62 protein-coding genes and 1 tRNA gene are annotated in these 53724 nt (G+C 73.3%); 25 read left to right on the top strand and 38 right to left on the bottom strand.

Translation table 11 applies throughout. The features are described 5' to 3' along the window. Positions 1–158: 158 nt before the first annotated feature. The 7 genes from ACIRG9_RS30125 to ACIRG9_RS30095 form a co-directional block, all read right to left on the bottom strand. Positions 159–232, bottom strand: a tRNA-Ala gene (locus ACIRG9_RS30125). A gap of 161 nt (positions 233–393) precedes the next feature. Continuing rightward, complete coding sequence (locus tag ACIRG9_RS30120) at positions 394–954, bottom strand: dihydrofolate reductase family protein (RefSeq protein WP_402863400.1); 561 nt, start codon at positions 952–954, stop codon at positions 394–396. A 101-nt stretch (positions 955–1055) separates the two neighbouring features. Further along, positions 1056–1850, bottom strand: a complete 795-nt coding sequence (locus ACIRG9_RS30115) for a hypothetical protein (RefSeq protein WP_402863397.1) — start codon at positions 1848–1850, stop codon at positions 1056–1058. A gap of 179 nt (positions 1851–2029) precedes the next feature. Continuing rightward, positions 2030–2674 carry a GNAT family N-acetyltransferase gene (locus ACIRG9_RS30110; RefSeq protein ID WP_402863394.1) on the bottom strand — a complete coding sequence of 215 codons (645 nt, stop codon included), beginning with the start codon at positions 2672–2674 and terminating at the stop codon, positions 2030–2032. Positions 2675–2723: 49 nt separating this feature from the next. Further along, positions 2724–4025 carry a gephyrin-like molybdotransferase Glp gene (glp, locus tag ACIRG9_RS30105; protein ID WP_402863391.1) on the bottom strand — a complete coding sequence of 434 codons (1302 nt, stop codon included), beginning with the start codon at positions 4023–4025 and terminating at the stop codon, positions 2724–2726. After that, positions 4022–5017, bottom strand: a complete 996-nt coding sequence (locus tag ACIRG9_RS30100) for a UTP--glucose-1-phosphate uridylyltransferase (protein ID WP_402863388.1) — start codon at positions 5015–5017, stop codon at positions 4022–4024. The genes glp and ACIRG9_RS30100 overlap by 4 nt, the downstream gene beginning before the upstream one ends. A 9-nt stretch (positions 5018–5026) precedes the next feature. Next, the gene (locus tag ACIRG9_RS30095; protein ID WP_402863385.1) at positions 5027–7300 is read right to left on the bottom strand and encodes a diguanylate cyclase; all 2274 of its coding nucleotides are present in this window, start codon (positions 7298–7300) and stop codon (positions 5027–5029) included. Positions 7301–7383: 83 nt separating this feature from the next. On the opposite strand from ACIRG9_RS30095, the gene ACIRG9_RS30090 reads away from it, so the two are divergent. The 3 genes from ACIRG9_RS30090 (at position 7384) to ACIRG9_RS30080 (ending at position 9202) form a co-directional block, all read left to right on the top strand. Continuing rightward, the gene (locus ACIRG9_RS30090; protein WP_402863382.1) at positions 7384–8049 is read left to right on the top strand and encodes a 5-formyltetrahydrofolate cyclo-ligase; all 666 of its coding nucleotides are present in this window, start codon (positions 7384–7386) and stop codon (positions 8047–8049) included. 61 nt (positions 8050–8110) lie between these two features. Then, positions 8111–8443, top strand: a complete 333-nt coding sequence (locus tag ACIRG9_RS30085; RefSeq protein ID WP_402863379.1) for an FmdB family zinc ribbon protein — start codon at positions 8111–8113, stop codon at positions 8441–8443. A 288-nt stretch (positions 8444–8731) separates the two neighbouring features. Beyond that, positions 8732–9202, top strand: coding sequence for a flagellar biosynthesis protein FlgA (locus tag ACIRG9_RS30080; RefSeq protein WP_402863376.1), 471 nt, complete (start codon positions 8732–8734; stop codon positions 9200–9202). 209 nt (positions 9203–9411) lie between these two features. Here the strand turns inward: ACIRG9_RS30080 and ACIRG9_RS30075 are convergent, their stop codons facing one another. Next, entirely contained in the window at positions 9412–9588 is a 177-nt protein-coding gene (locus tag ACIRG9_RS30075) for a hypothetical protein (RefSeq protein ID WP_402863446.1), read from the bottom strand. 255 nt (positions 9589–9843) lie between these two features. Here ACIRG9_RS30075 and ACIRG9_RS30070 point away from each other — a divergent pair, with 255 nt between their 5' ends. Then, positions 9844–10428 (top strand): hypothetical protein, encoded by a 585-nt coding sequence (locus ACIRG9_RS30070; RefSeq protein WP_402863373.1) that lies wholly within the window; start codon positions 9844–9846, stop codon positions 10426–10428. Positions 10429–10435: 7 nt separating this feature from the next. Here ACIRG9_RS30070 and ACIRG9_RS30065 read toward each other — a convergent pair whose 3' ends face one another. Next, the gene (locus ACIRG9_RS30065; RefSeq protein ID WP_402863370.1) at positions 10436–10918 is read right to left on the bottom strand and encodes a DUF2231 domain-containing protein; all 483 of its coding nucleotides are present in this window, start codon (positions 10916–10918) and stop codon (positions 10436–10438) included. A gap of 173 nt (positions 10919–11091) precedes the next feature. On the opposite strand from ACIRG9_RS30065, the gene ACIRG9_RS30060 reads away from it, so the two are divergent. Together ACIRG9_RS30060 and ACIRG9_RS30055 are read left to right on the top strand one after the other, a co-directional pair. Next, complete coding sequence (locus tag ACIRG9_RS30060) at positions 11092–11520, top strand: Fur family transcriptional regulator (protein WP_402863367.1); 429 nt, start codon at positions 11092–11094, stop codon at positions 11518–11520. A gap of 190 nt (positions 11521–11710) precedes the next feature. Next, positions 11711–12565, top strand: a complete 855-nt coding sequence (locus ACIRG9_RS30055) for an oxygenase MpaB family protein (RefSeq protein WP_402863364.1) — start codon at positions 11711–11713, stop codon at positions 12563–12565. A 95-nt stretch (positions 12566–12660) separates the two neighbouring features. Here ACIRG9_RS30055 and ACIRG9_RS30050 read toward each other — a convergent pair whose 3' ends face one another. From ACIRG9_RS30050 to ACIRG9_RS30000, 11 genes are all read right to left on the bottom strand, one after another. Continuing rightward, positions 12661–13494 carry a RecB family exonuclease gene (locus ACIRG9_RS30050; RefSeq protein WP_402863438.1) on the bottom strand — a complete coding sequence of 278 codons (834 nt, stop codon included), beginning with the start codon at positions 13492–13494 and terminating at the stop codon, positions 12661–12663. Positions 13495–13637: 143 nt separating this feature from the next. After that, a complete protein-coding gene (locus ACIRG9_RS30045; RefSeq protein WP_402863361.1) occupies positions 13638–14255 on the bottom strand; it encodes a MarC family protein in 618 nt (205 codons plus the stop codon). A 40-nt stretch (positions 14256–14295) separates the two neighbouring features. After that, positions 14296–15162 carry a PHP domain-containing protein gene (locus ACIRG9_RS30040; protein ID WP_402863358.1) on the bottom strand — a complete coding sequence of 289 codons (867 nt, stop codon included), beginning with the start codon at positions 15160–15162 and terminating at the stop codon, positions 14296–14298. Positions 15163–15267: 105 nt separating this feature from the next. Further along, complete coding sequence (locus tag ACIRG9_RS30035) at positions 15268–16563, bottom strand: hypothetical protein (RefSeq protein WP_402863355.1); 1296 nt, start codon at positions 16561–16563, stop codon at positions 15268–15270. Between the two features lie 76 nt (positions 16564–16639). Next, a complete protein-coding gene (locus tag ACIRG9_RS30030) occupies positions 16640–17311 on the bottom strand; it encodes a SigE family RNA polymerase sigma factor (RefSeq protein ID WP_402863352.1) in 672 nt (223 codons plus the stop codon). Positions 17312–17414: 103 nt separating this feature from the next. Beyond that, positions 17415–18269, bottom strand: coding sequence for a PH domain-containing protein (locus tag ACIRG9_RS30025; protein ID WP_402863349.1), 855 nt, complete (start codon positions 18267–18269; stop codon positions 17415–17417). Positions 18270–18275: 6 nt separating this feature from the next. Further along, complete coding sequence (locus tag ACIRG9_RS30020) at positions 18276–18434, bottom strand: hypothetical protein (RefSeq protein ID WP_007455302.1); 159 nt, start codon at positions 18432–18434, stop codon at positions 18276–18278. A gap of 117 nt (positions 18435–18551) precedes the next feature. Next, the gene (locus tag ACIRG9_RS30015; RefSeq protein WP_402863345.1) at positions 18552–19250 is read right to left on the bottom strand and encodes a DUF6758 family protein; all 699 of its coding nucleotides are present in this window, start codon (positions 19248–19250) and stop codon (positions 18552–18554) included. 63 nt (positions 19251–19313) lie between these two features. Next, positions 19314–19937: a TrmH family RNA methyltransferase gene (locus ACIRG9_RS30010; RefSeq protein WP_402863342.1), complete on the bottom strand. Its 624-nt coding sequence runs from the start codon at positions 19935–19937 to the stop codon at positions 19314–19316. Between the two features lie 81 nt (positions 19938–20018). Then, positions 20019–20492, bottom strand: coding sequence for a hypothetical protein (locus ACIRG9_RS30005; protein ID WP_402863339.1), 474 nt, complete (start codon positions 20490–20492; stop codon positions 20019–20021). An 89-nt stretch (positions 20493–20581) separates the two neighbouring features. Next, positions 20582–21097, bottom strand: a complete 516-nt coding sequence (locus ACIRG9_RS30000; RefSeq protein ID WP_402863336.1) for a MaoC family dehydratase — start codon at positions 21095–21097, stop codon at positions 20582–20584. Positions 21098–21644: 547 nt separating this feature from the next. Here ACIRG9_RS30000 and trxA point away from each other — a divergent pair. The 3 genes from trxA to ACIRG9_RS29985 all read left to right on the top strand — a co-directional run bounded on the left by trxA (position 21645) and on the right by ACIRG9_RS29985 (position 23524). Beyond that, positions 21645–22013, top strand: coding sequence for a thioredoxin (gene trxA, locus ACIRG9_RS29995; protein WP_402863333.1), 369 nt, complete (start codon positions 21645–21647; stop codon positions 22011–22013). A gap of 159 nt (positions 22014–22172) precedes the next feature. Further along, positions 22173–22613 carry a hypothetical protein gene (locus ACIRG9_RS29990; RefSeq protein ID WP_402863330.1) on the top strand — a complete coding sequence of 147 codons (441 nt, stop codon included), beginning with the start codon at positions 22173–22175 and terminating at the stop codon, positions 22611–22613. Beyond that, a complete protein-coding gene (locus ACIRG9_RS29985; protein WP_402863328.1) occupies positions 22610–23524 on the top strand; it encodes an MFS transporter permease in 915 nt (304 codons plus the stop codon). The genes ACIRG9_RS29990 and ACIRG9_RS29985 overlap by 4 nt, the downstream gene beginning before the upstream one ends. A gap of 113 nt (positions 23525–23637) precedes the next feature. On the opposite strand, the gene ACIRG9_RS29980 is transcribed toward ACIRG9_RS29985, so the two are convergent. After that, complete coding sequence (locus ACIRG9_RS29980; protein ID WP_402863325.1) at positions 23638–24057, bottom strand: thiol-disulfide oxidoreductase DCC family protein; 420 nt, start codon at positions 24055–24057, stop codon at positions 23638–23640. 91 nt (positions 24058–24148) lie between these two features. Here ACIRG9_RS29980 and ACIRG9_RS29975 point away from each other — a divergent pair, with 91 nt between their 5' ends. Next, positions 24149–25192 carry an Rv2578c family radical SAM protein gene (locus tag ACIRG9_RS29975; RefSeq protein WP_402863322.1) on the top strand — a complete coding sequence of 348 codons (1044 nt, stop codon included), beginning with the start codon at positions 24149–24151 and terminating at the stop codon, positions 25190–25192. A 35-nt stretch (positions 25193–25227) separates the two neighbouring features. Further along, a complete protein-coding gene (locus ACIRG9_RS29970; protein WP_402863319.1) occupies positions 25228–25635 on the top strand; it encodes a CoA-binding protein in 408 nt (135 codons plus the stop codon). 29 nt (positions 25636–25664) lie between these two features. On the opposite strand, the gene ACIRG9_RS29965 is transcribed toward ACIRG9_RS29970, so the two are convergent. Beyond that, the gene (locus ACIRG9_RS29965) at positions 25665–26294 is read right to left on the bottom strand and encodes a TetR/AcrR family transcriptional regulator (RefSeq protein WP_402863316.1); all 630 of its coding nucleotides are present in this window, start codon (positions 26292–26294) and stop codon (positions 25665–25667) included. Positions 26295–26390: 96 nt separating this feature from the next. On the opposite strand from ACIRG9_RS29965, the gene ACIRG9_RS29960 reads away from it, so the two are divergent. Further along, positions 26391–27041: a hypothetical protein gene (locus tag ACIRG9_RS29960; protein WP_402863313.1), complete on the top strand. Its 651-nt coding sequence runs from the start codon at positions 26391–26393 to the stop codon at positions 27039–27041. 32 nt (positions 27042–27073) lie between these two features. Beyond that, complete coding sequence (locus ACIRG9_RS29955; protein ID WP_402863310.1) at positions 27074–27820, top strand: hypothetical protein; 747 nt, start codon at positions 27074–27076, stop codon at positions 27818–27820. A 78-nt stretch (positions 27821–27898) separates the two neighbouring features. On the opposite strand, the gene ACIRG9_RS29950 is transcribed toward ACIRG9_RS29955, so the two are convergent. Continuing rightward, positions 27899–29095, bottom strand: a complete 1197-nt coding sequence (locus ACIRG9_RS29950; protein WP_402863307.1) for an acyl-CoA dehydrogenase family protein — start codon at positions 29093–29095, stop codon at positions 27899–27901. A 256-nt stretch (positions 29096–29351) separates the two neighbouring features. Between ACIRG9_RS29950 and ACIRG9_RS29945 the strand changes: the two genes are divergently transcribed. Next, positions 29352–29882: a DUF4190 domain-containing protein gene (locus tag ACIRG9_RS29945; protein ID WP_402863304.1), complete on the top strand. Its 531-nt coding sequence runs from the start codon at positions 29352–29354 to the stop codon at positions 29880–29882. Positions 29883–29886: 4 nt separating this feature from the next. On the opposite strand, the gene ACIRG9_RS29940 is transcribed toward ACIRG9_RS29945, so the two are convergent. Beyond that, on the bottom strand, positions 29887–30777 hold the full coding sequence (locus ACIRG9_RS29940) for an SDR family NAD(P)-dependent oxidoreductase (protein ID WP_402863301.1): 891 nt from the start codon (positions 30775–30777) through the stop codon (positions 29887–29889). A 115-nt stretch (positions 30778–30892) separates the two neighbouring features. Between ACIRG9_RS29940 and ACIRG9_RS29935 the strand changes: the two genes are divergently transcribed. Then, complete coding sequence (locus tag ACIRG9_RS29935; RefSeq protein ID WP_402863298.1) at positions 30893–31456, top strand: DUF4190 domain-containing protein; 564 nt, start codon at positions 30893–30895, stop codon at positions 31454–31456. A gap of 46 nt (positions 31457–31502) precedes the next feature. Here the strand turns inward: ACIRG9_RS29935 and ACIRG9_RS29930 are convergent, their stop codons facing one another. Beyond that, positions 31503–32459 (bottom strand): HpcH/HpaI aldolase/citrate lyase family protein, encoded by a 957-nt coding sequence (locus ACIRG9_RS29930; RefSeq protein ID WP_402863295.1) that lies wholly within the window; start codon positions 32457–32459, stop codon positions 31503–31505. Positions 32460–32587: 128 nt separating this feature from the next. Between ACIRG9_RS29930 and ACIRG9_RS29925 the strand changes: the two genes are divergently transcribed. Both ACIRG9_RS29925 and ACIRG9_RS29920 read left to right on the top strand, forming a co-directional pair. After that, positions 32588–33412 (top strand): SDR family NAD(P)-dependent oxidoreductase, encoded by an 825-nt coding sequence (locus ACIRG9_RS29925; protein WP_402863292.1) that lies wholly within the window; start codon positions 32588–32590, stop codon positions 33410–33412. 43 nt (positions 33413–33455) lie between these two features. Beyond that, positions 33456–33782 (top strand): hypothetical protein, encoded by a 327-nt coding sequence (locus tag ACIRG9_RS29920; RefSeq protein ID WP_402863289.1) that lies wholly within the window; start codon positions 33456–33458, stop codon positions 33780–33782. A 19-nt stretch (positions 33783–33801) separates the two neighbouring features. On the opposite strand, the gene ACIRG9_RS29915 is transcribed toward ACIRG9_RS29920, so the two are convergent. Both ACIRG9_RS29915 and ACIRG9_RS29910 read right to left on the bottom strand, forming a co-directional pair. After that, the gene (locus ACIRG9_RS29915; RefSeq protein WP_402863286.1) at positions 33802–36015 is read right to left on the bottom strand and encodes an APC family permease; all 2214 of its coding nucleotides are present in this window, start codon (positions 36013–36015) and stop codon (positions 33802–33804) included. An 89-nt stretch (positions 36016–36104) separates the two neighbouring features. Then, positions 36105–37070, bottom strand: coding sequence for a DMT family transporter (locus ACIRG9_RS29910; RefSeq protein ID WP_402863283.1), 966 nt, complete (start codon positions 37068–37070; stop codon positions 36105–36107). A 98-nt stretch (positions 37071–37168) separates the two neighbouring features. On the opposite strand from ACIRG9_RS29910, the gene ACIRG9_RS29905 reads away from it, so the two are divergent. Further along, positions 37169–37909 carry an HAD family hydrolase gene (locus ACIRG9_RS29905; RefSeq protein ID WP_402863280.1) on the top strand — a complete coding sequence of 247 codons (741 nt, stop codon included), beginning with the start codon at positions 37169–37171 and terminating at the stop codon, positions 37907–37909. Positions 37910–37948: 39 nt separating this feature from the next. On the opposite strand, the gene ACIRG9_RS29900 is transcribed toward ACIRG9_RS29905, so the two are convergent. Continuing rightward, complete coding sequence (locus tag ACIRG9_RS29900) at positions 37949–38482, bottom strand: hypothetical protein (RefSeq protein WP_402863435.1); 534 nt, start codon at positions 38480–38482, stop codon at positions 37949–37951. A gap of 72 nt (positions 38483–38554) precedes the next feature. Then, entirely contained in the window at positions 38555–39424 is an 870-nt protein-coding gene (locus ACIRG9_RS29895; RefSeq protein ID WP_402863278.1) for a PhzF family phenazine biosynthesis protein, read from the bottom strand. 32 nt (positions 39425–39456) lie between these two features. Here ACIRG9_RS29895 and ACIRG9_RS29890 point away from each other — a divergent pair, with 32 nt between their 5' ends. The 3 genes from ACIRG9_RS29890 to ACIRG9_RS29880 all read left to right on the top strand — a co-directional run bounded on the left by ACIRG9_RS29890 (position 39457) and on the right by ACIRG9_RS29880 (position 42676). Further along, positions 39457–40752, top strand: coding sequence for a magnesium transporter MgtE N-terminal domain-containing protein (locus ACIRG9_RS29890; RefSeq protein ID WP_402863275.1), 1296 nt, complete (start codon positions 39457–39459; stop codon positions 40750–40752). Then, on the top strand, positions 40745–41356 hold the full coding sequence (locus ACIRG9_RS29885) for a DUF1003 domain-containing protein (RefSeq protein ID WP_402863273.1): 612 nt from the start codon (positions 40745–40747) through the stop codon (positions 41354–41356). The genes ACIRG9_RS29890 and ACIRG9_RS29885 overlap by 8 nt, the downstream gene beginning before the upstream one ends. Positions 41357–41530: 174 nt before the next feature. Next, positions 41531–42676, top strand: coding sequence for a P-loop NTPase (locus ACIRG9_RS29880; protein WP_402863270.1), 1146 nt, complete (start codon positions 41531–41533; stop codon positions 42674–42676). Between the two features lie 150 nt (positions 42677–42826). Here the strand turns inward: ACIRG9_RS29880 and ACIRG9_RS29875 are convergent, their stop codons facing one another. Continuing rightward, positions 42827–43255, bottom strand: coding sequence for a preprotein translocase subunit TatB (locus tag ACIRG9_RS29875; RefSeq protein ID WP_402863267.1), 429 nt, complete (start codon positions 43253–43255; stop codon positions 42827–42829). A gap of 72 nt (positions 43256–43327) precedes the next feature. Next, complete coding sequence (locus tag ACIRG9_RS29870) at positions 43328–44740, bottom strand: S1C family serine protease (RefSeq protein WP_402863264.1); 1413 nt, start codon at positions 44738–44740, stop codon at positions 43328–43330. 262 nt (positions 44741–45002) lie between these two features. On the opposite strand from ACIRG9_RS29870, the gene ACIRG9_RS29865 reads away from it, so the two are divergent. Next, positions 45003–45623 (top strand): O-methyltransferase, encoded by a 621-nt coding sequence (locus tag ACIRG9_RS29865; protein WP_402863261.1) that lies wholly within the window; start codon positions 45003–45005, stop codon positions 45621–45623. A gap of 53 nt (positions 45624–45676) precedes the next feature. On the opposite strand, the gene ACIRG9_RS29860 is transcribed toward ACIRG9_RS29865, so the two are convergent. Beyond that, entirely contained in the window at positions 45677–47137 is a 1461-nt protein-coding gene (locus ACIRG9_RS29860) for a leucyl aminopeptidase family protein (RefSeq protein WP_402863258.1), read from the bottom strand. Between the two features lie 145 nt (positions 47138–47282). Continuing rightward, positions 47283–47450 (bottom strand): DUF3117 domain-containing protein, encoded by a 168-nt coding sequence (locus ACIRG9_RS29855; RefSeq protein WP_013283866.1) that lies wholly within the window; start codon positions 47448–47450, stop codon positions 47283–47285. Positions 47451–47640: 190 nt separating this feature from the next. Here ACIRG9_RS29855 and ACIRG9_RS29850 point away from each other — a divergent pair, with 190 nt between their 5' ends. Both ACIRG9_RS29850 and ACIRG9_RS29845 read left to right on the top strand, forming a co-directional pair. Further along, the gene (locus ACIRG9_RS29850) at positions 47641–48459 is read left to right on the top strand and encodes a PaaX family transcriptional regulator C-terminal domain-containing protein (RefSeq protein ID WP_402863255.1); all 819 of its coding nucleotides are present in this window, start codon (positions 47641–47643) and stop codon (positions 48457–48459) included. Between the two features lie 3 nt (positions 48460–48462). Next, positions 48463–49254: an enoyl-CoA hydratase/isomerase family protein gene (locus ACIRG9_RS29845; RefSeq protein ID WP_402863252.1), complete on the top strand. Its 792-nt coding sequence runs from the start codon at positions 48463–48465 to the stop codon at positions 49252–49254. Positions 49255–49462: 208 nt separating this feature from the next. Here ACIRG9_RS29845 and ACIRG9_RS29840 read toward each other — a convergent pair whose 3' ends face one another. From ACIRG9_RS29840 to ACIRG9_RS29825, 4 genes are all read right to left on the bottom strand, one after another. Continuing rightward, positions 49463–50083 (bottom strand): hypothetical protein, encoded by a 621-nt coding sequence (locus ACIRG9_RS29840; RefSeq protein ID WP_402863249.1) that lies wholly within the window; start codon positions 50081–50083, stop codon positions 49463–49465. A gap of 62 nt (positions 50084–50145) precedes the next feature. After that, positions 50146–50730: a DNA-3-methyladenine glycosylase I gene (locus ACIRG9_RS29835; protein ID WP_402863246.1), complete on the bottom strand. Its 585-nt coding sequence runs from the start codon at positions 50728–50730 to the stop codon at positions 50146–50148. Between the two features lie 40 nt (positions 50731–50770). After that, positions 50771–51265, bottom strand: a complete 495-nt coding sequence (locus ACIRG9_RS29830) for an SRPBCC family protein (RefSeq protein ID WP_402863243.1) — start codon at positions 51263–51265, stop codon at positions 50771–50773. Then, positions 51262–51933 (bottom strand): DivIVA domain-containing protein, encoded by a 672-nt coding sequence (locus tag ACIRG9_RS29825; protein ID WP_402863240.1) that lies wholly within the window; start codon positions 51931–51933, stop codon positions 51262–51264. The genes ACIRG9_RS29830 and ACIRG9_RS29825 overlap by 4 nt, the downstream gene beginning before the upstream one ends. A gap of 153 nt (positions 51934–52086) precedes the next feature. Here ACIRG9_RS29825 and folP point away from each other — a divergent pair, with 153 nt between their 5' ends. Then, complete coding sequence (gene folP / locus ACIRG9_RS29820) at positions 52087–52956, top strand: dihydropteroate synthase (RefSeq protein WP_402863238.1); 870 nt, start codon at positions 52087–52089, stop codon at positions 52954–52956. Here folP and ndhC read toward each other — a convergent pair whose 3' ends face one another. After that, positions 52957–53334 carry an NADH-quinone oxidoreductase subunit A gene (gene ndhC, locus ACIRG9_RS29815; RefSeq protein ID WP_402863236.1) on the bottom strand — a complete coding sequence of 126 codons (378 nt, stop codon included), beginning with the start codon at positions 53332–53334 and terminating at the stop codon, positions 52957–52959. Between the last annotated feature and the right edge of the window lie 390 nt (positions 53335–53724).

The following is a 53724-nucleotide window of genomic DNA, read 5'->3' as shown; positions in this document are numbered from 1 at the left end:
CGTTTTCGTCGTTGGTGCTGATGATCGCTACGAAGTGGGTTGCACGGTCCACGAGGAGCAGGGGCTGATCTATCTCACCGCGCACCCGACACAACTGCCGGAGTAACTGACGCAAACAAAAGACCGTTTCCGACTGGCGGAAACGGCCTTGAACTGGGTGGAGCTGAGGGGATTTGAACCCCTGACCCCCTCGATGCGAACGAGGTGCGCTACCAGTCTGCGCCACAGCCCCTCCGCTGGCGTACCAGCGTCGGTCCCACCCGGCTTGCACCGGGCGGGCCGGCGCCAAGGCTAACAGATCCAGCACCCCCCACACGAATCACCCCATCGGGCGGGGAGATCTTGGTAGGAATAGGCCCACACAGGGGCCCAAACCTACCAAGATCTCGACAATCAGGCGGCCTCGGGGGCGTACGTCAGGTTGAGGACGCCGGTTTTGAAGGTTTCGTGGTTGACCAGGCGCAGGGGGTACGTGGGGGTCTCCTCGAAGAGGCGCTGGCCGTGCCCGACGGCGATCGGGTGGACCAGCAGCCGCAGCTCGTCCAGCAGCCCGTTGGCGAGCAGCCACCGGACCGTGGTGGCGCTGCCCGACATCGCGATCTCCCCGTCGGTCTGCTCCTTGACCTCCCGCAGCCGCGCGGCGACCTGCGCCGAGTCGCCCGACAGCAGGGTCGAGTTCTGCCAGGTCGCCTCGTTGAGGGTGTTGGACAGCACGTACTTCGGCACCGAGTTGATGAAGGTCGCGAAGCCGGCGTCCTCGCCCCCGCTGTGGTTCGGCCAGTACTCCGCCCACTCCTGGTACAGGTGGCGCCCCATCAGGAACGCCGTGGTCGCCTCCATTCCGCGGCCGACGGCGGCGCCCATCTCGTCGTCGAAGTAGGGGAAGTGCCACTGGTCGGGCCGCTCCACGACGCCGTCCAGCGAGATGAAGAAGTTCGACACGATCTTGGCCATGGTGCGCTCCCTGTGGGTCAGTAGCGGCCGGCCCTGTGCCGGCCCTCATCATCCCGTCGAACGGCCTCGGCCGGATTCGACAGCGCGCCTTCAAGATTTTTTCAGGCGCTGTTCGAGCCGCGGCCGGCCTCGTAGGCGCGGCCGCGGAGGCCACCCGCCCGGCGGTAGGAGACCGAGCCGCCACTCGCCGCCCGGGGCAGGTCGGCGGGGAGGTCCAGTCCCATCGCCGTACGCCGGACCGCCTCGCGCTGGGCGGCCAGCCGTCGCTGGGCCTCCCGGCGGGCCGCCGCGCGCCTCGCCTGTTCGCGGCGCACCTCGGCCTGGCGGGCGGCCAACCAGGCCGCCTCCCGGGCCTCCGCGCGCCGCCGCCGGCGGTCGGCCAGCGCCAGCTTCCGCAGGTGTACGACGTACGCCACGAGCAGGGTGCCGGTCACCGAGACGCTGATCCAGAACCCGGGGCCGACCAGCACCACGCCGATCAGCTCGACGAAGTTGAGCAGCAGTAGCGCGGCCAGCACCCGGCGCCGGCGGTAGATCGCCGGGGTGTGGTGGCGGCGCTTCGGCGGGTGCCGTCGACGGGACCTGGCCGGGGCCGGCGGCACCGACCGGAGCCGGCCGGACCGGCGGGCGGCGGGCGGCGCGGAGACCGGTGGGGCCAGACCGTTCGTGTCGGCATTCTCACTCAGGGTGATGACAAGGGAACGGGGTGGCCGGACCGGTCGCCGTCCCGGCACGGTACGACGCCGACGGTGGCGCTGGAGCACCCGCGCCGTCGACTGCGCCCGCTCCGCCACCAGCCGCTCGGTGGCGTCGTACCGGCGAACCAGCGCCGGCGCGAGGGCGAGCAGGCCGGCGGCGGCGAGGACGGCGAGGAGCACCGAGGTCGGCACCCTCACCCCTCCCGTCACCAAAATTCGGGCTCGCGCCGTCCGGCCGCAACATGTTCCGTCATTCGCCGTTTACGGCGCAGATCATGCGGTCGTGCAGCGCTTGCCGCAGCTTGCAGTTACTTGAGGTTACGGGCCGCCGACCGGGTTGACGGGTACGCCGCGCCGGGCGTGGTGGGTGGGACGCTTCACCCGCGGCTGTCACGTACGCGGTGCCAGCGGGCCAGCAGCCCGCCCTCGGCGGACACTTCCTCGCTGGTCATCGCGTATCCGATGTGGTCCCGCCAGGCACCGTCGATGTGCATGTAGCGGGCGTGGTACGCCTCCTCGCGGAAGCCCAGCTTCTCCACCACCCGCCGGGACGGCTTGTTCTCCGGCCGGATGTTCACCTCGATCCGGTGCAGCCCGCCGGGGCCGAACGCGTGGTCCACGGCCAGCGCGACCGCGGTGGGAATCACGCCGCGACCGGCCACCCGGGCGTCCACCCAGTAGCCGACGTACCCGGAGCAGAACGCCCGGCGGACGATGCTGCCCAGGTTGACGTGGCCGACCAGCCGCTCCCGCCCGTCCTCGCGCAGGCAGACGGCGAACGGCATCCCGTCGCCGGTACGCGCCGAGCGGCGCTGGTCGGCGTGGACGAAACGGTACGCGGCCGGCGAGTTCAGCTCGTCCCAGCTGCCGGGCAGGTGGGACTCCCAGGGGGCCAGCCAGGCCCGGTTCGCGCGCCGGATCTCCGACCAGGCGGCGGCATCGGAGCGCCGGTACGGCCGGAGCACCACCGGACCGTCCACCAGCACCACCGGCCAGCCGGGCGGCCGTCGGAACAGGCTCACCGGGTCGACCCTCCGCACGCGACCGCGGGGCTCGCCGGCACGCTCACGCTCACCTGCGCCGGTCCAGCAGGAGCACGTCCACCGTGGACCCTGCGGCGGCGGTGGTGACCCGCTCGCCGAGGACCAGCAGGCCGTTCGCCTCGGCCAGGCCGGAGAGGGTGAACGGCCCGCCGGCGAGCGGCTGGACCGTGTACCCGCCGCCGCGCCGCTCGGCCACGTGCGCGGGGCGGAACTCGCGCAGCCCGGCGGGGGACGAGACCGTCTCCAGCAGATGCGCCCGGACGCCGGGCCGGAACACCGGCTCGGCCCCGGCCAGCAGTTGGATGGCCGGGCGGGCCAGCACCTCGAAGCCGATCAGTGCCGCGCCGGGCTCACCGGGTAGACAGACCACCGGCACCTCCTCGGCGCCGACCGTACCGAATCCGAGGGCCGTTCCGGGATAGAGGGCGACCTCTGTGAAGGCCACCGGCCCGGCCCGGCCGCCGTCCCGGCGGGACAGGATCCGGCGGACCATGTCGCCGGGCCCGGTGCCGGTGCCGCCGGTGGTGATGATCAGGTCGGCCCGCAGCGTCTGGTCCTCCAGCAGGCCGCGCAGCGCCTCCGGGTCGTCGTCGCAGATCCCCACCCGGTACGCGAGCGCGCCCGCCTCGGCCGCGGCGGCGGTCAACGCGTGCGAGTTGGTGTCCACCACCTGGCCGGGCTGGCTGCCCCGGCCGACGTCGACCAGTTCGTCGCCGGTGGCCACGATGACCACCCGCGGGCTGGGCCGCACCACCACGTGCCCGATGCCGGTGGCGGCGAAGACCGCGACCAGGGCCGGTGAGACGTACGCGCCGGCACGGGCGAGCAGGGTGCCGGCGGGCAGCTCCTCACCGGCGCGGCGAACGCCGTACCCGCGCTTGGGGGTGCGGAAGATCTCCACCACGGCCATGCCCTGGTCGGTCCACTCCACCGGGACCACCACGTCGGCGGCGATGGGCAGGGGCGCCCCGGCCGCCACCGAGAAGCAGGAGCCGGGGGTGAGCCGGACCGGCCGCCAGCTCACCGCGCCCAGGTCGCCGACCACGTTCAGCCGGGTGACGCGGCCACCGGACGTGCCGGAGGGAGCCGGAATCCGGCTCCCTCCGGAGATGTCCTCCCAGCGCGCGGCGTACCCGTCCACCGCCGCCTGGTCGAAGGCGGGGTACGAGTGCGGCGCGACGACGTCCTCGGCGAGGACGTTGCCGTACGCCTGGGTGAGGTCGAGGTCGAGCGGAGGCAGCGCGCGTAACCTGCGCAGCACACTGCCCAGGTAGTCGGCGAGCGGCGTCAACTCGTTCGCGGCCGCCTCGGCGTCGGCCGTCGCGGTCATGTACTGGAACCGCCCGACGCGTCGCGTACCCCGCGCAGGACCGCCGAGGTGACCGTCTCGTCGCCCTGGTTGACGAACTCGGCCAGCCACTTGCGGAACTCGGCGCCCAGGTCCTCGCGCTCGACGGCGATCTGGACGACGGTCTGCAGGTAGCCGAGCGGCATGCCGGTGTCGTAGCGGGTGCCCCGGTAGACGATCGCGTGCACCGGCACCCCCTCGGTGCGCAGCAGCTCCATCGCGTCGGTCAGCTGGATCTCCCCGCCGCTGCCCGGCTCGGTCCGCCGGATCGCGTCGAAGATCCGCCCGGGCAGCACGTACCGGCCGAGGACGGCCAGGTTGCTCGGGGCGTCCTCCGGATTCGGCTTCTCCACCATGCCGGTGACCCTGACGACGTCGGCGACGTCGTTGAACTCCGGCTCGGCCGGCTCGACCGAGGCGATGCCGTACCGCTTGGTGTCGGCCGGGTCGACCTCGAAGAACGCCAGCACGACACCGCCGGTGCGGGCCTGCAGCTCCAGCATCGCCGGCAGCAGCGGCTCGGACGGCTTGACGAACTCGTCGCCGAGCAGCACCGCGAAGGGCTGGTCGCCGACGTGCGACTCGGCGTACCCGACGGCGTGGCCGAGGCCGAGCTGCTCGGGCTGCCGGCAGGTGTAGATCTCGGCCAGCTCGCTCGGTCGGCGTACCGCCTCCAGCAGCTCGGGCTTCTTCTCCAACCGCGCCTCCAGATCGGGGCGGCGGTCGAAGTGGTCCACCATCGAGGTCTTGCCGCGCCCGGTGATCAGCAGCACGTCGGTGATGCCAGCCTGGGTGGCCTCCTCGACGATGTACTGCAGCACCGGCCGGTCGACGACCGGCAACAGCTCCTTCGGGACCGCCTTGGTGGCCGGCAGAAATCGGGTGGCCAGGCCGGCGGCCGGGATGACAGCCTTGACCGCGCGGGAACGACCGGACGCGGCGGCCGCTGAGGGGTTCGCTGAGTGCTCCGACATGTCGCGAGACTATCGGCCACGGCTCTGCCGCGGCGGCTGAGGACCGGAAGACGCGCCGCCCTGCCCCGTGCCGGCGGGGTCCACCGTGCCGGCCCTGGGCACTCCGTCGGGTGGGCTGACCGCGGCGACCACCACCGGGATCTCCCGGGTGGCTGCCGGATCGGGCGCCTGGGCCAGCTGGTAACCGTCCCGACCTGCGGACTTGGCCGCGTAGAGGGCGTCGTCGGCGGCGTCGAGCACCTGCTGACCGGTGGCGGCGTGGTCGGGGTAGACGGCGATGCCGATGGAAACGGTCACCGGCACCCGAAGCGCCTCGCCGTGCCCGTCCACCGGCACCGGATGATCCCGGACCACCGCACCGAGCCGCTCGGCGACGATGGCCGCGCCCCGGGCGTCGGTCTCCGGCAGCAGCACCACGAACTCCTCGCCACCGTGCCGGAACGCCAGGTCCACCTCGCGGATCTCGCCGCGTACCCGGCGGGCGAACTCGACGAGCACGGCGTCCCCGGCGGCGTGCCCCCAGGTGTCGTTGACCTCCTTGAACCGGTCCAGGTCGAGGGCGAGGACGCTGAGCATCCGGCCGAACCGGTTCGCCCGCTCCACCTCCCGCCGGATCGACTCGCGCAGGTAGCGGTAGTTCCACAGCCCGGTCAGCGGATCGGTCAGGGAGAGCCGCTGTGCCTCCTCGTGCACCCGGACGTTCTCCACCGCCACCGCCGCGTGCCCGGCGAAGGTCCGCAGCGTGAACAGGTCGTCGTCGTCGAACTCGTCCGCGCCGAGCCGGTCGTAGAGGACCAGCACGCCGAGCGCGCCCGAGCCGGCCGGGGCGGACGACTCCAGGTCCCGCCGCGGCGTCGGAGCGGCCTCCGCCGGGTCGGGAGCGCCGGCCGGATCGGGGCCTCCGGCCGGCGGGTGGCCGGGCCGGTCGGGGCCGCCGCGCCCGCCCAGCTCCGACGCCCCGGGCGCGGCGAACGGCACCGCGATGTACGTCTCGCAGCTCGGTTCCCCGGTCGGGGCGTCGGCCGGCTCCCACCGGCCGCGCAGCGGCTCGCCGGTGGCGGCCACCATGCCGACCACCCCGGTGCCGACCGGCACCCGCAGCGTCGCCGGATCGGACCGGTCGGCGGTGGCCCAGCGGCCGTCCAGCCCCTCGACGCATCGGCCGACGAGGACGCCGTCGCCGTCGAGCAGCAGCACCGCGCCGGCCCGCGCACCGGTCGCGGCGATCGCGCTGTGCAGGATCACCCGCAGGATGCGTTGCAGGTCATGGGTGCTGGCCAGGGTGTCGCCGAGCACCGCCAGGTGACCGCGCAACTGGTCCCGGCTGCTGGTCAGGGCGGCCACGTAGCTGCTGGTCTCCCGGGTCATCCGGTTGAATGCCCGGGCCAGCCGGCCGATCTCGTCCCGACTGCGGACCGGCACCCGGGCGGTCAGGTCGCCGTGCGCCACCCGGTCCACCGCGCCGGCCAACTCCATCAGGGGACGGGTGGTGACCCTGGCCAGCCGTCCGGCGGCCAGCACGGCCAGCGCCGCGGCCAGCACCACCGCGCCGGCCAGGGCCGCGTACAGCCCGGGTGGACGCTCGCCGGGCACCGAGAGGACCAGCGGCAGCGGCTGCCCCGGGGACGGGCCGAGCCGGCGGACGTACCGGCCCTCGGTGGTCTCGGTGACCTGGTTTCCGTCGAGGGTGCGGGCAGCGGCCAGCACCGCCTCGCGTACCTCCTGGGTCTCGGTGGTGTGGGTGACCCGGTCGCCGCCGGAGGGATCGTCGAGGAGGGTGACCGCGACGCCGGCCACTGCGGCGAGCCGCGCGACGAAGGCCGGGTCGACCGGCTGCGCGGCGGCGACCGCGCCCAGGTCGGCGCCGGCGGCGTCGCGAAGCTGGACCCGGACGGCGAGCGCGCGGACCGGGCCGGCGACCGGCGGCTCACCGGCGCAGTCCTGCCAGGGCCCGCCCGGCCCACCCTGGGTGGCGTAGCTGGTCCGGCCGGCGTCGTCGGTGATCCACACGGCGGCGGCCAACCCGCGCCCCACCACCTGGTCCGCCGCGCGGGGCCGCGCGGCCGGGTCGGTGACCAGCGCGACCGCGTCGGCCGCCCCGCGCAGTTGCTGGCAGAGGGCGTCCACCGAGGTACGCACCGCGGCGGCGGCCAGGCCCAGCCGTTCGGTGGAGCGGCTGCGGTCGACGGCCGACATCATGGATCCGACGAAGAACGCGCCGAGCAGTACCGGGCCGAGCACCACCGCGAGGAAGGCCGCCGTCAACCGCCCGCGTAGCGTCAAGCTTCCCCCCGGAAGTTCCGCGCCCCTTGTTGCGATGCTGACACAGAGCGACCAGGAGGCAAGCGTTGCGTCAGGAGTGTTGCGTGCCGGAATTTTCTGATGGAGCGGATGTCGCACATGAGGCAAAGCGCGACCTGCGAGTGACGTTGCTCGCCCACCGGCGGTCGCTGTCCGCCGCCCGGCGGGCGGAGGCGGCGGCGCGCGTCCAGGCCGAGCTGGTCTCCCTGGTACGCCGACTCCGCCCGGCCCGGATGACCGGGTACGTGCCGGTCGGCTCGGAGCCGGGCGGCGGCGAACTGCCGGAGGTGCTGCGGTCGGCGCTCCCGCCGGAGGCGGAGCTGCTGCTGCCGGTGCTCCGCGACGATCTGGACCTGGACTGGGCCGCTTACGCCGGCGCGGCGTCGCTACGGGCGGCCGGGCGGGGGCTGCGCGAACCGACCGGGCCCCGCCTGGGCCGCTCCGCCGTGGCCACGGCCGAGCTGGTGATCGTCCCGGCCCTGGCGGTGGACCACCGGGGGCGGCGGCTGGGCCGGGGCGGCGGCTCGTACGACCGGGCGCTGGCCCGGGTGCCCGCCGCGGCCCTGACGGTGGCCCTGCTGCACGACGGGGAACTGGTCGACGCGGTCCCGGCCCAGCCGCACGACCGGCCGGTACGCGCCGTGATCACCCCCGCCGGCCGGCTACGTACGCTACCGGTGGTGCCCGGTGTGGAACCGAACGCTTCCGCTGGACGAACCCGGGTGCCATGACGCACCATTGGCACTCGAATACGTCGAGTGCCAACCGGCCGTGCCAGATCCGGAGGAGAACGTGCCTACGTACCAGTACGCCTGCACCGCGTGCGGCCACCAGCTCGAGGCGGTGCAGTCCTTCAGCGACGAGCCGCTGACCGAGTGCCCCGCGTGTGAGGGACGGCTGCGCAAGGTCTTCAACTCGGTCGGCGTGGTGTTCAAGGGCTCCGGCTTCTACCGCACCGACTCGCGCCCGAAGGGGTCGGACAGCGCGACGAGCACCACGACCAAGCCGGCCAAGTCCGAGTCGTCGTCGAGCACTTCGTCGAACGGGTCGAGCACCAGCCCGTCCACCGCCTCCGCCACCAAAACCCCCGCCACCACCACCTCCCCCACCCCCACCTCCTCCTGATCCCCCTTCGGGCCACCCGCCCAAGATCCGCACATTTTCACGGAAAAAGTGGCCATTTCCGCCAGGATGGCCACTTTTCCGTGAAAGAGGCTGCTCACCTTTTCGGGGGCGGGGCGCGCTAGCAGAGGGGGGCGGGGTTTGGGGGTTGTCCACAGGCGGGTGGGTTTTCCACAGGGTGGTGGCTTCGGCGGGGGGCGGGGCGCTGCGCTTTCGTAGCCTGACTTGGTCCATGGGGTCGGCGGGCGGGGAGGGACGCGGGTGGTGGCGGGCGAGGGATCACTACGGCCGGTGCGATGGCGCGGCCTGCCCCGGGGCGGGACCCTGCTCCGGGCGGCGCTGGTCGCGGCGCTGCTCGGCCTGGCCGCCGCGGTGCTGCAGCCCTCTGCCGGTTGCCCGCCACCCGGCGCGGCCCCGGTCCAGCCCGCCCCGGCCGCGACCTCCTCACCGCCGGCCGACGGCCGCCCGAGCAACGCACTGCCGCTGCCCAGCGGAGCGGTCGGGGTGCCCGTCCGGCTGGCCGAGCCGGCCGCCCTCGCGGTGCTCCGCCCTGGTGCCCGGGTGGACCTGCTGGTCGCGCCGGCCGGCGGGGCGGCCGGGGAGGCGACGCTGCTCGCCTCGCGGGCGTTGGTCCTCGACGTGGTGGGCGCCGGGGCGGTCGACGGGTCCTCCGCGCTCTACCTGGCGCTCCGGCCCGAGCAGGCGCAACGGACGGTCGGGGTGCCCGAGGGCAGCCGCTTCGCGGTGGTGGTACGCGGCTGACCCGCGTTGCGGCACCACTGGTGGTCGGCGCATGACCGCCCTGCCGTGGTGATCGGCGTGACCGCCGTGCGGTGGTTGTCGGCGTGACCGCCCTGCCGTGGTGATCGGCGCCTTGCGGCGGTGGTCGGCGTGACCGCCCTCGCCCCGCAAGCCGAGGAACGCTGCTGCGGTCGCAGCGGACGGGGGTGGCAGCCGACCAGGCCGATGCGTCAGTCCCAGTGCGGAGGGCGCTCGGCCAACAGCCACTCGTCGTTGCCGCCGGACCGCTCACCCCAGCCGCGGTCCGTGTCGTCGGTGGTCTGCTCGGGCAGCACCACGAAGTCGTCGTTGAGGTCGACCACGCGGTCTTCGTCGCCGCGCGCGCCACGCATGCCGGGATCGCTCACGACCGGCAAGGATACCGGCGCCACAAACGCCCCCACCCCCTCCGGCACCCCCACCCACCCCACCCCCCTCCCCTCCTCCCCCCACCACCCGCGGTGATCAAGGAGTTTGCGTCTGCAAGGAGATCAACTCGGATGCAAACTCCTTGATCAACCAGGCAAGGGCGGGTGGGGTGAGTGGGGGTGGTCCGGTGCGGGGCGGGTTGGGCGTCGCGTCCGGCGGGCCGATCGGCTGGGGCGTTGGTAGCGTCGGACGGCGTGACGACGCCGAGCGGTGGCAGCCCCGAGGACGAGTTCTGGCGACGCCCGACACCGGACCAGCCGGACGGCGGGCTCGGCGGTGGCCGCCCTGGCAGGCCGGCGGCCCCTGCCGACCGGCCCGGCGAGTCGGCGACCAGTCTCGGCCCGCCCGGCGACCCCCGGCCCGACGCGGGGCAGTCACACAGTCCCTGGTCGGGCGCGAGCCAGGCGGACAACCCGTGGGCACGCCCCGACCCAGGCGCGGACGGGCAGCCACGGTCCGCCGATGGCAACTGGCCGGCCGGTGGCGGCTGGCCCGGTGGCAGCGGGGCCGGTGGTGGCGGGGCAGGAAGTGGCGGGGCCGGAAGCGGTACTCCGGCCGGCGGATACTCCGGCCCACCGCCGACCACTCCGCCGCCGCCCGGCTGGCGACCGCCCGTGCACGTGCGGCCCGCCCCACCTCGGCAGCTGCCGCCACAGAACATGACCGCCATCGACCAGGCAGAGCAGGAGTCCCAGCGGCTCACCTACGGCATCGGGGCGGTCGCCGGGGTGGTGCTGGTGCTCCTGACCTGCCTGCTCTGCTCGCGAGTGATCTTCTGACCGAGGGTCAGAGCGTTCCACCCCAGACGACCTGGGCGCCGCTGTCACCGGCCAGGAAGACGTACACCAGCGCGAACACCGCGAGGACGACCACCATCCCGGTCAGCACCGGGGCCAGCCAGCGGGGCAGGCCGCGTACTCGGGCCAGGCCGCTGGTGACCAGCAGAAGCAGCAGCGCCGCCACCGCCAGCCCGATGGTGAACCAGAACAGGGTGTCGCCGTACTCGGAGTGCTCCTCGATCTTCCGGAGGAACTCGCCACCGAGGCCCCGCTGCCGCTGGGCCTCCTCGAACGCCTCGCCGGACTCCTTCGCCACGAAGGTGGCGATCGGGGTCACCACGGCGAGGCCCGCCACCGCCCAGTCGAGCCGGGACCGCCACCGGGGCAGCACCCCGTAGGCGACAGAGAGCAGCGCCAGCAGCGGCACCAGCACCACGACGGCGTGAATGACCAGGACGTGAAGCGGCAGGCCGTTGACTTCCCTGAACACCGACACCCCCACGAGTAGACCGAAGCGCGGCCAGCGTACGACGGGCATACCCGCCTTCGCTGTCGCTCACATCGACTCACGCACGTCTTCTCGGTGCGGTTCAGCCTGTGGCCGGGGCCACCCGCGGTTCCAGGTCGGTTGTCGGCCCCGGAAACGCGTGCTGTCATTGAGTCATGTCCACCGGTGAGGAACTGCTCCGGTCGAGGGGCCTGCGGGTCACCCGACCGCGGCTCGCCGTGCTGGACGTCCTCGCCGACGGCGGCCACCTGGAGGTCGACGAGATCACCCGTCGGGTCCGGGAGCGGCTCGACTCGGTCTCCACGCAGGCCGTGTACGACGTGCTCGCCGCGCTCTCCCGGGCCGGGCTCTCCCGCCGCATCGAACCGGCCGGCAGTCCCGCCCGTTACGAGGCGCGCGCCGGGGACAACCACCACCACGTGGTGTGCCGCGGCTGCGGCGAGATCGCCGACATCGACTGCGCTACCGGAAGTGCCCCCTGCCTCGCTCCGGACACGGCGCACGGCTTCGAGGTGGACGAGGCGGAGGTGACCTTCTGGGGTCTCTGCCCCACGTGCCAGACCCGCCGTTTGGTCGACGACTGACAGCGGACCGGCGTCCGCGGACCGCGCTGACCGCTGCCCGGGCCTGATCCACTCCAGGTGCGGTACGTGGGGGTATCTGGCCGCGGGGTCACCGCGACCGCGTCGCCTCCTCCGGCTCAACGGGCGCGACCGGGGTTCAGGCCGGTCCGGCGGGTATGAGGCGGGGTCCGGCGCGTGGCACCCTTGGGCGGTGGACACCGATGACCTCGGCCTGTTCGGTCCGGGATCGGTCACGTGGAAGGTGCACGCGGAGCCGATCCTGATCGTCGCCGGCCTGCGTTCGCTCTACCTCCAGGCGTTGCACCCCCGGGCGATGGCCGGGGTCGCCCAGAACAGCAACTACCGCACCGACGCCTGGGGCCGGCTGGCCCGGACCGCCGGCTACGTGGCGACGGCGATCTACGGCACCACCGCCGAGGCCGAGGCGGCCGGCCGCCGGCTGCGTACCCTGCACGGCCGGATGCGGGCCACCGACCCGTTCACCGGTGAACGGTTCCGGATCGACGACCCGGAGCTGCTGCGCTGGGTGCACGTCGCCGAGGTCGAATCGTTCGTCAGCACCGCCCGCCGGGCCGGGCTCGCCCTGACCGACGCCGAGGTCGACGCGTACTACACCGAGCAGCGCCGGACGGCGGCCCTGGTCGGGCTGGACCCGGCCGACGTGCCGGGCACCGCCGCCGAGGTGGCCGACTACTACCGGCGGATCCGCCCGGACCTGCGGATGACGAAGGAGGCAGCCGAGACCGCCCTCTTCCTGACCGCCCCGCCGATCCCGTGGAAGCTCAGCCTGCCGGTGCGGCTCGGCCTGCACCTCGGCCCGCCACGCTGGGCGTACCTGGGGATCGCCGGCACCGCGCTGGCGCTGCTGCCGGCCTGGGCCCGCCGGTTGTACGGCGGCCTGGGCCTGCCCACCACCGCGCTGTCGGCGGATCTGAGCGTCCGCGCGCTGCGGCTGGCCCTGGCGGCGCTGCCGCGCCGCTACCGGGTCGGGCCGATCCAGCAGGCCGCGAAGGACCGCGCCGCCCGACTCGGCCACGCCGCGTAAGCCGGCCGGCCCAAGGGCCGCACAACTGCGGCGAAGTTACGGCTCCCTCGCACCAGGAGGCAGCAACTTCCCGTCAAGTGCCCGGAGCCTGGCGTCTAGGAGTCCGTGCCGAGGCGTTCCATGGCCGACCACGGGTCCTTGCCGGGCGTCTGCGCGCCGGTGGGGCAGGTACGCCGGTAGTCGCACCAGCCGCAGCGCGGCCCCGGGGTGGCGGGAAACGCCTCGTCGGGGTCGGTGCCGTCAGCGACAGCCCGCTCGGCGGCCATGATGTCCCCGGCGGTCTCCTCGGCCCGGGTGAGCTGCCGGTTCAGCGACTCCGGAGTGTGCTCGTGCGCGGCGACCGTGCCGGTGGGCAGGTGGTGCAGCTCGACCCGGCGGCAGGGCCGGCGGAACACCCGCTCGGCCGCGTAGGCGTAGAGGGCCAGGGCCTGCGACCCGCGGGCGTCGTCGGTGTCCAGCCCGGTGCGGCCGGTCTTGTAGTCGACGATGACCAGCTCGGGCCGCCCGTCCGCGCCGGGACGGGAGTCGATCCGGTCGGCCCGGCCGTTGAACGCGAGCACCCCGGTCTTGACGGCGACCACCCGTTCCACCCCGACCGGCTCGTCGGCCGGGTCGAGCCCCGCCACGTACGACTCCAGCCAGGCCAGCGCCCGGCGGAAGGCGTCCCGCTCCTGCTCGTCGTCGCGGTAGCCCTCGCGCACCCAGGTGCCCTTCAGCAGCATGCCCAGCACCTCGGGGCGGCGACGGTCCGGCGCGAGCGCGTACCAGTTCTTCAGGGCGGTGTGGACGCTGGCGCCGAGCGAGTTGTGCGCCCACGGTGGCCCCTTGAGCGGCGCGGGCCGGTCGACGTAGGAGTAGCGGTAGCGCCGCGGGCAGTCGGCGTACGCGCCGAGCTTGCTGGGCGTACAGACGAAGAGGCGCTCCGGCATCCCCTCGAAGCCGAGCTGCTCGGCCTGCTCGGCGCGGGGCCGGGGCGCTCGGCCACCGGTAGGTCGTCCGGTCGGGGAGGGTCGTCGCACGCCTCAGATCCTGCCACCCCGGTGCGACACCGGGGTGGCGGCGGGCCGGCGGGTCAGTGCGGGGTGGTGAGGTACTGGGTCACGAAGGCGGCCACCGCGTCGGCGATGAGCTGCACCGCGATGGCCGCCAGCAGCAGGCCGGCGATCCGGGTCAGCACCTCGATGCCGCCCGGCCGGAGGACCTTGACGATCACGCCGGAGAAGCGCAGCGCCACCCAGACCGCGGCCATCACCCCCACGATCGCGAGGGCGATCGCGAGGTAGTCGGTGAACCCGCCGGCCTGCTGCACGAAGAGCATGGTGGCGACGATGGCGCCCGGCCCGGCCAGCAGCGGGGTGCCCAGCGGCACCAGGGCGATGTTGGAGGTGCTCTGCTGGCTCGGTTCGTCAGCCTTGCCGGTCAACAGCTCCAACGCGACCAGCACCAGCAGCAGACCGCCGGCGGCCTGCAACGCCGGGAGCGAGACGTGCAGGTAGGCGAGAAGGGTCTGGCCCGCCACGGCGAAGACCACGATCACCCCGAGCGCCAGCGCGACGGCCTGCCAGGCGGCCCGGTTCCGGTCGCGCGCGGGCAGCGGCCCGGTGAGCGCGAGGAAGATGGGCAGCATGCCTGGCGGGTCGACGATCACCAGCAGGGTTACGAAGACCGCACCGAAGAGCTTGAGATCCACCGGAATACGGTAGCCGCGCCGAGATGGATCAAAACGCGGGTCACCCCGAAGCGACCGGGGTCACCCCGCTGGCCAGGGCGACGAGGCGCTCGTACGTCTCGGGGTCGGTGGTGTGCGCGCCGAGCTGGACGGTCTTGTGCGTCCCGTGGAAGTCCGACGAGCCGGTGACCAGCAGGCCCAGCTCGGCGGCGAGCCCCCGGACGTGCGCCCGCTCGGCCGGTGTGTGGTCCTCGTGGTCGGCCTCCAGACCGGCCAGCCCGGCAGCCGCCATTGCCGCGATCGCCTCGTCCGGCACGGTCCGCCCGCGTCGGGTGGCCCGGGGGTGGGCAAAAACCGGCACCCCGCCGGCCGCCCGGATCAGTGCCACCGCCCGGAACACGTCGATGTCCTCCTTGGGTAGCCGGTACCGCTCCCCCAGCCAGTCGGGGGCGAACGCCTCCGTGGTGGTGGCCACCAGCCCGGCGCGGATCAGCGCCTGGGCGATGTGCGGCCGGCCGACCGTCCCGCCGGCCGCGCCGGCCAGGATCTCCGGCCAGCTCACGGCGATGCCGTCGGCCTGCAACAGCCGTACGATCCGCTCGCCGCGTTCCTCCCGGGCCCGCCGGACCCGGGCCAGCTCCGCGACCAGCTCCGGCTCGTCCGGGTCGAAGAGGTACGCGAGCAGGTGCAGCGGGATGGCCGGCTCGACGCCGTACCAGCGGCAGGAGATCTCCGCGCCGCGGACCAGGGCGAGCCCGGCCGGCAGCGCGCGGACCGCGGCGTCCCAGCCGGCGGTGGTGTCGTGGTCGGTGATCGCGACGACGTCGAGGCCCGCGTCGGCGGCGGCCCGGACCAGCTCAGTCGGGCTGAGGGTGCCGTCGCTGGCGGTGGAGTGGGCGTGCAGGTCGATTCGGGCGGCAGCGGTCACCTCGCCGACGCTACCGTCCCGGTGTCTCCGCCGGCCGGCCGAGCGAACGCCGATGCGTGGGGTTGCCGGTTCAGGTACGGATGTCGGCCCAGAGCCGACGCCGGCTCAGGGACGGGTGTCGGCCACCACGACCGGCCGTTCGCCGGGGGCCGCTCCGGCGACCGGCGAGGCGGTCGGCCGCTGGCCGGCCAGCACCTGGTCGGGGCCGACCCGGACCAGCCCGCCGGTGGCGTCGACGTGCAGGGCACCCCCTGACCGGGTCCACCGCACCACCCCGGCCACCGTCGGCCCGGCGGGCCGGGCCGACACGCCGGAGCCGAGGGTGTTCAGGTCGACCAGGAGCGCCCCGTTCCGCGCGCCGTTGACCAGCAGCCACCGCCCGTCGACGGAGACCTCACCACGGCCGTCGGTGGCGAGGTCCGGGCCGCAGCCGGTGCGGACCGTGGCGAGGTCCCGGGCCGGGTCGAGCAGGGCCAGACAGGGCCGCCGGGGCGTACCGGCCGAGACCTGGCCGACCACCCGGCCGTCGGGCAGCATGCCGTAGACGTTGAGTACGTCCCGGTTCGCGGTGCCCAGCCGACCGTCGACCGGCGCGTACCAGACGCGGAACCCACCCCGGGCGGGCTGCCGGACCAGGACCGCGTCGCCGGCGAACGCGACCGGCTCGGTCCCTTCCGGGGCCGCCGTCCGGGTGGTCGCGAGGAGGTGGCCGCCGACCACGCCGGCGACGAAAAGCTCCGGGCCGTCGCGCCAGGCGACCCGCCGTCCGTCCGCGGCGACCGCGACCGCATCCGCGCCGGCGAGCAGCACCTGCGGCACCCCGTTGTTCGGCGGGACCCACCAGAGGGTACGGCCGGCCGCGGTGACCGCCGAGGTGAGCAGCCAGCCCGCGTGGTCGGCGACGCGTTGCGCCTGCTCGACGGTGCTCACCCCGGTCAGCTCCCGCCGTTCGCCACCGTTCGTGTAGAGCCAGGAGCCGACGATCATGTCGAGTTCGGGGCGGACCGGGCCGGCCGTGGGGGGCACGGCGGACTCGATGGGCAGCGGAGAAGGCGAGAATCCGCGCGGGTCGCCGAGCACCACGGTCGGCGTGCCCTCGCGGCTGGCCGTACCGCCGAACTGGGCCATACCGGTGGTGACCAGCACCGTGGCCACTCCGGCCAGGGCGAGCCCGGCCAGTGTGCGGCGATGGCCGCTGCGGCGGGCCCGCCGGACGGCCACGCCGGCCGGATCGGCGGCGAGCGGTCGCGGCGTGGCGACCCGGCGGGAGAAGGTGTCCCGCAGCGCCCGCTCCAGCTCGTCGTCGGTCACGGAAAGTGGACGCTCCAGGCCGCCCGTCTGGTTGTCGCCGGAGCCCGACGGACGGCTGAGCCCGATGATTCGCTCGCCGCGCTTGCTCATGGCGCCACCTCGCTGCGCTCGCCGGCACCACGAGACACCAACGCGCTGAGCCCGATGATTCGCTCGCTGCGCTTACTCATCGGGTCTCCGCCGGCACGGTGGTGGCGGGGCGGGCGATGGCCGGGCCGGTGGGCAGCGTGGCCGGCCGCACCGCCGGCGGGCGCGCCGCGGGCGGCGGCACGACCCGGGGTGCCGACGGCGTACGCGGCGCGGGCGCGGGCGTCTCCTCCTGCTCGGCCGGCAGACCGAGCGCGGCCGCGGAGCCCAGCCGGCGGCGCAGCGTGTTCAGCGCCCGCGAGGTCTGGCTCTTCACGGTGCCCGGGGAAATCTCCAGCAGGGCGGCGGTCTGCGCCTCGGACATGTCCTCGTAGAACCGGAGGACCAGCACGGCCCGCTGCCGGGCCGGAAGGGCCTGGAGGTGCCGCCAGAGCGCGTCCCGGTCGAGCTGCTGCTCGATCTCGTCGACACCGGCCCGCTCGGGCAGCACCTCGGTCGGCCGTTCACCGTGCCAGCGGCGCCGCCACCAGCTCGTCGAGGTGTTGACCATGACCCGGCGGGCGTACGGCTCGATGGCCTCGATCCCGCCGAGCCGCTTCCAGGCCAGGTACGTCTTGGTCAGCGCGGTCTGGAGCAGGTCCTCGGCCGTCGCCCAGTCCCCGGCCAGCAGGTACGCGGTACGCAGCAAGGCGCTGGATCGGGCCGCGACGAACTCGCGGAACTCCTCCTCCAGCGGGTCCCTGCTCGCCACCACTCACCTCCACACCCGGTCCTGCCTGGCAGGCTGCCACGTCCGGGCGGGTCGGGTCGACGGCGATTGGTGCGCAGTTCATCCGATGTTCGGACGAAAAGTTTCAGGCCCCGTCGTCCGCCTTGGCCTCGTCGGCCTCCTTGCCCAACCGGGCCTCGACCGCCTGCGGCTCGTACATCTCCTCGACGACGCGCAGGTAGAGCTCGTTCGGGTTGGGCAGGTTCTTGACCTCACGGAGGGCCTGGTCCTGACCGGCGGACTCCAGCACGAAGGTGCCGTAGTTGAGCGCCCGCCCGGCCGGACTCTGCTCGTACTTCATGTCGGTGACCCGGGCCAGCGGCATCATCGCCACCCGCCGGGTGATGATGCCGTTGACCACCATCACCCGTTTGTTGGTGAGGATGAAGCGGTCGTACCACCAGTCCGCGACCCGCCAGGCGACCCAGCCCATCACGGCGAACCAGAGCAGCACCGCGACGGTGGTCAGTGCCCCGACGTTCCGTCCGGCGAGGAAGCCGGAGAGGTAGCCGAGGACGAAGGTGGCGACGACGCCGATGATGATCGGCGTGGAGAGGTGGATCCAGTGCCGCTTCCACTCGCCCCGGTAGCGCTCGGTGGGGAAGAGATAGCGGGCCACCAGCGAGGTGGGCTCGTCCTCCAGCGGGAGCACCCGACGGGGAGCCATGCCCGCGGCGTCGACGCGCAGCCCGGACAACTCGTCCTCGGAGATCTGCGGCGGCTGGTAGCCGGCCTCCGGATCACGGATCCAGGACCGCCCGGACTGGCCCTCGCCGGCGAGACCCGGCCCGTCGCCGTAGCCGGCGTCGTCTGAGAAAGGAGGGCCGTCGCCGTAGCCGACGTCGTCAGGGTCGATCCGGGGGATCGGCTCGGTGTCGCGCTCCCGGCGCTCGCGGTCGGGATCGTCGGGGTCGAAGGGCGGACCGGAGGGGCTTCCCATCGGCGGCTAGGCGACCAGGCTGGTGAAGAAGTCGCCGAATCCCTGGGCGATGTCCATGATGCCGCCGCCGAGGGACTTGAAGACGTCGGCGGCGGAGTTCGGCCGGTAGGCAACAAAGAAGATCAAGAATGCGATGCCGGCCCAGGTGAGGACCTTCTTGACCATGGCGGGCCATCCTCTCGCGCGGCACCGGGTGCGTTTACCGCAGTGGCACCCAGAGTATCAGCATCATGTCGTACGGTGAATATCCGTGTTCGATCTCCCACCGCCGGTGCCGGCCGGTCAGGCCCGTCCGTGCAGGTACGGAGATGGTGCGCCGTACACGAGTTCGGGCGGAGTCCACTCGGTGAGGTCGTGCAGCACGACTTCTTCCGCGAGGAGGTGACCCGCACTCGCCGGCCAGGCTATCGCATGAAGCCACATTCCCCGAGCCTCGCCGGCGTACGCACTTCGATCGGTCGGCGAGTTGACGAGCCACAGTGGAGTCGGGTGGCCGCCAACCCGGATCTTCGCGCGCGGCACACGTTCCGGATGACCTGGGCCGGGCTCCGCCAAGGCCTCCGCGACCTGCGGCCCGGGGTCTGGACCGGGCAGCCCGGCGAACCGGGAGCCCAGCCCGACGCCCGGCTCCTCGGCGACGAAGAGAAGGTCGGCCGGCCCGCCGTCGAGCGGGGCTGGGCCGGCGCAGGCCACCGCGGTGGCGCGCACTCCGCCCGGGTCGTCCCCGGCCCAGGCCACCCCGCTCAGCGTCCACCCGGCGGGCAGCGGCCACGGGCACCAGAGCGGTACGCCCGGCCGGCCGGCCGGATCGGCGTCGGCCGCCAGCCGCTCCACCACGCTGGCCAGGATCTCGGTGCCGATGTGCTCGGGTACGTGCAGCGGCGGCACCGGACCGCAGCGCAGGCACCGCGACTCACCGTGCATCAGGTCCGGGCCCCGGACCGACCCCCCGCACTTCGGGCAACTCATCGCGACACTCACATCCCCACCGTCACCCCGCGCCGGCGGGGCGTCAAGCGGAGCGGGCCGATCAGGCGGATCGCGTCAGTCCGGCGGCGGCCCGGCGTAGGCGCGGGTCCAGGCGTGCATGGCGATGCCGCTGGCCACCCCGGCGTTGATCGACCGGGTCGAGCCGTACTGGGCGATGGAGAAGAGCTGGTCGCAGGCGGCTCGGGCCACGTCGGACAGCCCCGGCCCCTCCTGGCCGAAGAGAAGCACGCAGCGCCGGGGAAGGACGCTCGTCTCCAGCGGCTTCGAGCCGGGCAGGTTGTCGATGCCGACCACCGGCAGCTGCCCCTCCGCCGCCCAGGCGACGAACTCCTCGATCGTGGGATGGTGCCGGACGTGCTGGTAGCGGTCGGTCACCATGGCCCCGCGCCGGTTCCACCGGCGCCGCCCGACGATGTGCACCTCCGCGGCGAGGAAGGCGTTGGCGTTGCGGACCACCGTGCCGATGTTGAAGTCGTGCTGCCAGTTCTCGATGGCCACGTGGAAGTCGTGCCGGCGCCGGTCCAGGTCGGCCACCACGGCCTCCCGCCGCCAGTAGCGGTAGCGGTCCACCACGTTGCGCCGGTCGCCCTCGGCGAGCAGCTCCGGGTCGTACCGGGGGTCGTCCGGCGGGTCGCCGGGCCAGGGCCCCACACCCACGTCGAACTGATCGTCGGTCACGGTTTGTAGAGCGTACGGCCCCGATCCGGCACCCTCACCGGGGGTTCGGCCGGCGCGACGGCCGGGGACCGGGCGCTCCGGTCACCGCAGCTCCAACGCGCCCCCGAGCCGGTCGAGGAAGCGCCGGTCGGCGGGGCTGGCTCCGTCGCCGGCGCGGCAGACCCGGGCCGCGACGGACTCCACCCACTGCCGGTAGGCCGCCGAGTCGGCCGGGTCGGCGCGGCGTCGCAGCACGCGCACCGTGGCCCGGCAGGCGGCGAGCAGGTCGACCATGTCGGTGAGCCGGCCGTCCCGCTCGTTGACGCCGTCGTGCCGCGCGTAGATCGCGGAGACCACGGCCCGGACCAGGTCGCTGTCGAACCCCCGGCCGGCCGCGACGGCGTCCAGCCCGGCGAGCCCGGCGGCCACCCCACGGGGCGGGCGCCCGGGTGCCGGCGAGGCGGCGGCGACGAGGACCCGACCCGGCAGATCGGTCAACAGGTCCCACTCCGGTGGGGAGTAGAAGGCGGTGGTCGGCGCGCTGTGTTGATGACTCGCTCGCTGGCGCTCGCTCATCGGGGGACCTCCGGCGTCAGCATATGCCCCGAAACGGGAAACGGGCCCCTTCCACACGGATCGGAAGGGGCCCGCGTCGCAGGTCGGCGTCAGCGCGGCTCGGGGAAGCTGGGCCGCTCCGGATCGACCCCCTCGGGCAGGGCCGCGACCGCGTACTCCTTCTTGGGGACCATCACCTTCCGACGGAAGACGCAGACCAGCGTGCCGTCCTGGTTGTAGCCGCGGGTCTCCACGGCCACCACGCCTCGGTCCGCCTTCGAGGCGGACTCCCGCTTGTCGAGCACCGTCGTCTCGCCGTAGATGGTGTCGCCGTGGAAGGTCGGGGCGACGTGCCGCAGGGACTCGATCTCCAGATTGGCGATCGCCTTGCCGCTGACGTCCGGGACCGACATGCCCAGGAGCAGCGAGTAGATGTAATTGCCGACCACCACGTTGCGCTTGAACTGCGTCGCCGACCCGGCGTAGTGGGCGTCCAGGTGCAGCGGGTGATGGTTCATGGTCAGCAGGCAGAAGAGGTGGTCGTCGTACTCGGTGACCGTCTTGCCCGGCCAGTGCCGATAGACCGCGCCGACCTCGAACTCCTCGTAGTAGCGGCCGAACTGCATCCTTGTCCCCCTTCGACGGGCGGCGATGGAGTTCGGCACAGCATGCCTTACTGGCCGTTAAGGCGGCGCCAGGGGCGCGCTGCGCGAGGAAATGTCACACCCGGACCGACCCGGGGGGAGACGCAATGAGCGGCGGGGCCCTCCCCGGCACCCGCCGCCCACGCTCTGATGGGAAAGATTCTGCCGCACGGGAAGGCCACACCAACAGAGACGGACGTCACATTTATCTTTTCGTAACAACACGCTCGGTGACGAGCGGCCACCCCGTAAGCGATCTCCGCGGCCCGGATCGCTCCATGTCAAGTGTCAAGTTACCGCTCCGTAGTGCACACTCACGGTGATCTCCCTGGAAACGCTCCCATCACGTGCCGTCACGCAAATGCGTCCTGCACTTGCGCTCCACACGGCGGGTCAGACAGATTACTCTCGATGGGTCGCAGCGTGACCGCAGTGCTGCGCAGCGTTTCGTCGCGTACGTCACGGGAATTAAAGGGCATCAACCGTGGTTCCACGGGTCGTAGGCAATCCGCGCTGATCGGAGAGTGCAATGGCAACGGTTGAGCTGACCACGGCCAACTTCGAAGAGGTGACCGAGCGCGACGGCATCGTCCTGCTCGACTTCTGGGCCGAGTGGTGCGGCCCTTGCAAGCGCTTCGCCCCGGTCTACGAGCGCTCGTCCGAGAAGCACCCGGAGATCGTCTTCGGCAAGGTCGACACGGAGGCGCAGCAGGAGCTGGGGGCCAAGTTCAACATCAGCTCGATCCCCACGGTGATGGCGATCAAGGACGGCGTGATCGTCTTCGCGCAGCCCGGTGCCCTGCCCGAGTCCGCGCTGGAGAACCTGATCGAGCAGGTCGAGAAGCTGGACATGGACGAGGTCCGTAAGCAGATGGTCGAGCAGGGCCACAAGCACTGACCAGCACCACCCACCGACTTCGGCGCCGGCCGGGCCCCGCGACACGGGGATCCCGGCCGGCGTCGTCTCCGGCGGGCCACCGTGCGACCACCCGGCCAGCGCGAAACTGGACGACGGACGGACACCTCCCGGTGCCTCATCGCGTATCGTGACCAGCCGATGGAGACCTTGACCACCCGCGGGCGCGCGGTCCGGCTGGGCGCCACCGTTCTCGGGTTGACGCTGCTCCTCGCCGGCACCGTCCGCGGCACCGACGACGACTTCCCGTTCGGGCCGTTCCGGATGTACTCCACCTCCGACCCGCCGGACGCGCCCGCACCGGACACCCGCGTCGAGGGCGTGGACCGCACCGGGGCGGTGGTCGCGCTGGGCCAGGACGCCACCGGCATCCGCCGCGCCGAGATCGAGGGCCAGCAGAGCCGCTACGTCGCCGACCCGGCCCTGCTGCGCCGGGTCGCCGAGGCGTACGCCGAGCGCCATCCCGCCGCCCCCGCCCTGGTGGAGGTCCGCATCGTGGTCCGCTGGTACGACATCCGGGGTGGCCGTCCCACCGGACAGTGGAACGACCAGACCGCCGTACGCTGGCTGGCCATCCCGTGACCGGCTGGCTGACCGAGGCGGTCCCGCGCGGCCGGGTGGCCGCCTTCCGTACCCTCGTCTACCTCTTCGTCGCCGCCGACCTGGTGGTCTTCACCCCCTGGGTACGCAGCCGCGTCGACGTGCCCGGCGACCTCTACCGACCGCTGTTCATCGGTCGGCTGCTGTCGCTGCCCACCCCCAACTCGGCGCTGGTCGCCGTGATCTTCTGGGTGCTGCTGGCGCTCGCCCTGCTCGCCGCGACCGGGCGGGCACCCCGGCTGCTCGGCTGGGCGGTCTTCGCGCTCTACTTCGAGTGGATGATCGTCGCGATGAGCTACGGCAAGGTCGACCACGACCGGTTCGGGCTGCTCGTCGCGCTGGCCGTGCTACCCACCGCCGGACGCGCCCGGCACGGCGATCCCACCCGTAGCGAGGCGGGCGGCTGGGCGTTGCGGGTCGCCCAGATCGCGGTCATCTGCACGTACTTCCTGGCGGCCTGGGCGAAGTTCCGCTTCGGCGGCCTGGACTGGGCGACCGGGTCCGTGCTGGCCCGGGCGATCATCCGCCGCGGGACCGAGCTGGCCGACCTGATCGCCCAGGTGCCGCACCTGCTGATCGTCGCCCAGTTCGGCATCCTCGCCTTCGAGCTGCTCAGCCCGCTGGTCTTCGTGCTGCCGCAGCGGTGGCGGCTGGCCGCGGTGGGCTTCTTCTACTCGTTCCACCTGGTGACCATCGCGACGATCACCATCTCGTTCGCCCCGCACCTGGTGGCGATGACCAGCTTCCTGCCGCTGGAGAAGGTCCGCCCGGTGGTGTGGGCCCGCCGGCTGCTGACCCGTGGCCGGGGCACGCCCGACAGCGGCGCGGCGTCCACCCCGGCCACCCCGCTCACCGGCCCCGAGCCGGCTGTCGGTCCGGCCACCGGCGGCTGACCGCCCGCGGCGTTCCCGCCACCCGCACTCGCCAGGGTCCAGCCCGCGGTGATGGCCGCCCCGGCCTGGCGGCCAGGTGCCGGGCGGCGCACGCCGTCGGCGTCCGGCCCGGGTCAGGATCCGGCGGCGGGACGGCCGGTCGGGCCGTAGAGGCGCTCCCGGGCCTCCTGGGGCAGCGCGCACGCGGCCGTGCCACCCGGCATCCGGTGCCGGTTGCGAGCCACCCAGCGGTACGCGGGCCAGGCGGCGGCCCGCACCGGCGGAAAGCGCAGCACGGCACCGGCGGTTCGCCACAGCCGCGCGCTGTCGCCGAGCAGCTTGGCGATGGCGTCCGGGCCGGCGGCGCGGGAGCCGTCGGCGCCCACCCACTGCACCGCCTCCTCGCACTCGGCTTCCGTCAGCCCCAGCGCCGCCAGGTCGGCGAACTGCCAGGGCAGCACTCGCGCACCGGTGGGGATCCGGCGCTCGATGAACTGCGCGCAGCGGGTGCAGAACGCGCAGTCGCCGTCGTAGACGAAGGTCGACGTCTCCATGCCCCCATCCTGCACCCGACCGGGCCGCTCGGCTCGCGGGTGTCCGGCGAGTCACTTGCGCATCGTTCGTACGCGTGTTCGAATTAGCCCCATGCGCTGGGACAACCTCTCCGCTCCCCCGGACGAGGGGAGTCCCGACGGGGCAGCGCCAGCGGCTCCACCCCTGCCGCTGGCGCTCCCCGGCGCCGTCGCCCGCACCTTCGACACCCCCGGCTTCGCCGGGATGACCTTCTACGAGGTACAGGCGAAGTCGATCATCAACCGGGTGCCCGGCGCGTCCCGCGTGCCGTTCGAGTGGACGATCAACCCGTACCGGGGATGCAGTCACGCATGCCGCTACTGCTATGCCCGCAACACCCACACCTACCTCGACCTCGACGCCGGGGCGGACTTCGACCGAAAGGTGATCGTCAAGGTCAACGCCGGTGAGTTGGTCCGTCGCGAGCTGGCCGCCCCACGCTGGCGCGGCGCGCACGTCGCCATGGGCACCAACGTGGACTGCTACCAGCGGGCCGAGGGGCGCTATCACCTCATGCCGCCGATCATCGAGGCGCTGCGGGACTTCGCGAACCCGTTCTCGATCCTGACCAAGGGCACGCTGCTCCTGCGGGACCTGCCACTGCTGCGCCAGGCCGCCGAGGTCACCCGGGTCGGGCTGTCGTACTCGGTGGGTTTCGCCGACGAGGCGCTGTGGCGGGCGGTCGAGCCGGGCACGCCGAGCCCGCGCCGCCGGCTCGACGCCGTACGCCAGCTCGCCGACGCCGGGTTCGAGGTGGGAGTGCTGATGGCGCCGATCCTGCCCGGGCTGAGCGACGACGAGGAGTCGATCGATGCCACCGTGGCCGCCATCGCCGGGTCCGGGGCCACCGGCGTCACCCCGCTGCCGTTGCACCTGCGCCCCGGCGCCCGCGAGTGGTACGCGCACTGGCTGGCCCGCGACTTCCCGCATCTGGTCCCCCGCTACCGCCAGCTCTACCGGTCCGGGGCGTATGCGCCACAGGCGTACCAGCGGGAGGTGACCGCGCGGGTCCGGATGGCGGCCCGCCGGCACGGCCTGCACCGGAGCGAGGCAGACGACAACCGGCGGGTGACCGAGCCGCCGCCGACCCGGGCGGAACAGTTGACGCTGCTCTAGACGGCGGCCGGGCACGACAGGGCTAGGCTCGACGGGTGCGTTCAGCTCAGCAGATCCTCGCCGACTCCGCCGTGATCGCCGTCGTGGGCGCGTCCCGCGACCCGGGCAAGGCCGCGCACCGGGTGCCGGCGGAGATGCAGCGGTACGGCTGGCGGATCATCCCGGTGAACCCGACGGTGGACGAACTGTTCGGCGAGAAGGCGTACCCGTCACTGGCCGACATCCCGCACCCGGTCGATTTGGTGGACGTGTTCCGCCCGGCCCGGGACGCGGTGGACGTGGTCCGGGAGGCGGTGGCGATCGGCGCCCCGGCGGTGTGGTTGCAGCTCGGGATCGTCTCGGCCCAGGCACGGCAGATCGCCGAGGAGGCGGGGATCGACTACGTCGAGGACCACTGCCTCGTCATCGAGCGGGCCGCGGCGGGCCTGACCCGGCTCGGCTGAACCGCCCGAGACCGCCCGAGCCGGACCGGTCAACACTCCGCCGCGCGCTCTTCCGGCCCGCCGGGGCCGAGCAGCAGGTCCAACTGGCTGTCCAGCGCGCCGAGCGCCGTCTCCGGCGGGTAGTGGCCGCCGAGCAGATAGACGCCCAGCCCCTCCATCACGGCGAGCAGGGCCACCGCGGCCCGGTCCGGGTCGACGCGCGCCCGCGCCGCGCCGGCCGCCTGCGCCGCACGGATCTGCCCGGCGATGAACGCGAGCAGCTCGGCCGTCTCCCGGTGCAGCGCGGCAGCCACGGCCGGGCGTACCGCGGTGTAGGCCAGGAACGCCAGCGCCACCCGGCCGTCCGCGCGGCGTGGCTCGTCGAGCGGCAGCAGCTCGGTCAGCATGGTCCGGAGCAGCGTACGCGGGGACGGGTCCGGTCCCAGCGCCGCGACGGCCTGACCGACCCGGGACTCGTTGTGCTCGCGCACCACCGACAGGGCGAAGGTCATCATCTCGTCCTTGGTGCGGAAGTAGTGCTGCACCATCCCGGAGGAGACGCCGGCCTCCGCCGCGACGTGGCGCAGGCTGACCGCTTCCAGCCCGTGTTCGGCGGCCACCCGCATCAGGGCGTCGGCGATCAGCGTGCGGCGCTCCCGGTGATCGACCCGCTTCGGCATGACCCCATGTTTTCACAATACGACTGCATTGACACGCCGGCCGCCCGCCGTTTACGTTGCAACTGCAATGCAAAAAGCGACCTGAGGCAGGTGGCCGTGGAGAGTCAGACCGTCGCGTTGCTGCGGCGCATCGTCGCGTACGAGGTGGGCATGTGGGTGAGCCTCGGCAGGTGGCTGCTCCGCCGGCCCCCGGCCCTGGAGCCCGGGGCGGCGGCGTTCGGCTACGTCGGCGTGGTCAAGCCGATCCTCGGCGTCTTCATCGCGCTCTCCACGATCGAGATCCCGATCCTCGACCTGATCATCCGGCACACCGTCTCGTGGCGGCCGGTCCGGCAGGCCGCGCTCGCGCTCGGGATCTGGGGTGTGCTCTGGATGATCGGACTCTTCGCCAGCCTGCGGATCCACCCGCACGTCGCCGGCGCGGCGGGACTACGCGTGCGGAACGGCTTCTCGGTCGACTTCCTCGTCCCCTGGTCGGCCGTCACCCGGATCGAGCACCGCTACCGGTCGTTGCCGTCCAGCCGGGCCGTCCAGAGCGAGCAGGCCGACACGGGAACGATCCTGAACATCAGCGCCGGCAGCCAGACCAGCGTGGACATTGTGCTCCGCGAGCCGCTCTCCGTACCCCTGCCCAAGGGCCCGAGTGAGCCCGTGCACGAGATCCGCCTCTACGCCGACGAACCGACCGCCCTGGTCGCCCGGGCCCGCGAGCGCCTGGCGGTACGGCTCTCCGGCTCGGACGGCTAGGGCGGCTGGCCGGGTCCGCGTACCCTGCGGACGTGTCCCTCCCCGGGCCGGCGGTGGCGTCGGCGCAGCCCAGCCGCGACGGGTTCTGGTCCCGCCGGCTGACCGCCCTCCTGGCCGGCGGCGCAGTCGCCACGGTGGCCGCCTGGTTGCTGCTCCTGATGAGCAGGGCCGACCTGGCCGACGTCCGTGGCCTGGCCGGGCTGGCCGGCGCGCTGCACCTGGTCCAGCGGCGTTGGCGGCCACGGCGGACCGGCCGGCTGGTCTGGCACGCCCAGGTGGCCGGCCGGGACGGGACAGAGCCCGGGCTGGTGGCGCGACGCTCCTCGGCCGCCTGGCTGGAAATGGCCACCGGCGTGTTCTGGGGGATCACGCTGACGGTCGGGGTGGTCTCGGTCATCCCGGACCGCTGGTCCTGGGTCGGGGTCGGCCGGACGGTGCTGCTGACCGCGCTGGCGTTGGGCCTCGGTCGGGCCGTGTTTCAGGAGGCCCGGTTCACCGGCCGGCTGGCGCTGACCGCGAGCGGGCTGCGGGACGGCCCGGAGTGGTTCCCCTGGTCCGAGGTCAAGGAAGCCCGGCTGAACTCCCGGAAGCGGCCCGACGGGGTGTGGCTGCGCGTCGCCCCGGGCCGGCTGACGCCACAGGTGGTCGGCGGACGGAAGGTGAGCGTCTCCGACGAGCGGCTGCTCGCCGCGATCGAGCACGTCCGGTCCCGGCCGGAGGCGCTGGCGGTGGGTCTGCCGGTCGCCCCGCCGGAGCCACCCCTGGCCCGGCTCGGCTGACCCCGCGCCGCATCCGGCGGTGAGAAGGGGCACCTGCTATGCAGCAGGCGTCGACAAGGGGCCCCTCCTGACAACCGGTCAGAGCTTGTACTGCTTGAGCAGGCCGCGGGAGATGATGGTCTTCTGGATCTCCGAGGTGCCCTCGCCGATGAGCAGGAACGGGGCCTCCCGCATCAGCCGCTCGATCTCGTACTCCTTGGAGTAGCCGTAGCCGCCGTGGATGCGGAACGCCTCCTGGACGACCTCGGCGCAGTATTCCGAGGCGAGCAGCTTGGCCATGCCGGCCTCGACGTCGTTGCGCTGGCCGGCGTCCTTGAGCCGGGCGGCGTTGACCATGAGGGCGTGCGCCGCCTCGATCTTCGTGCCCATCTCGGCGAGCTTGAAGGCGACGGCCTGGTGCTTCGCGAGCGGCTGGCCGAAGGTGCGGCGCTGCTGGGCATACGCCACGGCCAGCTCGAAGGCGCGGATGGAGATGCCGCAGGCGCGGGCGGCGACGTTGACCCGGCCGACCTCGATGCCGTCCATCATCTGGTAGAAGCCCCGGCCGACCCGCTCCTCGCCACCGAGCACGGCGGAGGCGGGGACGGTGACCCCGTCGAGGATCATCTCGGTGGTCTCGACGCCCTTGTAACCCATCTTTTCGATCTTGCCGGGGATGGTCAGGCCGGGCGCGGTCTCGCCGAAGCCGGGCTGCTTCTCCAGCAGGAAGGTGCTCATGTTGCCGTAGACCGAGTCGGCGCCGGTGTCGGTCTTGACCAGGGTGGCCACCACCGAGGAGTAGGCGCCGTTGGTCAGCCACATCTTCTGGCCGTTCAGCACGAAGGTGTCGCCGTCGCGGACCGCCTTCGACCTGATCGCCGACACGTCGGAGCCGCACTCCGGTTCCGACATCGAGAACGCGCCGCGCACCTCGCCGGTGGCCATCTTCGGCAGCAGCCGGGCCCGCTGCTCCGCCGAACCGTGCTGGGAGATCAGGTACGCCACGATGAAGTGGGTGTTGACGATGCCGGAGATCGACATCCAGCCCCGGGACAGCTCCTCGACCACCAGGGCGTAGGTGAGCAGGGACTCGCCGAGGCCGCCGTACTCCTCGGCGATGGTGAGGCCGAACAGACCCATCTCGCGCATCCCGTCGAGGATGTCGGTGGGGTACTCGTCGGCGTGCTCCAGCCGCTGGGCGTGCGGAATGATCTCCCGGTCGGCGAACTCCCGGACGGTCTCCAGGATCGACCGCTGCACGTCGGTCAGGCCGGGTGTCTGGGCGAGTCGGGCCATCGCAGCCTCCGGGATCGACGCATTACTCACAGGTAACTGAACGCTCGGTCAGTATCGGCGGCGCGACGGGCGAGGCCAAGGTGACCAGTCCACACAACCGCTGTGAAAAGGTTCACCGCTGCGGGTAGCGTCCGCAAGAGAGGGCTGTTGACCTGCGACGGAGGGGGCGAGCGGGCGTGAGCGAGCGTAGCGGGCGAACCATCGGGCTCAGCGCCGTGAAGGCTCACGCCGACGCCGATCGCAGGGAGGCGGCGACGTGAGCCAACCACCCGGCGAGCCGGAGCAGCCACCGTCGCCGTACGAGCCGCCGAACGCCCAGTCGCCGTATGCCCCGCCGCCACACGAACCGCCGCCGCACGAGCCGCCACCGTACGAACCGCCGCCGCACGAGCCGCCACCGTACGAACCACCGCCGCACGAGCCGCCGGCCTACGGGCAGCCGTACGGGCACCCGAGGCAGCCGCCGTGGGGCCAACAGCCGCCGTACGCGCCGCAGCCCCCGTACGGGCAGTACGGGCCGCCCGGGCAGGGCCCGCGAGCACCCGGCGGCGGGCCCAACATGCTGGCGATCCTGTCGCTGGTCTTCGCCTTCGTCTTCGCTCCCGCCGGCATCGTCTGCGGGCACCTGGCCAAGCGGCAGATCCGGCAGACCGGCGAGGAGGGCGGCCAGCTCGCCAACTGGGGGCTGATCCTCAGCTACGCCTTCACCGCGATCGGGCTGCTCGTCTGCTGCGGCTGGATCGGCCTGGCCATCTGGGCGAACTCCGACAACGGCTCCTACCGCTGACGCCTCAGCGGAACTGGGCCTCCCGGACACTGTTGCCGCCGTCGACCACCAGCATCTGCCCGGTGATGTACGAGGCGGCCGGCGAGCAGAGGAAGGCGATCGCGGCGGCCACCTCGTCGGGCGTGCCGGGCCGGCCGACCGGGGTGCCGAGCCCCTGCTTGATCTCCACGATGGTGGACGCCGCGGTGTGGATGATGCCGGGCGCGACCGCGTTCACCGTCACCCCGTCGGCGATCATCTCCATGGCCAGCGCCCGGGTCAGCCCCACCACGCCCGCCTTCGCCGCCGCGTACGCGGCCTCGGTGGGCAGCGCGTTGACCGGGCCCGCGGTGGCGGCCAGATTGACGATCCGCCCCCAGCCCCGCTCGGCCATCCCGCCGATGAACGCCCGGCTGCAGAGGAACGCGGTGGTCAGATTGCGGTCGATCTCGCCGCGCCACTCGTCGTAGCTGAGCTGGGCGACCGGCCGCAGCACCTCCGGACTCGCCCGGCTGGCCAGGCCCGCGTTGTTGACCAGCACCTCGACGTCGCCGACCTGCTCGGCCACCGCGTCGGCGAGCGCGCCCACCTCGGACTCGTCGGTGAGGTCGGCGACGAAGCCGGTCACCCCCAGCTCACCGGCGCGCTCGTGGATCCGCCGGGTGGTGGAGACGATCGCCACCCGGGCACCCAGGTCGGCGAGGCGACGCGCGGTCGCGTACCCGATGCCGTCGGGACTGCCCGCGCCGGTGACCAGCGCGACCCGGCCGTCCAGGCGCATGGTGACCGGCTCGCCGAGGGACGCCGGCTGGTCCTGGTCGACGGACCCTGCCGGGTGGCTGCCGCGGGTACGCCGCACCAGCCCCGGACGGCTCACGTTCCGTCGCGACCGACCGCCGCGCGCGTCAAAGGCCATGCCGAGATCCTGCCCGCTGTGGACGTTCCGGGCAACGCGGCACCCGAAAAGAGGGCTCTCGGTATTGCCCGGCACTGGCTACTCTGACCAAACCCGCACGTTCTGGAGATGACCGATGAGCTATCCCCCGCCGTCCGGTGGTTGGCAAGACCCGTACGCGCCCGGCCAGCAGTCGAGCCCGCCCGCCGATCCGACCCTGCCGATGGGCGCCAGCCCGATCCCGAGCCAGCCGACCTCGGCGGACCCGTACTCCGGCGCGCCCGCGGCCACCCCGTACGCCAACCCCGGCTACCCGCCCGCCGGCGACCCGTACGCGGGCGCGCCCGCGGCCACGCCGTACGCCGATCCCAACTACCAGGCGGCCGGCTACCCGCCGCCCGCCTACCCGGCGTACGTTCCCGCCAACGCGAAGAACAACACCATGGCGATCGTGGCGCTGGTGCTGGCACTGGTCGGCTTCGCCTCCTGCATCACCGCGCCGATCGGCGCGATCCTCGGCCACGTGGCACGCAAGCAGATCCGGGAGACGGGCGAGCAGGGCGAGGGGATGGCGAAGGCCGCCATCATCGTCGGCTGGATCCTCACCGGCCTGCTGGTGCTGGTGATCGCCTTCTACGTGGCGATAATCGTCTTCGCCATCGCCAACAGCGACAGCACCACCAGCACGTCCTCCTACTGAGGCGCGGTGCCGCCCCGGGTCCCGGGGCGGCACCGGCGGCCGCCGCTCACCGGCCGGGCGGCGTGAAGGACGAGGTACGCGCCATCCCGGCCGCGCGTCCCTTGGCCGCGATCACCAGGGCCATCTTGCGGGACGCCTCGTCGATCATCTCGTCGCCGAGCATCACCGCCCCGAGCTTCCCGCCCGCCTCCGAGGTGTACCAGTCGTACGCGTCGAGGATCAGTTCGGCGTGGTCGTAGTCGGCCTGCGCCGGCGAGTAGACCTCGTTGGCCGCGTCGATCTGGCCCGGGTGCAGCACCCACTTGCCGTCGAAGCCCAGCGCCGCCGAGCGCCTGGCCACCTCGCGGAACCCGTCCACGTCGCGGATCTGCAGGAACGGGCCGTCGATGGCCTGCTTGTCGTGCATCCGGGCGGCCATCAGGATGCGCATCAGGATGTAGTGGTAGGGGTCGCCCGGGTAGTCCGGGATCAGCGCGCCCACCGCCAGCGACCTCATGTTGATCGAGGCCATGAAGTCGGCCGGGCCGAAGATGATCGTCTCGACCCGGGGCGACGCGGCCGCGATCCCGTCCACGTTGACCAGCCCGGCGGCGTTCTCGATCTGCGCCTCGATGCCGATCCGGCCGACCTCCAGGCCGAGCGTCTTCTCGATCTGGGTGAGGGTCAGGTCCAGCCACTGCACCTGGGCGGCGTTCTGCACCTTCGGCAGCATGACGCAGTCCAGGTTGGCGCCGGCGCCCTCGACCACCTCGATCACGTCCCGGTACGTCCACGGCGTGGTCAGGTCGTTGACCCGGACCACCCTCGTCTTGCCGGTCCAGTCGCCCTCGTTCAACGCGGCGACGATGTTCCTGCGGGCGTCCGGCTTGGCCAACGGGGCGACCGCGTCCTCCAGATCGAGGAAGACCTGGTCCGCCGGGAGGCCCTGCGCCTTGCCGAGCATCTTGACGCTGGAGCCCGGTACCGCGAGGCAGGACCGGCGGGGGCGACCGACAGCGGCCATGGCTGGGCTCCTTCCAGCGTCCGACGGCACGCCGACGCCGACAAAGACGAAGATCCGTGAACCTAACGATCCCAAAGGGCGTTGTGACGCCACGGTAACCTCGTGCCGTGACCGGGGTGAATGGACCTGTGGAAGATCTCACTGACCGTCGGACCGTGGTGGTGACGGGCGCCAGCTCGGGCATCGGACTGGCCGCGGCGGTCGACCTGGCGGGCCGCGGCGACCGGGTGGTACTGGTCGGCCGGGACCCGGACCGGCTCCGGGACGCCGGGGAGCGGGTCCGCGACAGCTCCGGCGAGCAGCCCGAACTCTTCCGCGCCGACTTCGCCGTCCTGGACGACGTACGCCGGCTCGCCGAGCGGCTGCGCGCCGCGTACGACCGGATCGACGTGCTCGCCAACAACGCCGGCGGGATCGGGTTCCAGCCGGTCACCACCGTCGACGGCTTCGAGCTGAGCATCCAGGCCAACCACCTCGCCCCGTTCCTGCTCAGCCACCTGCTGCGGGACCGGATCGGCCGGATGGTGGTGACCGCCTCCGGAGCGCACCGCAGCGGCGCCCTCGACCCGGACGATCTGAACGCCACGCTGCGCGACTACCGGCCGTACCGGGCGTACGGCACCAGCAAGCAGGCGAACATCCTCTTCGCCGCCGAGGCGGCCCGGCGCTGGCCCGACGTGCCCTCGTACTCGTTCCACCCGGGCGTGGTGCGCACCCGGTTCGCCAGCGACAACCGGCTGATCGCCCTCGGCTTCCGGGTGCTGCCCTTCCGCAGCCCGGAGCGGGGTGCCGAGACCCTGGTCTGGCTGGCCAACCAGGACCCGTCCCGGCTGACCTCCGGCGGCTACTACCGCGACCGGAAGCCTCGCCGAACGTGGCCGAAGGCGGCCGATCCGGCGCTCGCCGCCCGCCTCTGGACGGCCAGCGCGAAGGCCGTCGGGATCGACGGCTGAGCGGGGTGGCGGCCCAACCCGGCCCGCTGCCAGACTTCCCGCCATGACGACGGGTGACCTGACCGGCATCGCCGGCACCGACCGGGCCGACGGCGCGACACTACGGCTGGTCGCCCTGGTCGACCTCGGCGCCGACCCCGAGGCCGGCCGGCGTTACGAGGACGCGGTGCTCGCCCTGCTGGGGCGGCACGGTGGGCGGCTGGAACGCCGGCTGCGGACCGGGGACGGGCGGACCGAGGTGCACGTGATCGGGTTCGCCACCCGGGCCGGCTACGACGGGTTCATGGCCGATCCGGACCGGGCCGCGCTCCGGGCCGAACTGGGTGACCGTGCCCCGACCACCCGGGTGCTGGAGGTCCACGACGTCTGACCGGCCCCTCCGCTGACCGTCACTCGGGCACGTGGACCGGGACGCTGGTGACCACCACGCCGGGCAGGGCCCGCAGTGCGGCGCGCAGCCGCTGCTCGGCCCGGCTGTGCAGGAACCGGTGCCAGCGGTGGCGCAGCACCACCTCCGGCACGATCACGGTGAGCGTCAGCTCCGGCCGCGAGGCGTGCAGCGCCTCCAGGTAGTGCGCGAGCGGCCCGATCACCGCCCGGTACGGCGACACGATGGTCTCCAGCCGCAGATGGTCGCCCCAGGCCCGCCACTGCTCCCGGAACCGGTCCGCCTCGGCGTCCTCGGGGGCGATGTGCACGGCCAGGGTCGGCTGGCCCAGCGACGCCGCGTACGCCAGGGCCCGCAGCGACGCCCGGTTCAGCCGGGCCATCGGCACGACCACCAGGTGGCGTACCTCCTGGGGCAGTTCCTCGCCCTCGACGGCCCCGCCGGGAGCGTGCGGCACGGGCGGTGCGGCCCCGCCGGGACCCTGCGGCACGGGCGGTGCGGCCCCGCCGGGCGGCGGCGGATGCAGGGCGAGGGCCTGATGGAAGCGGGCGTAGTGGCGGTGGATCCGGCTGGCGAGCAGCACCAGCAGCGGCACCGCGACCACCACGAGCCAGGCGCCCTCGGCGAACTTGCCGACCGCGGCGACCAGCAGCACCATCCCCGAGAGCGTGGCGCCGATCGCGTTGAGCACCAGCCGGCGCCGCCAGCCCCGGTCCCGGTGGCGGCGCCAGTGCACCACCATGCCGGCCTGCGAGAGCGTGAAGGCGAGGAAGACGCCGACGGCGTAGAGCGGGATCAGCGACGCGGTGTGCCCGCCGAACGCGACGAAGATGAGCGTCGCGGCGAGGGCCAGCGCGACCAGGCCGTTGTTGAACGACAGCCGGTCTCCCAGGTGCAGGAATCGGCGGGGTGCGTGGCCGTTGCGGGCCATGAAGAACAGCAGCCGGGGGAAGTCGTTGAAGGCGGTGTTCGCCGCCAGCAGCAGGATCAGCGCGGTGGAGGCCTGCAGGAACGCGTACCAGGGCCCGGTGGGGAAGGTGAGCCGGCCGAGCTGGGACAGGATGGTCTCGTTCGCCCGGGGTGCCAGGCCGTTCAGGTGGATCAGGCCGATCAGCCCGGCGAAGAGCACCACCAGCATGCTGACCATCCAGCTGAGCGTGGTGCGGGCGTTGCGCCACTCCCGGGGGCGGAACGCCGGGATCGCGTTCGACACGGCCTCGATGCCGGTCATCGACACCGCGCCCGAGGAGAACGCGCGCAGCACCAGCAGCAGGCCCAGCCCCTGGGTGGCCGCCACCGGGGGCGGCGGCGCCGGCGCGAAGCCCCGCCCCGCCGCCCGCGCGTAGCCGACCAGCAGCAGCGCGATGAGCGCCGCCACGAAGGCGTACGTGGGCAGCACGAAGATGTTGCCGGCGGTGCGCACCCCGCGCAGGTTCCCGGCGAGCAGCACGGCGATCACCAGCACCCCGATCAGCACGGTGGCCGACGTGAGCCGGGGTAACGCCGAGGTGATCGCGCTCACCCCCGCCGCGATGGACACCGACACGGTGAGCACGTAGTCGAGCATCAGGCCCGCCGCCGCGGTGAGCCCGGCTGTCGTGCCGAGGTTGTCCCCGGCCACGATGTACGACCCCGCGCCGTGCGGGTACGCCGGGACGGTCTGCCGGTACGACAGCCCCACGGCGATCATCAGCACCACCAGCACGGCGGCCAGCGGCAGGGAGAGCCCGAGCGCGCCGCCACCGGCCAGCACCAGCACGGCCAGCATCGCCTCCGGCCCGTACGCCACCGAGCTGAGCAGGTCGGAGGAGAGGATCGGCAGGGCGACGAGCTTCCGCATCCGCTCGTAGATCACGGCGGAGCTGGACAGCGGCGGGCCGAACAGGGCCCGGCGCAGCCGGGTGAGCGCCCGCCCGACCCGGGAGCCGGGCTCGTGGGCCGGCCCGGTCGCGCACAACTCACCCGGTTCCTCGACGGTGAACATGTCGATCGGGGTCAGCCGCCCGAACCGGCTCGGCGTCGGGCCGGTCGGGCGGCGGCCCAGGGCCGGGTCGACCGGAAGCTCGTCGGGGCGGCGAGGCGGCCGCCAACGCTCCCCGATCCGGCCCAGCGCCGCCCGCTCCTCGGGGCCAAGCGGCGGGAACTCGGCCGAGGGCGTGACCAGCGTCCCTCGGTCCGGCTCAGCGTCACGCGGCTGCTTCGCTCCCGTCCCCACCCTCCGCACTTTCACGGAAAGCGGGCCGCCTGGAGGCCGAATCGCCACACTTTCCGGAAAAGAGCGACCCCGAACGGGTTGGCGGCGACTCAGTCGGCGAGCGGGGCGGCGTCGGCGGGGACGGGGACCGGTTCGGTACGGCGGCCGGCCCGGGCGCCGCCGAGGACGACGACGGCGACGCCGGCCAGCAGCAGGGCCAGCCCGGGCAGGGCGAGCGGGCGGGGCAACTGGCCGAGCCAGACCCAGGCGATCAGGGCCGCGCCCGGAGCCTCCAACAGGATCAGCACGCTGATCGTGGTGGCGGAGACCCGGTGCAGGGCGTAGTTGAACATCGAGTGGCCGAGCAGTTGGGCACCGGCCACCAGGCCGAGGATCGCCCACCAGGTGGCGGGGGCCCAGCCGTGCAGGGGCACCCCGCCGACCAGGCAGACCACCAGCAGGACCGCCGCGCAGACGCCGTAGCAGATGGTGGTGTAGGTGGTGGTGCTGATGGTGGCCCGGGCACGCTCGCCGAGGGCGGTGTAGATCGCGGCGAACAGGCCACCCACGATGGCGAGCAGGTCGCCGGTGAAGGCCCGGCCGGAGGCGGTGAAGTCGGCGCCGGTGGCCAGCACCGCGCCGAGCACCGCCACCCCGATCCCCGCCCAGACCGCCACCGGCAGCCGCCGCCCCTGCCTGCGGGCGATCAGCCCCTGCCACACCGGCTGGGTGGCACCGAGCGCGGTGGCCGCGGCGACGGTGGTGAGCTGCGTGCTCGGCATCCAGGTGGCGAAGTGGGCGGCCAGCGCCACCCCGGACACCACGCAGTACAGCCCCTCGCGCCGGCCGGCGCCGACCGTCAGCGCCCGGACCTCGGCCCGCCGCCCGGCGAGTGAGAGCGGACCGAGTACGGCGGCCGAGAGCAGGTTCCGCCAGAAGGCGACGGCGAGGGCCGGCGCGGCGGCGAACGCGACCAGCGGGGCCGACGACGAGACGGCGGCGACGGCCAGCACGAGCGCGCCGAGGGTCAGCGCGTCGAGCGGCGGGCGGTACGGACCGGAGGACACGGTGAGCAATCCTCACACGAACAGCGGACACCACGGACGGTCAGCGCTCCGTTACGATCATGCCCATCCCGGCGATCCCTCCCCTATACGCCCGGAGGCACTCCGTCATGTCCAACTACCAGGCGGTGCTGTTCGACTTCTTCGGCACACTCACCCGCGGCGTCCAGCGCGGTGCCGCCCACCAGGCCGTCGCGGAGCAGCTCGGCTGCCCACCCGACACCCTGATCGAGGTGCTCGACCGCAGCTACTACCAGCGCGCCAGCGGCCGGCTCGGCAGCGCCGAGGCGACCCTGCGCTGGGTCTGTGACCAGGCCGGCGTCCATCCCTCCGAGCGGGCCGTACGCGCCGCGGTCGCCTCCCGCCACCAGGCGATACGCGCCGACACCCGGCTGCGCGACGAGGCGGTGCCGGTGCTGTCCACGCTGCGCCACCGGGGCGTACGCACCGGGCTGATCAGCGACTGCACCCACGAGCTGCCGGACTTCCTGCCCCAACTGGCGGTCGCCCCGCTGCTCGACGTACACGTCTTCTCGGTGCAGGCGGGTTGCTGCAAGCCCGATCCGGCCCTCTACTGGGCCGCCTGCAGCCGGCTCGGCCTCGCCCCGGCCGACTGCCTCTACGTCGGTGACGGGGGCAGCCAGGAGCTCACCGGCGCGGAACAGGCCGGCATGACGGCAGTCCGGCTGGCCGCCCCGGATCTGGCCGACCACATGGTGTTCAACGCCGACCGGTCATGGCACGGCCCCGCGCTGACCTCGCTGGCCGAGGTGCCCAACCTGCTCGACCCGCCCCTCGCCCCGTCCCCGGTTTACGTGCAAGGAAGGGCCCCTTCTCAACGCCTCCGGTAGCAAAGGGAATCCTTCTCACGCTGCCGGCTGGCGGGGCGCTCAGCGGCGGCGGACCTTGTGCAGGCGGAACGGGCGGCGGGTGGCCCGGACCACCGGGGTCTCCCGGGGCCGCTCGGCCTGCGAGTCGGCCGGCAGGTCGCCGCCGGCCTCGGGGGTGCCCGCCGGGGTGAGCCGGGTCAGCGCGCACCCCTCGACGGCCCAGCGTCGCACCAGGTCGGCGGCGGGGCCGGGCGCGTTGAGCCGCTTCGTGGCGACCAGTGGCGCGGCCGCGTCCCACTCCTCGGTCCCCGGGCGCAGCCGGGTCACCCGGGCCGGCCAGGTGACGATCCGGCCGCCGTGGTCGCCGCGCAGGGTCACCTCCGCCGCGTCCGTGTCGGCGAGCCCGGGAGCGGACTGCTCGCCCGGGCCGCTGACCACCAGCAGCGCGCCGTCGAGCGGCAGGCACCACAACGCGAAAGCGGGCCCACCGCCCACCGACACCCACGCCACCGCGGCCTTCTTGACCGCCTCGTCCACCAGCGGCGTGGTGACCCGCTCGTCCACCTCTTCGCTCACCTCGGCATCCTCCCGCATCCCCGCCGGCTCGCCGGTCAACAGGGGCCCCTGCGCTACCGCAGGCGTTAGGAAGGGCCCCTTCCTTACCGCTCAGCCCACGAAGGGCGGGACGGCGATCTCGCCGCGGGCGACCGGCATCACCTGACCGGCGACCGTGGCACCGACCGCCACCCCACCGGCCGCGGTCACCGTGCAGGCCAGCTCGGACGGCCGGTTGATCTCGATGCCCTGGCGCACCAGGTACTCCGCTCGGCCCTCGCCGGGCAGCAGACCGCTGGCGACCAGCCAGACGCCGAGGCCGAGGGCGGCCGATCCGGTCGCCGGGTCCTCCGGCACGCCGAGGCCCGGCACGAAGACCCGGGCGTGCGCGGTACGGGTGCCGGCGTCCCAGGAGAAGACGCTGACGTGCTCCACGCCGTACCGCTCGGCCGCGGCCGGGTTCATCCGGGCGCGGGCCACCGCGTCGGGGCGTACCGGAAGGTAAGGGAACTCCAGGCCGCAGCCGGCGACCCGGGGTGCCGGCCCGGCGTGGTCGGCGGCGGTGAGGCCGGCCATCTCCAGCAGCGGCTCCGGGTCGAGTTCGGGGCTGAGGGTGGGCGTCCCGCCGGTGAGAGTCGCCGCCGTCCCGCTCACCTCGATCGGCAGCACCCCCGCGCCGCACTCCTGGGTGACCGTGCCCGCGTCGAACATGCCGCGCCGGCTGGCGGTCACCGCGGCGCCGACGCTGGGATGCCCGGCGAACGGCAGTTCCGCGGCCGGGGTGAAGATCCGCGCCCGGTACGTCGCGCCGACCTGGGTCGGCGGCAGCACGAACACCGTCTCCGACAGGTTGAACTCCAGCGCGAGCGCCTGCATCTGTTCGGTGGCAAGCCCTTCCGCGCCGAACACCACGGCCAGCGGGTTGCCGGTGAACGGGCGGTCGGTGAAGACGTCCACGATCTCGTAGGCCAAGGTCGACATGTTGATAAACACTAGGCCCTTAGGCTGGTGCCGTGAGCACGCCGAACCGGGTCTACATCGCGCGACTCGCCGGAGTCGCCGTCTTCGACCCGAACGGCGACCAGGTGGGCCGGGTCCGCGACGCGGTCGCCCGGATGCGACACAACCAGCGCCCGCCCGAGGTGGTGGGGCTGGTCGCCGAGATGCCGATGCGGCGGCGCATCTTCCTCTCCATCAACCGGATCACGTCGATCGACCCGGACGCCGTCGTGCTCGGCAGCGGCACCCTCAACCTGCGCCGGTTCTCCAAGCGCCCCAACGAGCTGCTCGTGCTGGCGGAGCTGCTGGACCGCCGGGTCCAGCTGGAGGACGGGCCGTCCGGCTCGGTGGTCGACGTGGCCATGGAGTGCGGCCGCACCGGCGAGTGGACGCTGACCCGGGTCGCCGTCCGCGAACAGACCGGCCGGCTCGCCCGCCGCGGCCACCTCCACCAGGTCGAGTGGGACCGGGTCCGCGGCTTCGGCGGGATCGACGGGATCGGCGACACCCGGGGTACGGCCAACCTGCTGGCGGTGCTGGAGGACATGCGCCCGGCCGACCTGGCCAACGCGTTGCAGGATCTGCCCGACGCCCGGCGCAACGAGGTGGCGGCGGCGCTGGACGACGAGCGTCTCGCCGACGTGCTCAGCGAGCTGCCCGAGCGGGACCAGGTGGAGATCCTGGCCGCGCTGGACCGGGAACGCGCCGCGGACGTGCTGGAGGAGATGGACCCGGACGACGCCGCCGATCTGCTCAACGAGCTGCCGCCGCCCGAGCAGGACGTGCTGCTCGACCTCATGGAGCCGGACGAGGCCGACCCGGTACGCCAGCTGCTCCGTTACGCCTCGGGCACCGCCGGCAGCGTGATGACCTCCGAGCCGGTGATCCTGCCGCCGGACGCCACGGTGGCCGAGGCGTTGGCCCGCATCCGGGAGCCGCAGCTCTCCCCCGCGGTGGCGGCGCAGGTCTTCGTGGCCCGCTCTCCGCTGACCACGCCGACCGGGCGCTACCTGGGCATGGTCCACTTCCAGCGGCTGCTCCGCGAGCCCCCGGCCGACCTGCTGGGCGGGGTGGTGGTCAACGACATCGACCCGCTCCGCCCGACCAGCCCGCTGCCCGAGATCACCCGCCGGATGGCCACCTACGACCTGGTCGCCATGCCCGTGGTGGACCGGAACAACCGGCTGGTCGGCGCGGTGACGGTGGACGACGTGCTGGACCACTCGCTGCCGCCCGACTGGCGGGACCGGGACGCCGTACGCGCCGCGTCCGCCGCCGCCGCGGAGCAGATAGGTGGGACCGATGGTTGACCGACGCCGCGCCGAGCGGCTGGACCAGCCGCACGTTCCCCGGGGTCTGCGACTGCCCCGGGTCGACAAGGAGACCTTCGGCCGGTGGGCCGAGGGGATCGCCCGGAGCATGGGCACGGCGCTCTTCATCGTCTACATGACGCTGGTCCTCGGCGCGTGGTTCGCCTGGAACACCCTCGCCCCCGGGGGCGTGCGCTTCGACCCGTACACCTTCACGTTCCTCACTCTGGTGCTCTCCATCCAGGCGTCGTACGCGGCGCCGCTGATCCTGCTCGCGCAGAACCGGCAGTCGGACCGGGACCGCGTCGCGCTGGAGGAGGACCGGCGGCGGGCGACGATGCAGAAGGCCGACACGGAGTATCTGGCCCGGGAGATCGCCGCGCTGCGCATCGCGATGGGCGAGGTGGCCACCCGGGACTTTCTCCGGTCGGAGCTGGCCCGGCTGGCCGAGGAGCTGGACGAGGCGGCGCAGCGCCGGCAGCGGCGGGAACGCCGGCAGCAGGGGCGGGAGGTGGCCCGGCGGCCGGGCGGCGGCGAACCGCTCGACGAACCCCGTGACGACCTGGACGGCGACCACCCCCGCAACCGGCCCGCCGAGGGCTGAAGGAACGGGAGGCATTGAACGCCGCGCGCCTCAAGGGGCCAGGCGGGCGGCGTTCGACTCGATCGTCCCACTTCCCGGCGTGACCCGTCCACCCCTCGGTCGGCGCCATCGAATCGCTCACACCGGCCCCCGCCAGCGGCGACCGCCGATGACCAGCGACGTAGCATTGCGGGCATGTCAGCACCCGTCAGCACCGTCTCCGAGGCGGTTCAGGCCGCCCTGGCAACCGTCAACGACCCGGAGATCCGTCGGCCGATCACCGAACTCGGCATGGTCCGTTCCGCCGAGATCGGCGACGACGGCGTCGTCCTGGTCGAGTTGCTGCTCACCGTGGCCGGCTGCCCGCTGAAGGACAAGCTGCGTACCGACATCACCGCCGCTGTCGGCGCGGTGCCCGGCGTGACCGGCGTCGAGATCGAGTTCGGCGTGATGAGCCCGGAGCAGCGCCAGCAGTTGCAGTCCAAGCTGCGCGGCGGCGCCACCGCCGAGCCGGTCGTCCCGTTCGCCCAGCCCGGCTCCCGCACCCGGGTGTACGCGGTCGCCAGCGGCAAGGGCGGCGTCGGCAAGTCGAGCGTCACGGTCAACCTGGCCGCCGCGCTGGCTGCCCGTGGCCTGTCGGTCGGCGTGGTCGACGCGGACATCTACGGCCACTCGGTGCCCCGGATGCTCGGCGCCGAGGGCGCCCCGACCCGGGTCGAGGACATGATCATGCCGCCGCAGGCGCACGGCGTGAAGGTCATCTCGATCGGCATGTTCACTCCGGGCAACACGGCCGTCGTCTGGCGCGGCCCGATGCTGCACCGGGCCCTGCAGCAGTTCCTCGCCGACGTCTACTGGGGCGACCTGGACGTGCTCCTGCTGGACCTGCCCCCGGGCACCGGCGACATCGCGATCTCGGTGGCCCAGCTCCTGCCGAACGCGGAGATCCTGGTCGTCACCACCCCGCAGGCTGCCGCCGCCGAGGTGGCCGAGCGGGCCGGCGCGATCGCGCTGCAGACCCACCAGCAGGTGGTCGGCGTCATCGAGAACATGTCCTGGCTGGAGCTGCCGGACGGCTCGCGGATGGAGGTCTTCGGGGCCGGCGGCGGTGCGGCGGTCGCCGAGTCGCTGACCCGGACCATCGGCGCGCAGGTGCCGGTGCTGGGTCAGATCCCGCTGGACACCCGGGTCCGCGAGGGCGGGGACGCCGGCACCCCGATCGTGCTGGCCGAGCCGGACGCCCCGGCCGCCCGGGCGCTGGCCCGGGTCGCCGACCGCCTCGCGGTCCGCCGTGAGTCCCTGCTCGGTAAGCCCCTGGGCCTCAAGCCCTCCGGGCGCTGATCCGACGCCCTGTTGCGCTGACCGGCCCTCCTCGGCCCTGGCCGAGGAGGGCCGACTTCGTTGATCAGGAGGTCGTCACCGACCGGATCGGCGTGTCGCGACAACAACCTCATGATCAACCCTCCGACCCTGTGGGTGGGGAGGGGTGGGTCAGGTGATGTCGTCGTAGCTGGCGCGGGGGGCGGGGGTGGACGACGGGGTGCCGCCGGTCGCGGTGGTCGGGCGGGTGTCGTTGGTACGCAGATCCGCCGCCTTGGCGACGCCCTTCAGCTCCTCGTGCACACCGGTGACGTCCGAGCGCAGATCGTCGTACATGCTCTGCAGCGGCTTCCGGATGGCCTGCTCGTCCTCCTCGCTGAGCAGGTGCTTACGGATGAACGCCTTCGGGTGCAGGTCCTCCAGCTGGATGTCGGTGCCCAACTCCCGGCTCAGATCGCCGGTGGCGTTGCGGGCCATGGCCCGCAGGTTGCGGACCATCCGGAGACCGTCGCTGATCACTGCGGGCAGCCGGTCTCCGAAGATCAGCAGCGCCAGGAGCAGCAGCGCGCCGATCTCCCACCAGTTCAGGTTCTCGAACACTCCGGCCTCCTCGTGCGCGTCAGGGCAAGACTACGCACGACACCGGGCCGACCGGGAGGGGGCAACCGCTGCTCACTTCGCATCTGCGGCGAGCGTCACCGAAGCGTTCTGCCGGGTCGAACCACGCCGGTACTCCACCGCCACCACCGAGCCGGGGGCGTACTTGCGGACCAGCGCCACCAGGTCGGCGGGCTCGGTCAGCGGATGCCCGTCCAGCCTCAGCACCACGTCGCCGGCCTTCAGCCCGGCCGCGGCGGCCGGGCCGGACGGCTCCACCGCGTTGAGACGTACGCCACCGCTGGTCACGCCGGTGCCGCCCACCTGGGCGCCGATCACCGTACGCCGCGCCTTGCCGGTGCCGATGATGTCCTGGGTGACCCGCTTGGCCTGGTTGATCGGGATGGCGAAGGCGAGCCCGATGTTGCCGGCCTCCTGCCCGTCGGCGACCAGCGACTTGATCGTGGAGTTCACCCCGACCACCCGGCCTCCGCCGTCGACCAGCGGGCCACCGGAGTTGCCGTGGTTGACCGCCGCGTCGGTCTGGATCGCCGCGTAGTAGCGCGTCGGGCCGCCCGGCTCACCGGCCTGCATGGTCCGGTCCAGGGCGCTGACGATGCCGGCGGTGACGGTGTTCGCCAGCGAGAGCGGCGAGCCGATGGCGAGCACCGGGTCGCCGACGGCCAGCCCGTCCGAGTCGCCGAACTCCACCGGCGTCAGCCCGGTACGCGACGCCTTGATCACCGCGATGTCGGACTCCGGATCCTGGCCGACCACCGTGGCCGGCGCCGAGCTGCCGTCGTTGAAGATCACCGTGGCCTTGCCGCTGCCGCCGGAGACCACGTGGTCGTTGGTGACGATGTGCCCGTCGCTGCTCACCACGAAGCCCGAGCCCTCGCTGATGCCGCCCAGGCTGGCCATCCGGATGGTCACCACGCTGGGCAGCACCTTCTCGGCGACACCGGCCAGTGACTCGGGCTTGCGCTGGGCGAGCGCGGGCGCCTGCCCTGACTCCGCGCCGAGGCGGGGCACGGCCGTGCCGCCACGCAGGAAGGCGTACGTCAGGGCGCTGCCGAGCGAGCCGGCGAGCAGGGCCGTGATCAGCGAGATCAGCACGACCTGCCGCAGCACGGGTCGGCTCGGCACGTCCGGGTCGCTGACCGGTTCGGGCTCGCTGGCGGGGTCGACCGGGGCGGCGGGGACCACCACCGCGGCGGGCGCGTACGGATCGCGCCACGGGTCGGCGAGCGCGTCGGACCACCAGGGTGAGCTCGTGCCGCCTCCGGCGCCCTGAGGGCCCTGGGACGGACTTCCGGGCCACGTCGTGCCGCCACCTCCGGTGCCCGGTAGGCCCTGGGACGGATTCCCGGGCCACGTCGTGCCGCCACCTCCGGTGCCCGGTAGGCCCTGAGTCGGGTTTCCGGGCGCCGGCCCTGCCGCCGGTGCCGGGTACCCGCCGGGCTGGCGCCCGTCCCAGCCGTCGGTCACGTCGGTGCCTCCCAGTCCGTCCCGCGATTCCCGCGCCGGGGCCGGCGGAGCCGACCGACCGTGACGCACGGGACACCGTCCAGGATTACACGGATGCCCCGAATGGAGTCAGGGGTTGCCCGCCGTGATCGTCATCGGGGGCCGACTGGCGGCTGCGCCCGTCGCAGCCCGCCTCTAGGCTCGTATCCGCAAACCCGCCCCTCGCACCACTCCCGCCGCCCGGAGGTGTCCCATCGCCACGGTCGCCAATGCCGGCAACTCGATGGCCCAGGTGCTCCACTTCACCGAGTCGTACGTCACCGAGGATCTCGTGCTGCGCACTGCCCGAAGTCTCTCCCACGAGGTGGGGGTGGACGCGGTGACGCCGGGAGCCGGGGCGGCGCTGCGGCTGCTCGCCGCCGCCGGCAACGCCCGGGCGGTGGTGGAGATCGGCACCGGCACCGGGGTCAGCGGTGTCTGGCTGCTGCGCGGCATGCGCCCCGACGGGGTACTCACCACCATCGACGTGGAGGTGGAGCACCAGCGGATCGCCCGCCGGCTCTTCGTGGAGGCGGGCTTCCCGTCGGGACGTACCCGGATCATCACGGGCCGGGCCCTCGACGTGCTGCCGCGGCTCGCGGACGGCGCCTACGACCTGGTCTTCGTCGACGCGGAGGCAGCCGGCTTCAGCGCCTGCGTGGAGGCCGCCCTGCGGCTGCTGCGGCCCGGCGGGGTGCTGGCGCTGAACGGCGTCCTCGCCGGCGGCCGGATCGGCGACCCGGCCGCGCGCGACGTCGAGACGGTCACCGTCCGGGAGGCCATCAAGGCGGTCCGGGAGTCGGAGCACTGGGTGCCCGCGCTGCTGCCGGTCGGGCACGGCCTGCTCGCCGCCGTGAAGCTCTGACCCGCCGCCGGCCCGGCGCCCAGGCATGCCAGGCGCCGGGTCCGGACGCCCGGTCAGCCCAGCGTCGCCAGCCAGCGCAGCAGCCCGCGTACGCCCCAGCCGGTGGCGCCCCGGGTCAGCTCGGCGTGCACGTCGTCGGACCAGGAGGGGGCGGACATGTCCACATGCACCCAGCGGTCGCGCAGGTCGCCGGTGAACTCGCGGAGGAAGAGCGCGGCCACCACCGAGCCGGCGCCCCGGTCCGGAGAGCTGTGCAGGTCCGCCAGCTCGCTGCCCAGGTACTCGACGTAGTCGGCGGGCAGCGGCATCCGCCAGGCTCGCTCACCGGCCGCCGCGATCGCGGTCAGCAGGTCGGTCGCGAGCTGGTCGTTCTCGCTGTAGAGGGCGCCGTGCCGCTTGCCGAGCGCGACCGCGTTGGCACCGGTGAGCGTGGCCAGGTCGACCAGCAGGTCGGGCTTGAGTTCGCGTGCCGCGTACGCCATGGCGTCGGCGAGCACGAGCCGGCCTTCCGCGTCCGAGTTGGTGGTCTCGCTGGTCAGTCCGCCGTAGTGGCGGACGATGTCGCCGGGGCGGAACGCCGAGCCGCTGACCATGTTCTCGGCCAGCGGCGCGAGCGTGGTGACCCGCACCGGCAGCCCCAGCGCGGCGGCGCCCAGGGTCGCGGCGACCACCGCGGCGGCGCCGGCCATGTCCTTGCGCATCAGCTTCATCGCCGGCACCGGCTTGATCGAGATGCCACCGGTGTCGAAGGTGATCCCCTTGCCGACCAGCACCACGTGGGTACACGCGTCGGCCGGTCGCCAGTCCAGCTCGACCAGGCGGGGTCCGCTGGCCGAGCCGCCGCCGACGGCCACGATGCCGCCGAAGCCCTCGGCCGCGAGTTCGGCCGGCTCGCGTACCCGCAGGTGCAGGTCGGGGTGACCGGCCGCGGCGGCCTCGATCTGGGCGGCGAACCAGGCCGGGTTCTTGGTCGACGAGGGGGTGTTGGTGAGGTCGCGGGCCAACCGGGTCATCTCGGCGGTGGTCCGGGCCGCCGCCAGGATCGGGGCGAGGGCCTCCGGGTCGGCCGCCACGACGTCGACCTCGGCCAGCGCGGGCGCCTCGCCGGCCTCGGTCAGCCGGAACCGGTACGACCCCAACAGCAGGCCCTCGACCAGGCCACGCAGCGCCGGTTCGCCGTCGGCCGGCAGCCCCACAGTGATGTGCGTCTCATTCTTGGCGGCGCGTGCCAACGCCGCGCCCGCGCTCCGCCACGCGTGTTCGTCGCCCGCGCCGACGCCGAGCAGAACCAGTCGTGACGGCGCACCGCCGGGGCGCAGGTGTTCCCGGGCCTCGCCGGCATCGCCGGTCAGCCGGGCGGCGGGAAGCAGCGCGGTGGCCTCGGCCCGGATCTCGTCGGCCGGCGGCCAGGCGGTCGGGACCAGGGTGGCCGGGGCGTCCGGCCCTTCGGGACGAACGGGCAGGACAAGGGTGTCGAGCCGTACCGGCTCGCGCACCAGACGAATGGCCAGCACGCTGGACCGTACCTCCGAAAGTTCTCAGAGCGGGACTATTCGCCGCTCGTGGGCCGGCAAAGTCCCTGAGCCACCGGGTTCCACCCGGTGGCTCAGGGACGGACGAACCGTTCACGCGACACGTGCCGCGCGGACCGTTCCGCAATCAGCCGGCGGCCGCCTTCAGCGCGTCACCCAGCGCGGTGGCCTCGTCGGGAGTCATCTCGACGACGAGCCGGCCACCACCCTCCAGCGGGACCCGCATAACGATGCCCCGGCCCTCCTTGGTGACTTCCAGCGGACCGTCGCCCGTCCGCGGCTTCATCGCCGCCATGTTGTCTCCCCTCAGACCTACACCAGGGTCGGTGGGTTGCCCCACAGCCACTTCGCCATAGCCACCCGCAACCACAACGGGGGCGTCGACCAACGATTTTCCCTGATGAACACCGCCGGACCCAAACCGAAGCAGCATTGATGTAACAGCACCTAGCATATCTTGGATATGCCTGTCACAATGTGCGGTCATGCAGGCACGGTCGGCACTCTTCGACCTGTACGGCGACCACCTTCGGGCCAGGGGTGGGCGGGCACCGGTCGCCGCCCTGGTCAAGCTGCTGGCGCCGTTGGGGATCGCTCCACCGGCGGTACGCACCGCAGTATCCCGGATGGTCCGGCAGGGCTGGCTCGAACCACTCCGGCTCGCCTCCGGGCCGGGATATTCGATCACACCCAAAGCCGCCCGCCGACTCGACGAGGCGGCGGCCCGGATCTACCGCACCGGCCGGCACAGCTGGGACGGCCGGTTCGACCTGCTCGTGCTGGACGCCCCCGCCTCCCGACGGGACCGGCAACGGCTCGCCGCCAACCTGACCTTCCTCGGTTACGGCACGCTCGACGACTGCACCTGGGTGGCCACCCGGCCGGGTGAGGACGTGGACACCCTGCTCGCCGAGGCGGGCGTGCACTACGAGCGGTTCACCGCCGCCCACGCCGCCGGCACCCCCGGCGCCATGGCGGTGGTCCGCCGCGCCTGGGACCTGGCCGAGATCGGCCGGGCGTACGAGCGGTTCGTCACCGAGCAGAAGCCCCTCCTGTCCGGCGTCACCGTACGCAGCACCGACGAGGACGCGTACGCGGCCCGATTCCGGCTCGTGCACGCGTGGCGTACCTTCCTCTTCCAGGACCCGCAGTTGCCCCCGGCGCTGCTCCCCGAGCGCTGGTCGGGCGCCAGCGCGGCCAGCTTCTTCGACCGGCACGCGACCCGGCTGAGGCCGGCCGCCGACCGGTACGTCGAGCTGTGCCTCGACAACAACAACCGCCCCGCCCGACAGAAGGGTCGTTAGAACGTGACCGAGCCGCTGCTCGTCGACCGCACCGACGCTGTCGTCACCCTGACGCTGAACCGCCCGACGGCGATGAACTCGCTCGACGTCCCGCTCAAGGAGGCGCTCCGCGACACCCTGGCCGAGCTGGAGACCGACCGGTCCTGCCGGGCCGTCGTGCTGGCCGGCGCGGGCGGCTCGTTCAGCACCGGGCAGGACCTGCGGGAGCACGTGCAGACCCTCGAATCCGCCGACGGCGATCCGCTGGCCACCGTGCGCGCCCACTACAACCCGATCGCCGCCCGGCTGGCCAACCTGCCCAAGCCGGTGATCGCCGCCGTGCGGGGCATGGCCGCCGGGGCGGGCGCCTCGCTGGCGTTCCTCGCCGACTTCCGGGTCGGCGGCCCGAAGACGAGGTTCCTGATGGCCTTCGCCGGAGTCGGGCTCGCCGCCGACACCGGCGCCTCCTGGACGCTGCCCCGGCTGGTCGGCCACGCCAAGGCCGTCGAGCTGCTGATGCTCGCCGAGCCGGTGGGCGCCGAGGAGGCCAGCCGGCTCGGCCTGCTCACCAAGCTGGTGGACGACGACGAGCAGGTGCTGCCGACCGCGCAGGAGCTGGCCGCCCGGCTCGCCGCCGGCCCGACCGTCGCGTACGGGACGATCAAGCGGCAGCTCTCCATCGCCGACGCCGGCACCCTCGCCGACGCCCTCGCCGCCGAGGCGCAGGCGCAGGCGATCTGTGGTGCCACCGCCGACCACAAGGCGGCCACCATGGCCTTCGTCAACAAGCAGAAGCCCACCTTCGCCGGCCACTGACCGCACACCGCCGTCCGCCCCGCCCCGCCACGTCCACTCGCCCGCCCGCTCGGCCCGTCCGCTCGCCCAAGATCCGCACAACTTCATGGAAACGGTGGGCATTTCGGCGCGAATAGCCACTGTTTCCAGGAAACAGGGGCCGAACTGGCGCCCCACGGCGGCGCGGCGGCAGTGCGGCGAGACGGCGGGGCGGCGGGGCGAGGTGGGGTCAGTCGTCTTCTTCCGGGTCCTGGTTGGCCTCGGCACCGAGCACGAAAGCCTGCATGGCCAGCTCGTCGCCGGTTGGCGAGACGAAGGCGGGCAGCTCCCGGGGGCCCAGCTCCTGCACATACGACCAGAAGATCCGGACCGCCTCGGCGGGCGAGGCCGCCTCGATCGGCAGGTCGAGGCTGACCAGCCAGGACCGGCGGGCCTGGGGCGGGCCGAGCCGGTCGGCCAGCTCCCGCCAGACCGCCGGGTCGAGCCCGGTCACCGGCCCGTCGAGGGCCAGCCCGTCGACCGGCACCGGCTCGTCGAGCGCCCGACGGGTGTACGACACCACGAGCGCCCCGGACGCAGGATCGGACTGCGGATCGTCCGGATCCTCCCGGGTCTCCGCGGTGGCCAGGGCCACCCGGCCGAGGGCCACCAGCCGCAGCGGATCCTCGACCAGCACCGCGACCAGGTCACCCGGCCGGGGCCTGACACCGTCGTCCAGCCCGGTCAGCTCCAGCGTGTCGTGGTGCACCAGCCGCTCGGCCTCGTACCGCTCGGCGGGCAGCAGCACCGCCCAGGCACCGGGTGTGGCGTCCTCGATCGTCTCGCTCGTCCGGAGCTCGGTGTCGGTCATGTTGCAATCCCATCACGCCCGGCCGGCGCCGGTCCTGGCACGTCCGCCGGGCGCCGCTCGGGTCACGCCCGCGCCGGCTCGGCACCGACGTGGCACTCGACGAGGTGGTCGTCCACCATGCCGGTGGCCTGCATCAGCGCGTACGCGGTGGTGGGGCCGACGAACCGGAAGCCGCGCTTCTTGAGGGCCTTGGCCAGCGCGGTGGACTCCGGGGTGAGTGCCGGCACCTCGGCGAACGACCGCGGCCGGGCCGGCCGGGGTGGCGGCGCGTACGACCAGAGCAGCGCGGAGAGGCCGTCGGGCAGTTCCAGGGCGGCCCGGGCGTTGGCGACGGCCGCCTCGATCTTGGCCCGGTTGCGCACGATCCCGGCGTCGGCGAGCAGCCGGGCGACGTCGTCCTCGCCGTAGCCGGCGACCTTCTCGATCCGGAACTCGTCGAAGGCGAGCCGGAACGCCGGACGCTTGCGCAGGATGGTCAGCCAGGAGAGGCCGGACTGGAACGCCTCCAGGGTCAGCCGCTCGTAGAGCGCGTCGTCGCCGCGCAGCGGCCGGCCCCACTCCCGGTCGTGGTAGACGGCATAGTCCGGAGTGCTCGCTCCCCAGGCGCAGCGGGGCAGCCCGTCGGCGCCGATCACCAGGTCAGTCACGCCGTACACGGTAGGTCAACCCACCGACACCGCCCACCGGTCAGGGGAGCCGACCCTGCTCCACCAGCCGGGCGAACCTCTTCAACGCCTGGGTGAGGCCGATCTTCGAGCCCGGCCAGAGCACCGGCCGGGTCACCCGGCCGGCGGCCCCGCCGGGCAGGTGGAACCATTCGTGCCACACGACCTGGGTCCGGTCCCGTTCGACCGGGGTGCAGCGCAGCACGCCGGGGCCGCGCAGCAGCTTGCCGCAGTGCACCACCCCGACCTCGTACGGGGCGTCCACCCGGACCACCCGCATCTCGTCCCGCAGCACGGCCGGGCCGAGCGTGGTGACCGCCTCGACCAGGCTCCCCTCGCCGCCGTCCCCCTCGACCACCCGGACGGTGGTGAGCGGGATCCAGTCGGACTGCCGCTCCCAGGCGGTCAGCGCGGCGAAGACCCGTTCGGCGCGCGCGTTGACGATCACCGTCGCGGTGACCTCCCCGGCGCCGGGCTGGGCCGCCTCGGCGAAGCCGTCGCCCGGCGGGCCGGTCACGCCGTCTCCGACCGGACCACCCCGCCACGCTCCCGCTCGTCCTCGGCGTCGGCATCGTCGGCGGCGGCCTGCTCGCCGGTGGACTCGGTGGCCGGCGGGCGCAGGGCCACCGGCCGTCCGGCCGGCTCCTGGTCGGCGGGCGCGGCGATCGGGGCCAGCGGTCCGGCCGGCGCCGGCACGTCCGTGGCGGGCGCGGTCTCGTCCTCGACGGCGGCCGCGGCCGGCGCGGCGGCCACCCCGGCCTCGGCGGCTGAACCGTCGGCGTCCGCGGTGGTGCCGTCGGCCGGGGCTTGGGCGGCGGGATCCTTCCCGACGGCCTCCTCCCGGGTACGGCGCAGCGCGTCGGCCTCCTCGGTCCGCCCTTCGCGGAGCGCGGCGACCTCGGCCTCCAGCACGCCGATCAGCTCGGACTTGTAGCCGATGTCGTACGCGGCGCGCCGCATCGCCTGGTCGACCTGAGCCATCCGGTAGCCGCGCAGCGCGGTGTCGAAACGCGCCTCGGCGACGTCCCCCTCCTGCAGGGGACGGCCGCCCGGGAGGGGCACCGCCCGCCCGTCCGGCTCGGTGGGCGCCAGCCCCGGATCCCGTCCGGACACCAGCACGGTCACTCCGAACATCACTGCCGCGACGGTCAGCGCGACGACCAAGATGAGCAGAACCTGACTCATGGAGAGATCGTGGCACGTGCGCCCGGGATCGGGCGAGCCCTCCCGGTGCTCCGAATAAGTTTCGATGCCCCGCCGTACCGCGCGGGCCGGCCCGGGCGGGACCGGATAGCGTCGGGGGCGGCCGGCGGACGACCGGGGAATCAGGAGGCGGTCATGGCCGGTGCGCTGCGGCTCGGTGGGCGGACGTTCGCCCCGGGTGAGCTGGTGGTGATGGCGATCGTCAACCGCACGCCGGACTCGTTCTTCGACCGGGGTGCCACCTTCGCCCCGGACAGCGCGCTGCGCGCGGTGGAGCGGGCGGTGGCCGAGGGCGCGGAGATCATCGACATCGGCGGGGTGAAGGCCGGGCCGGGCGACGAGGTGGACGTGGCCGAGGAGATCGGCCGGACGGTGGACACCATCGCCGCGGTCCGGGCCGCCTTCCCCGACGTGGTCATCTCGATCGACACCTGGCGCGCCGAGGTGGCGGTGGAGGCCGTGGCGGCCGGCGCCGACCTGCTCAACGACACGTGGTCGGGGGCGGATCCCGCGCTGGCCCGGGTCGCCGCGCAGACCGGCGCCGGGCTGGTCTGCTCGCACGCGGGTGGACTCGCCCCGCGGACCCGGCCGCACCGGGCCGCGTTCGACGACGTGGTGGCCGACGTGGTCACGACGGTGTCCGGGCTCGCCGAGCGGGCGGTCGCGCTCGGGGTACGCCCGGACGGGATCCTGATCGACCCGGCGCACGACTTCGGCAAGAACACCCGGCACTCGCTGGAGATCACCCGGCGGCTGGCCGAACTCACCGGCACCGGGTGGCCGCTGCTCGTCGCCCTGTCGAACAAGGACTTCATCGGCGAGACGCTGGACCTACCGGTGTCGGACCGGCTGGAGGGGACGCTGGCCGCCACCGCCGTGTCGGCCTGGCTGGGTGCCCGGGTGTTCCGCGCCCACCAGGTCCGCGAGACCCGGCGGGTGCTGGACATGGTGGCGTCGATCAGGGGAGACCGGCCGCCGGCCCTGACCCGCCGGGGCCTGGCCTGATCAGGTCCAGCGGAGGATGTTCTTGCGCGAGGCGTAGAGGATGCCGAGCGCCACCACGGCGACGAAGATCGCCATCTCCACCACGGTGGTCACGCCGAACCCGGGCCGGTCGAAGATCAGCGCCCATGGGAAGAGGAAGACCGCCTCCACCGCGAAGAGCACGTAGAGGTACGCGTAGACGTAGTACCGGATCTGCATCTGCGCCCAGTCGCCGCCGACCGGGTCGAGACCGCACTCGTAGCTGGCCCGCTTCCCCCAGGGTTCGGCGGGACGGCCAGGACGCAACACCCGGTTTGCCGAGAACGCCGTGACGAAGAAGAGCACGGCGGCGAGCAGCAGGAGACCGAGCGTGGCGTACGAGCCGAGGTAACCGGTCACGGTCGGCAGCCTACCGGTCCGGCCAGCGGTGATGTGAATTACGAGCAGCGGCACCAAACCGCGCAAATCCACGCATACAGTAGCCTGATCGGGTCCCATACGTCGGACCTCAGCCAATGTTGCCCTAACGGGCCGACGTAGGCTCTGACGTGAGAAATGGAGCGGGCCGGGCCCGGGGACGGACGGCCGGCGGCAACAGCGCGTCTAGGAGGGCACGTGGCCGGGCAAGGCGGGGTCACCATCATTTTCAGCCGCCCGTGCGACGGCGCCGAGCGAAGCGAGGTGCGGGCGTGACCAAGCAGATCCGTCAGTTGGACCGGGTGGTGATCCGGTTTGCTGGTGACTCGGGTGATGGTATGCAGCTGACGGGTGATCGGTTCACGTCGGAGA

The organism is Micromonospora sp. NPDC093277 (assembly GCF_044765245.1).
In the GTDB taxonomy this organism is placed as follows: Bacteria; Actinomycetota; Actinomycetes; order Mycobacteriales; family Micromonosporaceae; genus Micromonospora.
This window is presented reverse-complemented; position numbering and strand designations above follow the sequence as displayed.

What these genes read in the sequence shown, in the direction of transcription:
- ACIRG9_RS30120 (WP_402863400.1), bottom strand. Translation starts at nt 954, where the DNA reads ATGGCCAAGATCGTGTCGAACTTCTTCATCTCGCTGGACGGCGTCGTG.
- glp (WP_402863391.1), bottom strand. Translation starts at nt 4,025, where the DNA reads ATGACCGCGACGGCCGACGCCGAGGCGGCCGCGAACGAGTTGACGCCG.
- ACIRG9_RS30100 (WP_402863388.1), bottom strand. Translation starts at nt 5,017, where the DNA reads ATGTCGGAGCACTCAGCGAACCCCTCAGCGGCCGCCGCGTCCGGTCGT.
- ACIRG9_RS30060 (WP_402863367.1), top strand. Translation starts at nt 11,092, where the DNA reads ATGTCCACCGGTGAGGAACTGCTCCGGTCGAGGGGCCTGCGGGTCACC.
- ACIRG9_RS30050 (WP_402863438.1), bottom strand. Translation starts at nt 13,494, where the DNA reads ATGCCGGAGCGCCTCTTCGTCTGTACGCCCAGCAAGCTCGGCGCGTAC.
- ACIRG9_RS30035 (WP_402863355.1), bottom strand. Translation starts at nt 16,563, where the DNA reads ATGAGCAAGCGCGGCGAGCGAATCATCGGGCTCAGCCGTCCGTCGGGC.
- ACIRG9_RS30025 (WP_402863349.1), bottom strand. Translation starts at nt 18,269, where the DNA reads ATGGGAAGCCCCTCCGGTCCGCCCTTCGACCCCGACGATCCCGACCGC.
- ACIRG9_RS30020 (WP_007455302.1), bottom strand. Translation starts at nt 18,434, where the DNA reads ATGGTCAAGAAGGTCCTCACCTGGGCCGGCATCGCATTCTTGATCTTC.
- ACIRG9_RS30005 (WP_402863339.1), bottom strand. Translation starts at nt 20,492, where the DNA reads ATGAGCGAGCGCCAGCGAGCGAGTCATCAACACAGCGCGCCGACCACC.
- ACIRG9_RS30000 (WP_402863336.1), bottom strand. Translation starts at nt 21,097, where the DNA reads ATGCAGTTCGGCCGCTACTACGAGGAGTTCGAGGTCGGCGCGGTCTAT.
- trxA (WP_402863333.1), top strand. Translation starts at nt 21,645, where the DNA reads ATGGCAACGGTTGAGCTGACCACGGCCAACTTCGAAGAGGTGACCGAG.
- ACIRG9_RS29990 (WP_402863330.1), top strand. Translation starts at nt 22,173, where the DNA reads ATGGAGACCTTGACCACCCGCGGGCGCGCGGTCCGGCTGGGCGCCACC.
- ACIRG9_RS29980 (WP_402863325.1), bottom strand. Translation starts at nt 24,057, where the DNA reads ATGGAGACGTCGACCTTCGTCTACGACGGCGACTGCGCGTTCTGCACC.
- ACIRG9_RS29975 (WP_402863322.1), top strand. Translation starts at nt 24,149, where the DNA reads ATGCGCTGGGACAACCTCTCCGCTCCCCCGGACGAGGGGAGTCCCGAC.
- ACIRG9_RS29965 (WP_402863316.1), bottom strand. Translation starts at nt 26,294, where the DNA reads ATGCCGAAGCGGGTCGATCACCGGGAGCGCCGCACGCTGATCGCCGAC.
- ACIRG9_RS29950 (WP_402863307.1), bottom strand. Translation starts at nt 29,095, where the DNA reads ATGGCCCGACTCGCCCAGACACCCGGCCTGACCGACGTGCAGCGGTCG.
- ACIRG9_RS29940 (WP_402863301.1), bottom strand. Translation starts at nt 30,777, where the DNA reads ATGGCCTTTGACGCGCGCGGCGGTCGGTCGCGACGGAACGTGAGCCGT.
- ACIRG9_RS29935 (WP_402863298.1), top strand. Translation starts at nt 30,893, where the DNA reads ATGAGCTATCCCCCGCCGTCCGGTGGTTGGCAAGACCCGTACGCGCCC.
- ACIRG9_RS29930 (WP_402863295.1), bottom strand. Translation starts at nt 32,459, where the DNA reads ATGGCCGCTGTCGGTCGCCCCCGCCGGTCCTGCCTCGCGGTACCGGGC.
- ACIRG9_RS29920 (WP_402863289.1), top strand. Translation starts at nt 33,456, where the DNA reads ATGACGACGGGTGACCTGACCGGCATCGCCGGCACCGACCGGGCCGAC.
- ACIRG9_RS29905 (WP_402863280.1), top strand. Translation starts at nt 37,169, where the DNA reads ATGTCCAACTACCAGGCGGTGCTGTTCGACTTCTTCGGCACACTCACC.
- ACIRG9_RS29900 (WP_402863435.1), bottom strand. Translation starts at nt 38,482, where the DNA reads ATGCGGGAGGATGCCGAGGTGAGCGAAGAGGTGGACGAGCGGGTCACC.
- ACIRG9_RS29895 (WP_402863278.1), bottom strand. Translation starts at nt 39,424, where the DNA reads ATGTCGACCTTGGCCTACGAGATCGTGGACGTCTTCACCGACCGCCCG.
- ACIRG9_RS29885 (WP_402863273.1), top strand. Translation starts at nt 40,745, where the DNA reads ATGGTTGACCGACGCCGCGCCGAGCGGCTGGACCAGCCGCACGTTCCC.
- ACIRG9_RS29880 (WP_402863270.1), top strand. Translation starts at nt 41,531, where the DNA reads ATGTCAGCACCCGTCAGCACCGTCTCCGAGGCGGTTCAGGCCGCCCTG.
- ACIRG9_RS29865 (WP_402863261.1), top strand. Translation starts at nt 45,003, where the DNA reads ATGGCCCAGGTGCTCCACTTCACCGAGTCGTACGTCACCGAGGATCTC.
- ACIRG9_RS29855 (WP_013283866.1), bottom strand. Translation starts at nt 47,450, where the DNA reads ATGGCGGCGATGAAGCCGCGGACGGGCGACGGTCCGCTGGAAGTCACC.
- ACIRG9_RS29850 (WP_402863255.1), top strand. Translation starts at nt 47,641, where the DNA reads ATGCAGGCACGGTCGGCACTCTTCGACCTGTACGGCGACCACCTTCGG.
- ACIRG9_RS29840 (WP_402863249.1), bottom strand. Translation starts at nt 50,083, where the DNA reads ATGACCGACACCGAGCTCCGGACGAGCGAGACGATCGAGGACGCCACA.
- ACIRG9_RS29825 (WP_402863240.1), bottom strand. Translation starts at nt 51,933, where the DNA reads ATGAGTCAGGTTCTGCTCATCTTGGTCGTCGCGCTGACCGTCGCGGCA.
- folP (WP_402863238.1), top strand. Translation starts at nt 52,087, where the DNA reads ATGGCCGGTGCGCTGCGGCTCGGTGGGCGGACGTTCGCCCCGGGTGAG.